Source organism: Neobacillus drentensis, assembly GCF_036965245.1.
Lineage (GTDB): Bacteria > Bacillota > Bacilli > Bacillales > Cytobacillaceae > Neobacillus > Neobacillus drentensis_G.
Genome location: NZ_JBALPG010000010.1, coordinates 1 through 54,422, shown reverse-complemented (window position 1 = coordinate 54,422; position 54,422 = coordinate 1). Strand labels below are relative to the sequence as shown.

67 protein-coding genes and 2 other annotated features are annotated in these 54,422 nt (G+C 40.9%); all 67 genes read right to left on the bottom strand.

The window, feature by feature from the left end; all coding sequences use genetic code 11:
- Positions 1–188, bottom strand: a 188-nt coding sequence (locus V7150_RS02955; protein ID WP_335513448.1) for a heterocycloanthracin/sonorensin family bacteriocin, incomplete at its 3' end; no start/stop codon positions are given.
- A 472-nt stretch (positions 189–660) separates the two neighbouring features.
- Positions 661–1,053 carry a 30S ribosomal protein S9 gene (rpsI, locus tag V7150_RS02950; RefSeq protein ID WP_098533175.1) on the bottom strand — a complete coding sequence of 131 codons (393 nt, stop codon included), beginning with the start codon at positions 1,051–1,053 and terminating at the stop codon, positions 661–663.
- A 20-nt stretch (positions 1,054–1,073) separates the two neighbouring features.
- Complete coding sequence (gene rplM, locus V7150_RS02945) at positions 1,074–1,511, bottom strand: 50S ribosomal protein L13 (RefSeq protein WP_283921084.1); 438 nt, start codon at positions 1,509–1,511, stop codon at positions 1,074–1,076.
- Positions 1,512–1,878: 367 nt separating this feature from the next.
- Positions 1,879–2,619, bottom strand: a complete 741-nt coding sequence (gene truA, locus V7150_RS02940) for a tRNA pseudouridine(38-40) synthase TruA (protein WP_335513446.1) — start codon at positions 2,617–2,619, stop codon at positions 1,879–1,881.
- A gap of 16 nt (positions 2,620–2,635) precedes the next feature.
- Positions 2,636–3,433, bottom strand: a complete 798-nt coding sequence (locus tag V7150_RS02935; RefSeq protein WP_335513444.1) for an energy-coupling factor transporter transmembrane component T family protein — start codon at positions 3,431–3,433, stop codon at positions 2,636–2,638.
- Positions 3,430–4,299: an energy-coupling factor ABC transporter ATP-binding protein gene (locus V7150_RS02930; RefSeq protein WP_335513442.1), complete on the bottom strand. Its 870-nt coding sequence runs from the start codon at positions 4,297–4,299 to the stop codon at positions 3,430–3,432. The genes V7150_RS02935 and V7150_RS02930 overlap by 4 nt, the downstream gene beginning before the upstream one ends.
- On the bottom strand, positions 4,275–5,114 hold the full coding sequence (locus V7150_RS02925; protein ID WP_335513440.1) for an energy-coupling factor ABC transporter ATP-binding protein: 840 nt from the start codon (positions 5,112–5,114) through the stop codon (positions 4,275–4,277). Before V7150_RS02925 ends, V7150_RS02930 begins: the two co-directional genes overlap by 25 nt.
- Positions 5,115–5,459: 345 nt before the next feature.
- On the bottom strand, positions 5,460–5,822 hold the full coding sequence (rplQ, locus tag V7150_RS02920; protein ID WP_307413391.1) for a 50S ribosomal protein L17: 363 nt from the start codon (positions 5,820–5,822) through the stop codon (positions 5,460–5,462).
- Between the two features lie 54 nt (positions 5,823–5,876).
- The gene (locus V7150_RS02915; RefSeq protein WP_335513436.1) at positions 5,877–6,821 is read right to left on the bottom strand and encodes a DNA-directed RNA polymerase subunit alpha; all 945 of its coding nucleotides are present in this window, start codon (positions 6,819–6,821) and stop codon (positions 5,877–5,879) included.
- Positions 6,822–6,999: 178 nt separating this feature from the next.
- Positions 7,000–7,389 carry a 30S ribosomal protein S11 gene (gene rpsK, locus V7150_RS02910; RefSeq protein ID WP_024027886.1) on the bottom strand — a complete coding sequence of 130 codons (390 nt, stop codon included), beginning with the start codon at positions 7,387–7,389 and terminating at the stop codon, positions 7,000–7,002.
- Positions 7,390–7,410: 21 nt separating this feature from the next.
- Complete coding sequence (gene rpsM / locus V7150_RS02905) at positions 7,411–7,776, bottom strand: 30S ribosomal protein S13 (protein WP_335513434.1); 366 nt, start codon at positions 7,774–7,776, stop codon at positions 7,411–7,413.
- A gap of 23 nt (positions 7,777–7,799) precedes the next feature.
- Entirely contained in the window at positions 7,800–7,913 is a 114-nt protein-coding gene (rpmJ, locus tag V7150_RS02900) for a 50S ribosomal protein L36 (RefSeq protein ID WP_000868344.1), read from the bottom strand.
- A gap of 40 nt (positions 7,914–7,953) precedes the next feature.
- Complete coding sequence (gene infA / locus V7150_RS02895) at positions 7,954–8,172, bottom strand: translation initiation factor IF-1 (protein WP_007085268.1); 219 nt, start codon at positions 8,170–8,172, stop codon at positions 7,954–7,956.
- Positions 8,173–8,463: 291 nt separating this feature from the next.
- A complete protein-coding gene (locus V7150_RS02890) occupies positions 8,464–9,114 on the bottom strand; it encodes an adenylate kinase (RefSeq protein ID WP_335513432.1) in 651 nt (216 codons plus the stop codon).
- A 58-nt stretch (positions 9,115–9,172) separates the two neighbouring features.
- The gene (secY, locus tag V7150_RS02885; protein ID WP_335513430.1) at positions 9,173–10,468 is read right to left on the bottom strand and encodes a preprotein translocase subunit SecY; all 1,296 of its coding nucleotides are present in this window, start codon (positions 10,466–10,468) and stop codon (positions 9,173–9,175) included.
- Positions 10,468–10,908, bottom strand: a complete 441-nt coding sequence (gene rplO / locus V7150_RS02880; protein ID WP_335513429.1) for a 50S ribosomal protein L15 — start codon at positions 10,906–10,908, stop codon at positions 10,468–10,470. The genes secY and rplO overlap by 1 nt, the downstream gene beginning before the upstream one ends.
- Positions 10,909–10,940: 32 nt before the next feature.
- Positions 10,941–11,120: a 50S ribosomal protein L30 gene (gene rpmD, locus V7150_RS02875; protein ID WP_098533198.1), complete on the bottom strand. Its 180-nt coding sequence runs from the start codon at positions 11,118–11,120 to the stop codon at positions 10,941–10,943.
- A 13-nt stretch (positions 11,121–11,133) separates the two neighbouring features.
- Positions 11,134–11,634, bottom strand: a complete 501-nt coding sequence (gene rpsE / locus V7150_RS02870; protein WP_335513427.1) for a 30S ribosomal protein S5 — start codon at positions 11,632–11,634, stop codon at positions 11,134–11,136.
- Between the two features lie 24 nt (positions 11,635–11,658).
- On the bottom strand, positions 11,659–12,021 hold the full coding sequence (gene rplR / locus V7150_RS02865) for a 50S ribosomal protein L18 (RefSeq protein WP_335513481.1): 363 nt from the start codon (positions 12,019–12,021) through the stop codon (positions 11,659–11,661).
- A 32-nt stretch (positions 12,022–12,053) separates the two neighbouring features.
- On the bottom strand, positions 12,054–12,590 hold the full coding sequence (rplF, locus tag V7150_RS02860) for a 50S ribosomal protein L6 (protein ID WP_335513425.1): 537 nt from the start codon (positions 12,588–12,590) through the stop codon (positions 12,054–12,056).
- Between the two features lie 31 nt (positions 12,591–12,621).
- Positions 12,622–13,020: a 30S ribosomal protein S8 gene (gene rpsH, locus V7150_RS02855; RefSeq protein ID WP_007085276.1), complete on the bottom strand. Its 399-nt coding sequence runs from the start codon at positions 13,018–13,020 to the stop codon at positions 12,622–12,624.
- Between the two features lie 29 nt (positions 13,021–13,049).
- On the bottom strand, positions 13,050–13,235 hold the full coding sequence (gene rpsN, locus V7150_RS02850) for a 30S ribosomal protein S14 (RefSeq protein WP_007085277.1): 186 nt from the start codon (positions 13,233–13,235) through the stop codon (positions 13,050–13,052).
- A gap of 24 nt (positions 13,236–13,259) precedes the next feature.
- Positions 13,260–13,799, bottom strand: coding sequence for a 50S ribosomal protein L5 (rplE, locus tag V7150_RS02845; RefSeq protein WP_283921070.1), 540 nt, complete (start codon positions 13,797–13,799; stop codon positions 13,260–13,262).
- A 28-nt stretch (positions 13,800–13,827) separates the two neighbouring features.
- The gene (rplX, locus tag V7150_RS02840) at positions 13,828–14,136 is read right to left on the bottom strand and encodes a 50S ribosomal protein L24 (protein ID WP_335513421.1); all 309 of its coding nucleotides are present in this window, start codon (positions 14,134–14,136) and stop codon (positions 13,828–13,830) included.
- A 36-nt stretch (positions 14,137–14,172) separates the two neighbouring features.
- On the bottom strand, positions 14,173–14,541 hold the full coding sequence (rplN, locus tag V7150_RS02835; protein ID WP_335513419.1) for a 50S ribosomal protein L14: 369 nt from the start codon (positions 14,539–14,541) through the stop codon (positions 14,173–14,175).
- A 39-nt stretch (positions 14,542–14,580) separates the two neighbouring features.
- The gene (rpsQ, locus tag V7150_RS02830) at positions 14,581–14,844 is read right to left on the bottom strand and encodes a 30S ribosomal protein S17 (RefSeq protein WP_066207109.1); all 264 of its coding nucleotides are present in this window, start codon (positions 14,842–14,844) and stop codon (positions 14,581–14,583) included.
- A gap of 23 nt (positions 14,845–14,867) precedes the next feature.
- Positions 14,868–15,068: a 50S ribosomal protein L29 gene (gene rpmC / locus V7150_RS02825; RefSeq protein WP_040203247.1), complete on the bottom strand. Its 201-nt coding sequence runs from the start codon at positions 15,066–15,068 to the stop codon at positions 14,868–14,870.
- Positions 15,058–15,492 (bottom strand): 50S ribosomal protein L16, encoded by a 435-nt coding sequence (rplP, locus tag V7150_RS02820; RefSeq protein WP_335513416.1) that lies wholly within the window; start codon positions 15,490–15,492, stop codon positions 15,058–15,060. Before rplP ends, rpmC begins: the two co-directional genes overlap by 11 nt.
- A gap of 2 nt (positions 15,493–15,494) precedes the next feature.
- Positions 15,495–16,151, bottom strand: a complete 657-nt coding sequence (gene rpsC / locus V7150_RS02815) for a 30S ribosomal protein S3 (RefSeq protein ID WP_283921067.1) — start codon at positions 16,149–16,151, stop codon at positions 15,495–15,497.
- A 3-nt stretch (positions 16,152–16,154) separates the two neighbouring features.
- Positions 16,155–16,496 (bottom strand): 50S ribosomal protein L22, encoded by a 342-nt coding sequence (rplV, locus tag V7150_RS02810; RefSeq protein ID WP_024027902.1) that lies wholly within the window; start codon positions 16,494–16,496, stop codon positions 16,155–16,157.
- Positions 16,497–16,513: 17 nt separating this feature from the next.
- Positions 16,514–16,792 carry a 30S ribosomal protein S19 gene (rpsS, locus tag V7150_RS02805; RefSeq protein WP_026565526.1) on the bottom strand — a complete coding sequence of 93 codons (279 nt, stop codon included), beginning with the start codon at positions 16,790–16,792 and terminating at the stop codon, positions 16,514–16,516.
- A 60-nt stretch (positions 16,793–16,852) separates the two neighbouring features.
- Entirely contained in the window at positions 16,853–17,683 is an 831-nt protein-coding gene (gene rplB / locus V7150_RS02800) for a 50S ribosomal protein L2 (RefSeq protein WP_283921066.1), read from the bottom strand.
- A gap of 29 nt (positions 17,684–17,712) precedes the next feature.
- Positions 17,713–17,997, bottom strand: a complete 285-nt coding sequence (rplW, locus tag V7150_RS02795) for a 50S ribosomal protein L23 (RefSeq protein WP_335513411.1) — start codon at positions 17,995–17,997, stop codon at positions 17,713–17,715.
- Positions 17,997–18,620, bottom strand: coding sequence for a 50S ribosomal protein L4 (gene rplD, locus V7150_RS02790; protein ID WP_335513409.1), 624 nt, complete (start codon positions 18,618–18,620; stop codon positions 17,997–17,999). The genes rplW and rplD overlap by 1 nt, the downstream gene beginning before the upstream one ends.
- 29 nt (positions 18,621–18,649) lie before the next feature.
- Positions 18,650–19,276 (bottom strand): 50S ribosomal protein L3, encoded by a 627-nt coding sequence (gene rplC / locus V7150_RS02785; RefSeq protein ID WP_335513479.1) that lies wholly within the window; start codon positions 19,274–19,276, stop codon positions 18,650–18,652.
- 39 nt (positions 19,277–19,315) lie between these two features.
- A complete protein-coding gene (rpsJ, locus tag V7150_RS02780) occupies positions 19,316–19,624 on the bottom strand; it encodes a 30S ribosomal protein S10 (RefSeq protein WP_007085291.1) in 309 nt (102 codons plus the stop codon).
- A 475-nt stretch (positions 19,625–20,099) separates the two neighbouring features.
- Positions 20,100–21,287 (bottom strand): elongation factor Tu, encoded by a 1,188-nt coding sequence (tuf, locus tag V7150_RS02775; RefSeq protein WP_335513407.1) that lies wholly within the window; start codon positions 21,285–21,287, stop codon positions 20,100–20,102.
- Positions 21,288–21,415: 128 nt separating this feature from the next.
- On the bottom strand, positions 21,416–23,497 hold the full coding sequence (fusA, locus tag V7150_RS02770) for an elongation factor G (protein WP_335513405.1): 2,082 nt from the start codon (positions 23,495–23,497) through the stop codon (positions 21,416–21,418).
- A gap of 50 nt (positions 23,498–23,547) precedes the next feature.
- Positions 23,548–24,018 (bottom strand): 30S ribosomal protein S7, encoded by a 471-nt coding sequence (gene rpsG, locus V7150_RS02765; RefSeq protein WP_335513403.1) that lies wholly within the window; start codon positions 24,016–24,018, stop codon positions 23,548–23,550.
- A 39-nt stretch (positions 24,019–24,057) separates the two neighbouring features.
- Entirely contained in the window at positions 24,058–24,480 is a 423-nt protein-coding gene (rpsL, locus tag V7150_RS02760) for a 30S ribosomal protein S12 (protein WP_191275966.1), read from the bottom strand.
- Positions 24,481–24,584: 104 nt separating this feature from the next.
- A complete protein-coding gene (locus tag V7150_RS02755) occupies positions 24,585–24,833 on the bottom strand; it encodes a 50S ribosomal protein L7ae-like protein (RefSeq protein WP_335513400.1) in 249 nt (82 codons plus the stop codon).
- A gap of 140 nt (positions 24,834–24,973) precedes the next feature.
- On the bottom strand, positions 24,974–28,573 hold the full coding sequence (rpoC, locus tag V7150_RS02750; protein ID WP_335513398.1) for a DNA-directed RNA polymerase subunit beta': 3,600 nt from the start codon (positions 28,571–28,573) through the stop codon (positions 24,974–24,976).
- 302 nt (positions 28,574–28,875) lie between these two features.
- On the bottom strand, positions 28,876–32,436 hold the full coding sequence (rpoB, locus tag V7150_RS02745; RefSeq protein ID WP_335513396.1) for a DNA-directed RNA polymerase subunit beta: 3,561 nt from the start codon (positions 32,434–32,436) through the stop codon (positions 28,876–28,878).
- 301 nt (positions 32,437–32,737) lie between these two features.
- On the bottom strand, positions 32,738–33,337 hold the full coding sequence (locus V7150_RS02740) for a class I SAM-dependent methyltransferase (RefSeq protein WP_335513395.1): 600 nt from the start codon (positions 33,335–33,337) through the stop codon (positions 32,738–32,740).
- A gap of 110 nt (positions 33,338–33,447) precedes the next feature.
- Positions 33,448–33,810, bottom strand: coding sequence for a 50S ribosomal protein L7/L12 (gene rplL, locus V7150_RS02735; protein WP_335513393.1), 363 nt, complete (start codon positions 33,808–33,810; stop codon positions 33,448–33,450).
- Positions 33,811–34,013: 203 nt separating this feature from the next.
- Positions 34,014–34,514, bottom strand: a complete 501-nt coding sequence (rplJ, locus tag V7150_RS02730; protein WP_335513392.1) for a 50S ribosomal protein L10 — start codon at positions 34,512–34,514, stop codon at positions 34,014–34,016.
- Between the two features lie 35 nt (positions 34,515–34,549).
- Positions 34,550–34,692: a sequence feature (ribosomal protein L10 leader region), on the bottom strand.
- Between the two features lie 55 nt (positions 34,693–34,747).
- Complete coding sequence (gene rplA / locus V7150_RS02725) at positions 34,748–35,446, bottom strand: 50S ribosomal protein L1 (protein ID WP_335513390.1); 699 nt, start codon at positions 35,444–35,446, stop codon at positions 34,748–34,750.
- 111 nt (positions 35,447–35,557) lie between these two features.
- Entirely contained in the window at positions 35,558–35,983 is a 426-nt protein-coding gene (gene rplK / locus V7150_RS02720) for a 50S ribosomal protein L11 (protein WP_141561102.1), read from the bottom strand.
- Positions 35,984–36,256: 273 nt separating this feature from the next.
- Positions 36,257–36,790 (bottom strand): transcription termination/antitermination protein NusG, encoded by a 534-nt coding sequence (gene nusG / locus V7150_RS02715; RefSeq protein WP_335513388.1) that lies wholly within the window; start codon positions 36,788–36,790, stop codon positions 36,257–36,259.
- A 209-nt stretch (positions 36,791–36,999) separates the two neighbouring features.
- Positions 37,000–37,182 (bottom strand): preprotein translocase subunit SecE, encoded by a 183-nt coding sequence (gene secE, locus V7150_RS02710; protein ID WP_283921050.1) that lies wholly within the window; start codon positions 37,180–37,182, stop codon positions 37,000–37,002.
- A gap of 50 nt (positions 37,183–37,232) precedes the next feature.
- A complete protein-coding gene (gene rpmG, locus V7150_RS02705) occupies positions 37,233–37,379 on the bottom strand; it encodes a 50S ribosomal protein L33 (protein WP_283921049.1) in 147 nt (48 codons plus the stop codon).
- A gap of 160 nt (positions 37,380–37,539) precedes the next feature.
- Entirely contained in the window at positions 37,540–38,190 is a 651-nt protein-coding gene (sigH, locus tag V7150_RS02700; protein WP_335513386.1) for an RNA polymerase sporulation sigma factor SigH, read from the bottom strand.
- Positions 38,191–38,260: 70 nt separating this feature from the next.
- A complete protein-coding gene (locus V7150_RS02695) occupies positions 38,261–38,770 on the bottom strand; it encodes an NYN domain-containing protein (protein ID WP_335513384.1) in 510 nt (169 codons plus the stop codon).
- A gap of 3 nt (positions 38,771–38,773) precedes the next feature.
- The gene (gene rlmB / locus V7150_RS02690) at positions 38,774–39,517 is read right to left on the bottom strand and encodes a 23S rRNA (guanosine(2251)-2'-O)-methyltransferase RlmB (RefSeq protein ID WP_335513381.1); all 744 of its coding nucleotides are present in this window, start codon (positions 39,515–39,517) and stop codon (positions 38,774–38,776) included.
- The gene (locus tag V7150_RS02685) at positions 39,514–39,939 is read right to left on the bottom strand and encodes a Mini-ribonuclease 3 (RefSeq protein WP_335513379.1); all 426 of its coding nucleotides are present in this window, start codon (positions 39,937–39,939) and stop codon (positions 39,514–39,516) included. The genes rlmB and V7150_RS02685 overlap by 4 nt, the downstream gene beginning before the upstream one ends.
- Positions 39,940–39,942: 3 nt before the next feature.
- Complete coding sequence (gene cysS / locus V7150_RS02680; RefSeq protein WP_335513377.1) at positions 39,943–41,340, bottom strand: cysteine--tRNA ligase; 1,398 nt, start codon at positions 41,338–41,340, stop codon at positions 39,943–39,945.
- Positions 41,321–41,989 carry a serine O-acetyltransferase gene (cysE, locus tag V7150_RS02675; protein ID WP_335513375.1) on the bottom strand — a complete coding sequence of 223 codons (669 nt, stop codon included), beginning with the start codon at positions 41,987–41,989 and terminating at the stop codon, positions 41,321–41,323. Before cysE ends, cysS begins: the two co-directional genes overlap by 20 nt.
- 49 nt (positions 41,990–42,038) lie before the next feature.
- Positions 42,039–42,302, bottom strand: a binding site (T-box leader).
- Between the two features lie 145 nt (positions 42,303–42,447).
- On the bottom strand, positions 42,448–43,905 hold the full coding sequence (gene gltX, locus V7150_RS02670; RefSeq protein ID WP_335513373.1) for a glutamate--tRNA ligase: 1,458 nt from the start codon (positions 43,903–43,905) through the stop codon (positions 42,448–42,450).
- Positions 43,906–43,952: 47 nt separating this feature from the next.
- On the bottom strand, positions 43,953–44,429 hold the full coding sequence (gene ispF, locus V7150_RS02665) for a 2-C-methyl-D-erythritol 2,4-cyclodiphosphate synthase (RefSeq protein WP_335513370.1): 477 nt from the start codon (positions 44,427–44,429) through the stop codon (positions 43,953–43,955).
- On the bottom strand, positions 44,429–45,121 hold the full coding sequence (gene ispD / locus V7150_RS02660; RefSeq protein ID WP_335513368.1) for a 2-C-methyl-D-erythritol 4-phosphate cytidylyltransferase: 693 nt from the start codon (positions 45,119–45,121) through the stop codon (positions 44,429–44,431). Before ispD ends, ispF begins: the two co-directional genes overlap by 1 nt.
- A 38-nt stretch (positions 45,122–45,159) precedes the next feature.
- Positions 45,160–46,248, bottom strand: coding sequence for a PIN/TRAM domain-containing protein (locus tag V7150_RS02655; RefSeq protein WP_335513366.1), 1,089 nt, complete (start codon positions 46,246–46,248; stop codon positions 45,160–45,162).
- 306 nt (positions 46,249–46,554) lie between these two features.
- Positions 46,555–47,628 carry a DNA integrity scanning diadenylate cyclase DisA gene (disA, locus tag V7150_RS02650; RefSeq protein WP_335513364.1) on the bottom strand — a complete coding sequence of 358 codons (1,074 nt, stop codon included), beginning with the start codon at positions 47,626–47,628 and terminating at the stop codon, positions 46,555–46,557.
- A 3-nt stretch (positions 47,629–47,631) separates the two neighbouring features.
- Complete coding sequence (gene radA, locus V7150_RS02645) at positions 47,632–49,014, bottom strand: DNA repair protein RadA (RefSeq protein WP_335513362.1); 1,383 nt, start codon at positions 49,012–49,014, stop codon at positions 47,632–47,634.
- A 390-nt stretch (positions 49,015–49,404) separates the two neighbouring features.
- Positions 49,405–51,846, bottom strand: coding sequence for an ATP-dependent protease ATP-binding subunit ClpC (clpC, locus tag V7150_RS02640; protein ID WP_335513360.1), 2,442 nt, complete (start codon positions 51,844–51,846; stop codon positions 49,405–49,407).
- Positions 51,847–51,863: 17 nt separating this feature from the next.
- On the bottom strand, positions 51,864–52,934 hold the full coding sequence (locus V7150_RS02635) for a protein arginine kinase (protein WP_335513358.1): 1,071 nt from the start codon (positions 52,932–52,934) through the stop codon (positions 51,864–51,866).
- Position 52,935: 1 nt separating this feature from the next.
- Complete coding sequence (locus tag V7150_RS02630; RefSeq protein ID WP_335513356.1) at positions 52,936–53,484, bottom strand: UvrB/UvrC motif-containing protein; 549 nt, start codon at positions 53,482–53,484, stop codon at positions 52,936–52,938.
- 25 nt (positions 53,485–53,509) lie between these two features.
- On the bottom strand, positions 53,510–53,971 hold the full coding sequence (locus tag V7150_RS02625) for a CtsR family transcriptional regulator (RefSeq protein ID WP_283921033.1): 462 nt from the start codon (positions 53,969–53,971) through the stop codon (positions 53,510–53,512).
- Positions 53,972–54,422: the final 451 nt, after the last annotated feature.

Genomic DNA, 54,422 nt, shown 5'->3' with positions numbered 1-54,422 from the left:
CAACGGAAACCGCCACAACCGCCACAACGCATACCGCCGCACATCATGCCCCCGCAACGCATACCGCAGCCTCCGCAACGCATTCCAAACACGCGCGAATCTTGGCTCTGAGGATCCATAGGAACTAACTCTCCAACATGGTAATTATCCATTCCCAACATTTGAAGATCATTTTGATAATTGTGCATTTTTTCCTCCCCTTTATTTTTAATAATCAGGTTAAGTTAAACACCTGATTGAGAGATGAACAGACGAGATTGTGTTTTGTATAATTGAAACCATTAGATAGTAGGTGTACTCTCTTCAACAAGTTATGATTCATTTTAGGTGGTTGTTACTAATGTAAAAGCCTATTTCACGTTGAACGATCATAAACCTTCATTACCATATAAAAAGCACTTATGGTTGATTAATCCTAATTTGTTTTAATTCAACGAAAAATCTCTCCAAAAGGGGGAAGATTTAATAGAATAAAGTAAAATTCTTTCGAAGTTCACTGTAAGATCACATAAATTTTGATACTTTTTTACACATATAACGGACACTCTAAAAGAGCAAACAACTGCTAAGTTTCAAAATGACCAAATGTGGTCAATAGCTAATTTTAGACATAAAAAAGACCCCCAACCAAATAGGTTGAGAGCCTTCGAAACGCAAATATTACCGTTTTGAGAACTGAGGTGCACGACGAGCGCCTTTAAGTCCGTATTTTTTACGTTCTTTCATACGAGCGTCACGAGTTAATAAACCTGCGCGCTTTAATGTTGGACGGAATTCTGGATCTGCTTGAAGTAATGCGCGAGCAATACCGTGACGGATTGCGCCAGCTTGACCAGTGTATCCACCGCCGCTTACGTTTACAAGAACATCATAGCTGCCAACAGTTTCAGTAGCTACTAATGGTTGTCTTACAACAACACGTAATGCTTCAAATGGGATATAATCTTCGATTTCACGACCATTAACTACAATTTTACCTGTGCCTGGAACTAAGCGCACACGTGCGACAGAGCTCTTACGACGACCAGTACCGATATATTGAACTTGTGCCAAGTTATTTCCCTCCCTCTTAATTAACCGCGAAGTTCGTAAACTTCAGGTTTTTGTGCTTGGTGCTGATGTTCTGCGCCAGCATATACGTGTAATTTTTTGAACATTTGACGACCAAGAGAATTCTTTGGAAGCATGCCTTTAACAGCAAGCTCGATCATTTTCTCAGCATAGTTGGTACGCATTTCAAGAGCAGTTCTTTGTTTTAAACCACCTGGGTGCATTGTGTGACGGTAGTAAATCTTGTCAGTTAATTTCTTACCAGTTAATTCTACTTTAGATGCGTTAAGAATGATTACATGATCACCAGTGTCAACATGTGGTGTAAAAGTTGGTTTGTTTTTACCACGTAAGATTGATGCAACTTCAGAAGCAAGACGACCAAGAGTTTTGCCCTCAGCATCAATTACGTACCATTTACGCTCGATATTGTTGGCATTTGCCATAAACGTTGTACGCATGAGTTTCCCTCCTAATTAAATCCATTAAAGATTATTATTTTCGCACCTTCATAAAGCATTCGGCAATCGATTCTGTTCCGGGAATCAATGTCGAAGCTATCCGTGCGCTTAATTTTTCAATTCATATATTTTCAATCACGATTAAGACTTTCCGGGGCTTTATCGTGGGATTAAAAACACACACATATAATATAATAAATACTTACAGTCCAATTGTCAAGAAAATGTTACACCAGGTCAGGTTGTTTTAAAAAATAGTAACTTAAGTTATTTAATAACCTTTCTTAACGACCGCTGTGAGCATTTTTCCACTTTTCGGGCTTTATGAACCATTCAGGCTATATTCAAGAAACTTGTTTAACAGTTCCTATTTATAAAACACTTTCCAAAGATACAAACCGTGAGCTGGCGCTGTTTTCCCTGCAAAACGCCGATCTTTTTTTTCTAAAATCACAGGGATTTCCTCAGGTAATATGTCTCCTGAGCCAACAGCTAATAGCGTTCCAACTAGAATCCGAACCATATTATATAAAAAGCCATTCCCAACAAAGCGAAGTGTAAGTAAATTACCCTCCATGATAAAATCAATCGTCTCAATTGTTCTGATTTTATCCTCTACTTCTGTCTTTGCTGAGCAAAAACTCGTAAAGTCATGAGTACCGAGGAAAAATGTACTTGCCTCCCGCATGGCCTCTAAATTTAATTGGTATGGGTACCGATAGGCATAATTCCGCTGGAACGGATCTCGTATAGAAGATAAAAGGAGCACATAGCGGTATTCCTTCCCAACAGCATCAAAGCGGGCATGAAAGGACGCATCAACAATCATAACCGATCGAACAGATATATCTTCAGGCAGCATTGAATTTAAGGCGACTTCCCACTTTTCTTCTGGAATCGGAAGCGGAGAATCAAAGTGAATGACCTGTCCTTTTGCATGGACACCCGCATCTGTTCGACCAGAGCCGCTCACTTTTACCGGATTGCCCTTATGCATTTTTGCTAAAACAGCTTCCAGCTCTGTTTGCACTGTTCGTTTATTTGGTTGAACCTGATACCCGGAAAAACCCGAGCCATCATAAGAAATGATGCATTTATACCTTTGCATGGTTTCCCTGCCCCATTTATGAACGTAGTAAAATTAAAAGAATCGTTAAAACAGCTAAAACAACCATCTGCAGGGAATCTGCAGTTTTCCAGCTCAATTGCCGGTATTTGGTCCTTCCTTCACCACCGCGATAGCCTCTAGCTTCCATGGCAACCGCCAGCTCTTCAGCTCGTTTAAAGGAGCTGACAAACAAGGGGATGAGAAGTGGAACAACTGCCTTAATGCGCTCCTTGAAGGGACCGCTGGAAAACTCAACACCTCTGGCAATTTGTGCCTTCATAATTTTATCTGTTTCCTGCATCAGCGTTGGGATAAAACGCAGTGCAATCGACATCATCAGTGCCATTTCATGAACAGGAAAACGAACCTTTTTTAACGGATTCAAAAGGGTTTCAAGTCCATCTGTGATCTCAATCGGAGTAGTCGTTAATGTCAGTAAAGACGTCATTAAAATCAAAAAGAAGAATCGTAAGGAGATAAAGATCCCCATCCTAAGTCCCTCTTCATAGATTTTTATCGGCCCTAATTCGAATAGTAAAGCTCCTTCTTTTGTAAAAAACAGCTGCAACACAAGTGTAAATAAAACAAGCCATAATACTGGCTTAAGTCCTCCGTACAAAAAACGAACAGGAATACGTGACATTCCAAGCATATAAAAGGTATAAATTCCGATGAGTACATAAGTAATCCAGTTATTAGCCAGAAAAATAATACAAACAAAAAGGAAGATGATGATTAATTTTGAACGAGAGTCCATCTTGTGGACCGTTGAGTCTGCAGGGACATAGCGGCCAAAAATCATTTTTTCCATCATGAGCGAACACCTCTGCTTAAAAACTCTGTAACAGCAGAAGATAACTCTTCGATTGATAGATAGATTTTTCCTAGCCTCAAGCCTGTTTTCTCTTCCAGCATAAGCTGGAATCGTACCACCTCAGGGACATCAAGTCCCATTTGCACCAAATCAGCTGGCGATGAGAAGATTTCTTCTGGTGTTCCTTGTTTGACGACTTTCCCTTGCTGCATAATAACAATTTGGTCGGCGTATCTTGCCGCATCCTCCATACTGTGAGTAACGAGTATGGTAGAAAGCTTCCGTTCCTTATGGAGCGTATAAAACATATCCATAATCTCTTTACGGCCGCGCGGGTCTAATCCAGCAGTAGGCTCATCCAAGACAATTACATCAGGCTCCATTGCCAGCACACCGGCAATCGCTACGCGCCGCATTTGTCCGCCTGACAGGTCAAACGGTGACTTTTCTAAAATTTCTTCCGCCAAGCCGACTTGTTTCAAGGCAAGACGTGCTCTCTTCTTTGCCTCTGTTTCAGAAACACCAAAGTTCATCGGTCCGAAGATAATATCTTTTTCTACTGTTTCTTCAAACAATTGATGCTCAGGAAATTGAAACACAATTCCTACCTTTTGACGCACTTGTTTTAATTTTTTATTTTTCTGCTGTGCCTTGATTTCATGCTCACCAATTTTCACAGTTCCTTTGGTAGGCTGCAGCAGGGCATTTAGATGCTGTAAAACCGTCGATTTTCCAGAACCGGTGTGGCCTATGATCGCCATATACGTGCCTGTCGGAATATCGATTGAAACATCCTTAATGGCCAGCCGCTCGAAAGGGGTGTTTGCTTGATACCGGTATTCTATTTGCTGAAGTGAGATGTCCATAGCTCTGTCACCAACTCTTCTTCCGATAAATAATGCTTTGATAGTTCAATTCCTTTTTGCCGGAATGCTTTGCTCATTTTTACCGAGAAAGGAATATCCAATCCTAATTGAATCAATTGCTCATCCATTGAGAAAATCTCTTCTGGGATTCCCTCGCGAAATACTTCCCCTTTATTCATGACAATGATGCGGTCCGCCTTAGCTGCCTCTTCCAGGTCGTGAGTAATCGAGATCACTGTTAAAGACTTCTCTTCTTTTAATACTCTTACCGTCTCTAATACCTCTTCACGTCCTCTTGGGTCAAGCATAGAAGTCGCTTCATCTAGAATAATAATGGAAGGTCTTAACGCAAGTACACCAGCAATCGCTACCCGCTGCTTCTGTCCACCCGATAGATGGTGGGGCTCTTGATATAGAAATTGATCCATCTTCACTTTTCTTAAGGAATCTTCGACCCGCTGCACCATTTCATCCCTGTGTATTCCATTGTTTTCTAGACCAAAAGCCACATCATCCTGTACCGTTGTCCCCACAAATTGGTTATCAGGGTTTTGAAAAACCATTCCAATCTCTTTGCGAACATCCCAGATCGACTCTTCGTTAAGCTGCTTACCAGAAACAGTTATTTCTCCTTGCTGCGGAAATTGCAGACCATTTAAGAGCTTTGCCATCGTTGATTTACCTGACCCATTATGCCCGACAATGGCCAGCCATTCCCCGTCATAGATGTCGAAGGTGACGTTGTTTAAGGCATAGCGTTCCTGTGAATCGTATTGAAAGGAAACTCCTTTAAGCGATACAATTGACTCTTTCATTGATATTCCTCGTCTCCTCTCAACTTACCTCAGCTATAAATATTTAATAATACAAAAAAAGCCCGCACCTCGTCCCCTGGCAGTATCGATTATACTGCAAAAAAAGGATTTCTATAAAGAAATGGGAGGAGGTGCATGAGCTAGACGAGTCGCAAAAAAGAATAAGAGTATTCCTTCCGGGAAAGATTATTAACACTTTCATTTCGCTCCTCTAAAGGAGTTACGCTCATCATAACACTCGTTTGGCTTGGGTCGTACATTATTATTAATTTCTATTACAGAAAAAGGGCAAAGAACAAGTTTGTTTGTAAACTGTCCAGCGCCCTTGTTGTCTGTTAAAAGGTATTAAACTAACTCGATAATAACCATTGGTGCACCGTCACCGCGGCGTGGTCCAAGTTTCATGATTCGAGTGTATCCACCTTGACGCTCTTGGTAACGTGGAGCGATATCAGCGAAAAGTTTTTGAACTGCATCTTGACCATTTTCAGCATCAGCAACTTCATTACGAACATATGAAGAAGCTTGACGACGAGCATGTAAATCGCCGCGCTTACCTAGAGTGATCATTTTTTCAACAGTCACACGAAGCTCTTTCGCGCGAGTTTCTGTTGTTTCGATGCGCTCATTGATAATTAAATCTGTAGTTAAATCACGTAGCATAGCTTTACGCTGTGCACTTGTGCGTCCTAACTTTCTGTATGCCATGAAGGGTTCCCTCCTTTGTTGAAGTCATAAAACGGATATTAGCAACGTAAAAAACTAGTCGTCTTTACGCAAGCCCAATCCAAGCTCTTCTAGTTTTGCCTTCACTTCTTCGAGTGATTTGCGGCCTAAGTTACGAACCTTCATCATATCTTCTTCAGTCTTATTAGCTAATTCCTGAACAGTATTGATTCCAGCACGTTTTAAGCAGTTATAAGAACGAACAGAAAGATCGAGTTCCTCAATTGTCATTTCAAGAACTTTTTCTTTTTGGTCTTCTTCTTTTTCGATCATGATTTCAGCATTTTGTGCTTCATCGGTTAACCCAACAAAAATATTCAAATGCTCGGTCAAAATTTTCGAACCAAGAGCAATCGCTTCTTTTGGCCCAGTGCTTCCATCTGTCCAAACATCTAGCGTTAGCTTATCATAATTTGTCATTTGACCTACACGAGTATTTTCTACTTGATATGACACGCGAGAAACTGGCGTATAAATCGAGTCAATTGGAATCACACCAATTGGCTGATCTTCTCTTTTGTTCTGCTCAGCCGGTGTATATCCACGACCACGTCTAGCTGTTAAACGCATGCGAAGATTACCATTTGATGCTAATGTGGCAATATGAAGATCAGGATTTAAAATCTCAACATCACTGTCATGGGTAATATTCATTGCCTTGACAGGTCCTTCACCCTGCACATCAATTTCAAGTGTTTTCTCTTCATCAGAGTAGATTTTTAAAGCTAATTTTTTAATGTTTAAAATGATGGATGTTACATCCTCTACGACGCCTTCAATTGTTGAGAACTCATGAAGTACCCCATCGACCTGAATCGATGTAACAGCGGCACCTGGGAGTGAAGATAGTAGGATACGACGTAAGGAGTTACCCAAAGTGGTACCATATCCACGCTCAAGTGGCTCTACGACGAACTTACCGTACTTGGCATCATCGTTGATCTCAACCGTTTCGATTTTTGGTTTTTCTATTTCGATCATCAAATAACCCTCCTTCAAAACGTCGAAACCTCAATTAGATTCTATTGCTAATTGAAATTCCCCCATGTATACGTTCCCGTTTTGTGCACAACAACTGGAATAAATTCCCTGTATAAGTTGTTAAAAATTAGTATCATATCCATTATAGACGCATGATACAAGTTCTATACAGAAAAAATTAAACACGACGGCGTTTTGGTGGACGGCATCCATTATGAGGAACAGGTGTAACGTCTTTGATAGCTGTTACTTCAAGACCAGCAGCTTGAAGAGCACGAATAGCAGCTTCACGTCCTGCACCAGGTCCTTTTACAGTAACTTCTAAAGTTTTCATACCATGTTCGATGGATGTCTTAGCTGCTGTTTCAGCTGCCATTTGTGCTGCGAATGGAGTAGATTTACGAGAACCTCTAAATCCAAGAGCACCTGCACTTGACCAAGAAATTGCATTACCATGAACATCTGTGATTGTTACAATCGTATTGTTAAATGTTGAACGGATATGAGCGATCCCAGATTCAATATTCTTTTTAACACGACGTTTACGTGTATTAGTTTTACGTGCCATTTAAATAACCTCCTTTGCCGATTACTTCTTCTTGTTCGCAACAGTCTTACGAGGACCTTTGCGTGTACGAGCGTTGTTTTTCGTATTTTGTCCGCGAACCGGTAAACCACGACGATGACGTAATCCACGGTAGCAGCCGATTTCCATTAAACGCTTAATATTAAGAGAAATTTCACGGCGAAGATCACCTTCAACTTTTAACTTGTCGATCATCTCACGGATTTTGTTTAATTCGTCTTCAGTTAAGTCTCGCACACGAGTATCTTCAGAAACACCAGCTTCTGCTAATACCTTTTGTGCTGTATTTTTACCAATACCATAAATGTAAGTTAAAGAGATAACTACACGCTTTTCACGTGGAATATCTACACCAGCAATACGTGCCATATTTTAGCGCACCTCCTTCAAAATTAACCTTGTTTTTGTTTATGTTTAGGGTTTTCACAGATAACCATAACTTTTCCGCGTCTACGGATAACTTTGCACTTTTCGCAGATCGGTTTAACAGATGGTCTAACTTTCATTATTATCCTAACCTCCTTAGTAGTACGGAGTGCAAGCTGATTATTTAAAGCGGTAGGTAATTCTTCCGCGTGTTAAGTCATATGGAGAAAGCTCTACAGTTACCTTATCACCTGGAAGAATGCGAATAAAATGCATTCGGATTTTACCAGAAACATGAGCTAGCACAGTATGACCATTTTCTAATTCTACCTTAAACATCGCATTTGGCAAAGTTTCAATTACTTTACCTTCAATTTCAATAACATCGTCTTTGGCCATCGGTCTCGTCTCCCTTCTCTTTTCAAAAATAGCGTTCATAAAAATGCAAGCGAGTCTTTTAGTTCGTTCGACATTATGCAACCTTATAATAGTAACATATAATACTGCATTTTGTCCGCAAGGAATTTTTTCATTATGAGAAATAATAACTTTCTCATGTCATTCTTGCCCAACTCTCGGACCTGCATACTCAGCACAATGGAAAAGCCAATATGCTTTTACATACTTTTGAATCTTATTGGAGAAATTCGAGAGTCGAATGCCAGATTTTTCGAACTTTGCCTAACACCATTATGCTAAGACCCCGAGTAACTGTTCAATATCAGCAAATACTTTGCGAATATCCTGCTGACCATCAATCGTGCGGAGATAGCCTTTTGTTTCATAAAAAGTTAGTAGTGGCTCTTGTTGTTTGATATTGACGTCTAAGCGATTTTGAACCGTTTCCGCATTATCATCTGCCCTTTGATATAGCTCACCGCCGCAGCGATCGCATACACCCTCTTTTGCAGGAGGATTAAAAACTAAATGATAAGTTGATCCGCAATCTTTACAAATCCGCCGCCCTGTCAAACGCTCCATTAAGATACTCTTATCTACGTTAATATTAATTACATAGTCAATTTTTTTATTTAAATCAACTAGTAAATTTTCTAACGCTTCTGCTTGAGGTACTGTTCTAGGAAATCCATCCAACAAAAAGCCTTTTTGGCAATCTTCCTTGCTTAATCGCTCACGAACGATACCGATTGTTACTTCATCCGGAACAAGTTCACCTTTATCCATAAATGATTTCGCTTGTAAACCTAGTTCAGTTCCTTCTTTCATCGCTGCACGGAACATATCTCCAGTGGAGATATGAGGGATGCCGTATTGTTCGACGATTCTTTCAGCTTGAGTGCCTTTACCGGCACCTGGAAGCCCCATTAATACTAAATTCACACGTGTTCCCCCTCGTGCTATAAATGGGCTTCAGGGACCCTTGGGACCCCAAAACCTTTTACTTAATAAATCCTTTATAATGACGTTTAACCAATTGTGCTTCAAGCTGTTTGTACGTATCAAGTGCAACACCGACAATGATCAGCAAGCTTGTTCCCCCAATTTGAGCTGATTGCGGTAAATTCGCTAATTTAATAAAAATAGTAGGAAGTACAGCAATCACTGTTAAGAAGAGTGCACCAACAAAGGTTAATCGATATAAAACGCGAGTTAAGTATTCCTGCGTACTCTTTCCTGGACGAATTCCAGGAATATAACCGCTTTGCTTCTGCAAGTTTTCCGCTACTTGTTCAGGGTTAACTTGGATAAAAGCATAGAAATAAGTAAACGCGATAATTAATGCTGCATATAACGTCATCCCAAATGGCTCTGAATAGTCAAAGTTCTTGATAATCCAAAGTGTTACATCATTTTGTGGGAAAAATGATGCGATTGTTCTTGGTGTTACAATGAATGAAACGGCAAAGATAACAGGGATAACACCAGCTGCGTTAACTTTTAACGGCATGTGAGTGGATTGACCACCTACTGGATTACGTCCTGCCACAACCCGTTTTGCGTATTGGATTGGAATTTTTCGATTGGCTTGTTGGATAAAAATTACACCAACCACAATTGCGATAATCGCAAGAACGATTATTACAACAGTTACAATACGTAAGAATAAGGCCTCTCCTGCGTTTTCAAATTGCTGAATATAGATTTGATTGATCGTGGAAGGCATACCAGCAACGATCCCAGCAAAGATGATAATGGAAATTCCATTTCCCACACCTTTTTCAGTGATTTGCTCACCTAGCCACATCAAAAATGATGTACCAGCAGTCAAAGTAACAGCAATTAAGAGATAAGTACCAATTCCAGGGTTCTCAATCAATTGCCCGTTGGCTAAGTTATTAAAACCATAGGACATACCTAATGCTTGAATAAATCCAAGTATTACGGTGAAATAACGGGTGATTTGAGCAATCTTACGACGGCCGGCTTCTCCTTGTTTGGACCATTCCGTGAATTTCGGAACAACATCCATTTGTAAAAGCTGAATGATAATTGATGCTGTAATATACGGCATGATACCCATTGCAAAGATGGAGAATTGTTTTAATGCTCCACCGCCAAAGGTATTTAAGATGCCAAATACACTTAGCTTATCTTGACTGGCAAGTACATCAGCATTTACATTCGGTACAGGAATAAATGTTCCAAGTCGAAATATGACTAACATTAAAAGGGTGAATATGATCTTACGTCTTATATCACCCACGCGCATAAAATTGGAGATTGTACGGAACATTAGATCACCTCAATAGTTCCACCAGCAGCTTCGATCGCTTCCTTAGCAGCAGAGGAGAATTTGTTAGCTTTTACAGTCAACTTTTTCTCAACGTTCCCTTTAGCAAGAATCTTGATTCCTGCTTTTTCGTTACTTACAACGCCTGTTTCGATAAGAAGTTCTGGAGTAACTTCTGTACCTTCTTCAAAGCGATTTAATGCATCAAGATTGACAACAGCATATTCTTTACGGCTGATGTTGGTAAATCCGCGTTTTGGTAAACGACGCATTAAAGGTGTTTGACCACCCTCGAAGCCAGGACGGACACCGCCACCAGAACGAGCATTTTGACCTTTATGACCTTTACCTGCTGTTTTTCCTTGACCAGAACCGATCCCGCGACCTAAACGTTTACGTTCTTGACGAGAACCTTCGGCAGGTTGTAATTCATGAAGTTTCATATTGGCACCTCCTTATGAAAGAAAAGAATCAATTATTGTTCTTTAACTGTTACAAGGTGAGCAACTTTGTTAATCATACCGCGAATCGCAGCGTTATCTTGATGCTCAACTGTTTGATTTAATTTACGTAATCCTAGCGCTTTAACTGTTTCACGTTGGTCCTCAGGGCGACCAATTACGCTGCGGTTGAGGGTAATTAAAAGTTTCGCCATTTGATTTCCCCCCTTATCCTAACAGTTCTTCTACTGATTTACCACGTAATTTTGCTACGTCCTCAGCACGTTTTAATTGTTTCAAACCATCAACTGTTGCACGAACCATGTTGATTGGAGTGTTTGTTCCTAATGATTTAGAAAGGATATCAGCTACCCCGCCTAACTCAAGAACTGCACGAACTGGTCCGCCGGCGATAACTCCTGTACCTTCAGAAGCAGGCTTTAGAAAGATTTCACCAGCACCAAAACGTCCAATTACTTGGTGAGGAATTGTTGTTCCAACCATTGGTACTTCGACTAAGTTTTTCTTTGCATCTTCGATGGCTTTGCGGATTGCATCTGGTACTTCTTGTGCTTTACCAGTGCCGAAACCTACATGACCGTTTTTGTCCCCAACTACTACAAGAGCAGAGAAACGGAAACGACGTCCACCTTTAACAACCTTCGCAACACGGTTAACCGTAACTACGCGTTCTTCTAGTTCAAGTTTGTTTGGATCAATACGACGCATCTTTTTGTGTCCCTCCTTTGTCTATTAAAATTGTAAGCCGTTTTCACGTGCAGCATCAGCTAATGCTTGCACACGTCCGTGGTATAGGTATCCTCCACGATCAAAGACAACAGAAGTGATACCTTTTTCTACCGCACGTTTAGCGACTAATTCTCCGACCTTTTGTGCAGCTTCAACGTTGTTTGTAGATTCAAGACCAAAATCTTTTTCTATTGTAGAAGCACTTGCTAAAGTTACTCCATTCATGTCATCGATCACATGTGCATAAATGTGTTGGTTTGAACGAAACACATTTAGACGAGGACGAGCTGAAGTACCGCTAAGTTTCGCACGAACACGAGCATGTCTTTTCTTGCGAGTAGCGTTTTTATCAAGCTTCGTAATCATATACGTCACTCCTTTCGTTTACCTATGCGGCATTACTTACCTGTTTTACCTTCTTTACGACGAACAAATTCACCTTCGTAACGAATTCCTTTACCTTTGTAAGGCTCTGGAGGACGAACTCCGCGAATATTGGCAGCTAATGCACCAACACGTTCTTTATCAGTACCCTTAATAATAACCTTTGTATTAGACGGTACTTCGATTTCAAGGCCAGCTTCAGGTTCAATTTCAACTGGATGTGAGTAACCCACGTTTAATACAAGTTTGTTACCTTGCTTTTGCGCACGATATCCAACCCCGATTAACTCTAAGCCTCTTGTGAAGCCAGTGGAAACACCTTCAATCATGTTTGCGATCAACGCACGAGTTGTTCCGTGCAATGCGCGGTGTTCTTTTACGTCAGATGGACGTGTGATTGTTACAACGTTTTCTTCAACGTTAATTGTGATATCAGGATTAAAAGAACGAGTAAGTTCGCCTTTAGGTCCTTTAACAGTAACAGTATTATTGTTTAACGTAATTGTAACTCCTGCTGGAATTTCAATTGGTTTTTTCCCTACGCGAGACATTTAGTGCACCTCCATTCATTCAGAAACTCTATTACCAAACGTAAGCTAATACTTCTCCGCCGACTTGTTTTGCACGAGCTTCTTTATCTGTAATAACACCTGTTGATGTTGAAACTAATGCGATACCAAGACCGTTAAGAACGCGTGGTACCTCATTTGATTTAGCGTAAACTCGAAGTCCGGGCTTGCTTATGCGCTTAAGACCAGTAATAACGCGTTCGTTATTTGCACCGTACTTTAAGAAGATACGGATGATACCTTGTTTGTTGTCTTCGATAAATTCGACATCACGTACGAAACCTTCGCGCTTTAGGATTTCAGCAATTTCTTTTTTCAAATTAGAAGCAGGCACTTCTAACTTTTCGTGACGCACCATGTTCGCATTACGAATGCGAGTAAGCATATCAGCAATTGGATCTGTCATGACCATTATTTTTACCTCCTTCCCAACTTCTAGTTTTACCAGCTAGCTTTTTTAACACCTGGAATTTGTCCTTTGTATGCTAATTCACGGAAACAAATACGGCAAAGCTTAAATTTACGGTATACAGAGTGTGGACGTCCGCAACGTTCGCAGCGTGTATACTCTTGTACTTTGAATTTAGGCGTGCGTTGTTGTTTCGCAATCATTGACTTTTTAGCCACGTTTTCGCCTCCCTTATTTAACGATTACTTTTGGAATGGCATTCCAAATTGAGTTAAAAGTTCACGAGATTCTTCATCAGTGTTTGCAGTCGTTACGATAACGATATCCATACCACGAACTTTGCTTACTTTATCGTAATCAATTTCAGGGAAGATTAATTGTTCTTTAATACCCAATGTATAGTTACCGCGACCATCGAATGCTTTTTTAGAAACACCACGGAAGTCACGAACACGAGGTAAAGAAACAGAAACTAATTTATCCAAGAATTCGTACATGCGCTCACCGCGAAGAGTAACCTTTGCACCGATTGGCATACCTTCACGTAGACGGAAGCCAGCGATAGATTTTTTTGCACGAGTTACAACAGGCTTTTGACCTGTAATCGTTGCAAGCTCTTCTACTGCATTATCAAGTGCCTTAGCATTCGCAACAGCGTCACCAACACCCATGTTTACAACAATTTTATCAAGTTTTGGAACTTGCATTACTGATTTATAGTTGAACTTGCTCATAAGAGCAGGAGTCACTTCTTTAACAAATTTGTCTTTTAGGCGGTTCACTTATGGTACCTCCCTTCTAAAATTTAAACTATTTATCTAAAACTTCACCGGATTTTGCTACGCGTACTTTTTTGCCATCAACCGTTGTGTAACCTACACGAGTCGGGTTACCTGATTTAGGATCGATAGGCATTACGTTTGATACATGAATTGGAGCCTCAAAGCTGATAATTCCGCCTTGTGGATTCACTTGAGAAGGCTTAGAGTGTTTTTTCACGATGTTTACGCCCTCTACTAGTACACGGCTATCTTTAGGATAAGCTGCTAGGATTACACCTGTTTTGCCTTTATCCTTGCCAGAAATAACTCTGACTTTATCACCTTTTTTTACATGCATCTTTTCGCACCTCCTTAAAGGCAATTGATTTTAAAATTATAATACTTCTGGAGCTAAAGATACGATTTTCATAAAGTTGCTATCGCGAAGTTCGCGGGCAACTGGTCCGAAGATACGAGTTCCACGCGGGCTCTTATCATCTTTGATAATAACACATGCGTTTTCATCAAAACGAATGTAAGAACCATCAGGACGGCGGGCACCGCTCTTTGTACGAACAATAACAGCCTTAACAACGTCACCTTTTTTAACAACGCCACCAGGTGTTGCTTGTTTTACTGTACAAACGATCACATCACCAATATTAGCAGTTTTGCGACCAGAACCACCAAGAACTTTAATCGTAAGTACTTCACGAGCACCAGAGTTGTCAGCAACTTTTAAACGTGATTCTTGTTGAATCATGTGTGTAACCTCCCTTCGGAATGAAGCTTATCCGAACAATTAAATAATAACTGCTTTTTCTACTACTTCGACTAAACGGAAGCGTTTAGTAGCTGAAAGCGGGCGAGTTTCCATGATGCGTACAACATCGCCGATTTTTGCTTGGTTTTGCTCATCATGAGCTTTAAACTTTTTAGAGTACTTAACGCGTTTACCATATAATGGATGCTTTTTGTGTGTCTCGACAAGAACTGTAACGGTTTTATCCATTTTGTCAGAAACAACGCGTCCAGTGTAAACCTTGCGTTGGTTACGTTCACTCATTGTTGTGAACCTCCTCTCAATAATCACTTGTTAACGCTGATTTCTCTTTCACGAACAACTGTTTTCATGCGAGCAATCGATTTGCGTACTTCACGAATACGAGCTGTGTTTTCAAGTTGTCCTGTCGCCAATTGAAAGCGAAGGTTGAAAAGCTCTTCTTTTAGAGATTTTACTTTTTGTTCAATTTCAGCAGTGGTAAGGTCACGTAGTTCATTAGCTTTCACTTGATTCACCACCAATTTCTTCTCGTTTTACAAACTTACATTTTACAGGAAGTTTGTGCATTGCAAGTCGAAGTGCTTCACGTGCGATTTCTTCAGAAACGCCTGCAATTTCGAACATGACTTTTCCAGGTTTTACAACAGCTACCCAGCCTTCAGGTGCCCCTTTACCGGAACCCATCCGCACTTCTAACGGTTTAGCAGTGTAAGGCTTATGTGGGAAGATTTTAATCCAAACTTTACCGCCACGTTTCATGTAACGTGTCATGGCAATACGAGCTGCTTCAATTTGACGGTTTGTGATCCAAGAAGCTTCAGTTGCTTGTAGGCCGAATTCACCGAAAGTTACTTCCGTGCCGCCTTTTGCGTTACCACGCATTTTACCACGGTGTTGACGGCGATATTTTACGCGTTTTGGCAATAACATGATTATTTGCCTCCTTCCGCATTTTTCTTCTTAGTAGGAAGGACTTCTCCCTTATAGATCCATACTTTTACGCCTAGCTTACCATAAGTAGTATCAGCTTCAGCTGTAGCATAGTCGATATCAGCGCGAAGAGTATGAAGTGGAACTGTTCCTTCGCTATAATGTTCAGAACGAGCGATATCAGCACCGCCAAGACGGCCAGATACCATTGTTTTGATACCTTTCGCACCTGCACGCATTGCACGTTGAATGACTTGCTTTTGGGCACGACGGAAAGATACACGGTTTTCTAATTGACGAGCAATATTTTCAGCAACTAGTTTTGCATCAAGATCAGCTCTCTTGATTTCAAGAATGTTGATGTGAACACGCTTGCCAGTTAATTGATTTAATGCCTTACGAAGTGCTTCGACTTCTGTTCCGCCTTTACCGATAACCATACCAGGCTTAGCAGTATGAACTGTAACATTCACACGGTTAGCAGCACGTTCGATTTCTACTTTAGAAACAGAAGCATCTTTTAAACGCTTCGTGATGTACTCACGAACTTTAAGGTCTTCGTGTAAAAGAGTAGCGAAGTCTTTACCTGCGTACCATTTGGATTCCCAATCACGGATGATTCCGATACGCAAACCGACTGGATTTACTTTTTGACCCACAGCTTATCCCTCCTTCTTTTCTGATAAAACGATTGTGATGTGGCTTGTGCGTTTGTTAATTTGGCTTGCACGGCCCATTGCGCGAGGACGGAAACGTTTTAAGGTTGGTCCTTCGTCAACGAATGCTTGTTCAACAACTAGATTATTTACGTCCATTTCATAGTTGTGCTCAGCATTTGCCATAGCTGACTTTAATACTTTTTCAACGATTGGAGAAGCAGCCTTAGGAGTGAGATTTAAAATCGCCACCGCTTCACCAACTTGCTTACCTCGGATTAAATCAACGACTAAACGTGCTTTACGAGGAGCAATACGAACTGTTCTTGCAACAGCTTTAGCTTGCATTTGGATGCCCTCCTCTCTTAACGTCTTGTTTTCTTGTCATCATTTCCATGCCCTTTGTAAGCACGTGTTGGAGCGAATTCTCCAAGCTTGTGTCCTACCATGTCTTCAGTAACATAAACAGGCACATGTTTGCGACCATCATAAACAGCGATTGTGTGGCCGATAAATTGTGGGAAGATCGTAGAACGGCGAGACCAAGTTTTAATAACTTGCTTACTCTCAGTTTCATTTAACTTTTCGACCTTAACCATTAAATGATCATCAACAAATGGTCCTTTTTTCAAGCTGCGACCCATGAAGGAACCTCCCTTCGTGACTGCTCTACGGTTCTATCTTTGAACCGTAGTTCAATCCCGTTATTTTTTACGACGACGTACGATAAACTTATCTGATTTGTTTTTCTTCTTACGAGTCTTGAATCCAAGAGTTGGTTTACCCCATGGAGACATAGGTGATTTACGTCCGATTGGTGAACGTCCTTCACCACCACCGTGTGGGTGATCGTTAGGGTTCATAACAGATCCACGAACAGTTGGGCGTTTGCCTAACCAACGAGAACGACCTGCTTTACCAATGTTAATAAGTTCGTGTTGTTCGTTACCTACTTGACCGATAGATGCGCGGCACTCAGCAAGAATCATACGAACTTCACCAGAAGTTAAACGTACTAATACGTATTTACCTTCTTTACCAAGTACTTGTGCAGATGTACCAGCAGAACGAACTAGCTGACCACCTTTACCTGGTTTTAATTCAATGTTGTGTACAACTGTACCAACAGGGATGTTTGCTAATGGTAGTGCGTTACCAACTTTAATATCAGCCTCAGGGCCTGACATTACTTCCATACCTACTTGTAGGTTTTTAGGAGCTAGGATATAACGCTTTTCTCCATCAACATAATTAATTAATGCAATATTTGCAGAACGATTTGGATCGTACTCGATAGTAGCAACGCGTCCTGGAATGCCATCTTTATTACGTTTAAAATCAATTAAACGATATTGACGCTTATGGCCGCCACCTTGATGACGAACAGTTAACTTACCTTGGTTATTACGGCCGCCTTTTCTCGTTAGCGGGGCTAAAAGAGATTTTTCTGGAGTGCTAGTTGTGATTTCTGCGAAATCAGAAGTAGTCATTCCGCGACGACCATTGGAGGTAGGTTTGTACTTTTTAATCGCCATTTTATTTCCCTCCTCTTCTTGATAGGTTCTTATGCTTCAAAGAATTCGATTTCTTTGCTTTCAGCAGTTAATTTTACAATTGCTTTACGACGTTTGTTTGTGTAACCGCCGAATTTACCCATACGTTTGAATTTACCTTTATAGTTCATGATGTTAACTTTTTCAACATCAACGCCGAAGATTTCTTGAACAGCATCTTTGACTTGTGTTTTGTTAGCTCTAACATCAACTTCGAACGTATATTTCTTTTCAGCCATTAGGTCAGTAGAACGCTCAGTGATAACGGGGCGCTTAATGATATCGCGTGCATCCATTATGCAAGCACCTCCTCTACTTTTTCAACCGCTGCTTTAGTCATGATTAATTTATCATGATTTACAACGTCCAATACGTTGATTCCATCAGCTGTTACAACTGTTACACCAGGAATGTTACGTGCAGATAATGCTACGTTTTCATCTAGGTCAGCAGTAACAATAAGTGCCTTTTTCTCTACAGAAAGGCCTCCTAATACTGATTTGAATTCTTTTGTTTTTGGTGCATCGAAAGCTAAACTTTCAAGTACTAAAATGTTTTCTTCTAACACTTTTGAAGAAAGTGCTGATTTAATCGCTAAGCGACGAACTTTTTTCGGTAATTTATAGCTGTAGCTGCGTGGTGTTGGACCGAAAACAATACCACCTCCGCGCCATTGTGGAGAACGAATTGACCCTTGACGTGCACGGCCAGTTCCTTTTTGACGCCATGGCTTACGACCACCGCCGCGTACTTCAGAACGAATTTTTGTTTTATGAGTTCCTTGACGTAAAGAAGCTCTTTGCATAATAATCGCTTCAAATAATACGTGCTGGTTAGGCTCAATACCAAAAACTGCTTCATTAAGTTCGATATCACCGACTTGTGAACCGTTTTGGTTTAATAATGCTACTTTAGGCATTCCTTTGTTCCTCCTTTCTTAAAAGGTAATTATGCTTTAACCGCACCTTTAATTTTTAGTAATGCTTTTTTAGCTCCTGGTACGTTACCTTTGATTAAAAGTAAGTTGCGTTCTACGTCAACCTTTACGATTTCAAGGTTTTGAACAGTCACTTGATCTCCACCCATGCGGCCTGGTAATAATTTACCTTTGAATACACGGTTTGGAGCAACAGGTCCCATTGAACCAGGGCGACGATGATAACGTGAACCGTGAGCCATTGGGCCGCGAGATTGTCCGTGGCGTTTAATTGAGCCTTGGAAACCTTTACCTTTTGAGATTCCTGTTACATCTACGATATCGCCTGCAGCGAAAATATCTACTTTGACTTCTTGACCAACTTCATATGCTACTAAGTCGTCTCCGCGGAATTCGCGAATGAAGCGCTTAGGAGCAGTATTTGCTTTCGCAACGTGTCCCTTTTCAGGTTTGTTAGATAACTTTTCACGTTTATCTTCAAAACCAACTTGAACTGCAACGTATCCGTCACTATCAACTGATTTCTTTTGAAGAACAACGTTTGGAGCTACCTCAACTACTGTTACAGGAATTAAGTTGCCGTTTTCTGCAAATACTTGAGTCATACCAATCTTTCTTCCTAAGATTCCTTTGGTCATGTAAGTCACACCTCCTGTTATTTTGTTTGTTTATTTTGATTAAAGTTTAATTTCGATATCAACACCAGATGGTAAATCTAAACGCATTAACGCATCAACTGTTTGCGGAGTTGGGTTAACGATGTCGATTAGACGCTTATGTGTCCGCATTTCGAATTGTTCACGGGAATCTTTGTACTTATGAACCGCACGAAGAATAGTGTAAACAGACTTTTCAGTTGGAAGCGGGATTGGACCAGAAACTGCCGCACCTGAACGTTTCGCTGTTTCAACAATTTTTTCTGCAGATTGATCAAGGATTCTGTGATCATACGCTTTTAGACGGATACGAATTTTTTGTTTTGCCATTATTTTCCCTCCTTTATTCGCCTATTTTCAAAAATAGACATTCTCAGTGAAAATTTCCCACACACTCGCCATGGCAAAGCGGCCGGGTGTGTCAGCAACCTTCCACATCATCGCAGTCAAAGACCAACATTGTCTATTATACATAAAACATAAACTAAACGCAACACCTATCTCGTTTTTCTTTTAGCCAATCTGAAAGTATACTTTCAGCTCAGGCATAAGAGCAACTACGCCTCTGTCTTCGCCCTTTCGGGCTTGCCAATCGGCGAGTTTCCTTTATGTTTTTGTCATTTGCACTTTTCCTATTATAGCGGCTGTTTCGCCCATTTTCAACACAAATAGAAATTAACCAGTAATATCCTAAACTCTTGCTCTTTTAATGTTATATATAGTATAGAAGAAACTCGTTTCAGTCCCTTTTAACAACAAAAAAAAGCAAGTGGATCGTCACCCACCTGCCTTTTTTATTTAAAAATTATTCTTGAATTGTTGTAATTGAACCTGATCCAACAGTACGTCCGCCTTCACGAATTGAGAACTTAGTTCCTTCTTCGATCGCAACAGGAGCGATTAGCTCAACAGTCATTTCGATGTGGTCGCCAGGCATAACCATTTCAGTACCTTCTGGTAAGTTACAAATACCAGTGATATCAGAAGTACGGAAATAGAATTGTGGACGGTAGTTTGTGAAGAATGGAGTATGACGTCCACCTTCTTCTTTAGATAAAACGTAAACTTGTGCTTTGAACTTTGTGTGTGGAGTGATTGACTTTGGTTTAGCCAATACTTGACCACGCTCGATTTCTTCACGAGCTACACCACGAAGAAGGGCACCAATGTTGTCACCTGCTTCAGCAAAGTCAAGAAGCTTACGGAACATTTCTACACCTGTTACAGTAGTAGATTTTGGCTCTTCAGTGAAACCAACGACTTCAACAACGTCACCAACTTTAACTACACCACGCTCAACACGTCCTGTAGCAACAGTACCACGGCCAGTGATTGAGAATACGTCCTCAACTGGCATCATGAATGGCTTCTCAGTGTCACGAGTTGGAGTTGGGATGAATTCATCAACTGCTGCCATAAGTTCAATAACTTTTTCTTCCCAAGCAGCGTCACCTTCTAATGCTTTAAGAGCTGAACCTTTGATAACTGGAGTGTCATCACCAGGGAAATCGTACTCAGTTAATAGATCACGAATTTCCATTTCTACTAATTCAAGAAGTTCTTCGTCGTCAACCATGTCACATTTGTTCATGAATACTACAAGGTATGGAACACCTACTTGACGAGAAAGAAGGATGTGCTCACGAGTTTGTGGCATTGGACCATCAGTAGCAGATACTACTAAGATACCACCGTCCATTTGTGCTGCACCAGTGATCATGTTTTTAACATAGTCAGCGTGTCCTGGGCAGTCTACGTGTGCATAGTGACGGTTGTCAGTTTCATATTCAACGTGTGCAGTAGAGATTGTGATTCCACGTTCTTTTTCTTCTGGAGCACCATCAATTTGATCATATGCACGAGCTTCTGCTTTACCTTGTTTTGCAAGAACAGAAGTGATTGCAGCTGTTAAAGTAGTTTTACCGTGGTCAACGTGTCCGATTGTACCAATATTAACGTGTGGCTTTGAACGGTCGAATTTAGCTTTTGCCATTTGGAAAATCCTCCTTTGGATTATAAAAATTTAAGTATATTTTATAGAAACTGCGAAAATGGTTGTCCATATTTCACAGTTTCTATGCTTACATAAGTAGTTATACTTTAAAGGTCGGTGAAAATCAATTATTCACCTTTATTTTTTTTGATGATTTCTTCAGAAATTGATTTTGGTACTTCTTCGTAGTGATCAAAGTGCATAGAGAATACTCCACGGCCTTGTGTACTTGAACGAAGTGCTGTTGCATAACCAAACATTTCTGATAGTGGAACCATCGCACGAACTACTTGTGCATTACCGCGTGCTTCCATACCTTCAACACGGCCGCGGCGTGCAGTGATTTGTCCCATGATATCACCAAGGTAATCTTCTGGGATTACAACTTCCACTCTCATTACAGGTTCTAGGATAACCGGTTGACACTTAGAAGCAGCATTTTTAAGAGCCATGGAAGCGGCAATCTTAAACGCCATTTCGGAGGAGTCAACATCATGGTAAGAACCGTCGAACAATCTTGCTTTAATATCAACTAATGGATAACCAGCAAGTACACCGCGTTCTAAAGCATCTTCTAGACCAGCTTGAACAGCAGGGATGTATTCACGAGGAACTACACCACCGACAATACCGTTTACGAATTCGAAGCCTTTACCAGCTTCATTTGGAGCGAATTCGATCCAAACGTGTCCGTATTGTCCGCGGCCACCTGATTGACGTGCAAACTTACCTTCAACTTGCGCTGAACCTTTGAAAGTTTCACGATAAGCAACCTGTGGTGCACCTACGTTTGCTTCAACCTTAAATTCACGACGCATACGGTCAACGATGATATCAAGGTGAAGTTCACCCATACCAGCGATAATAACCTGTCCAGTTTCCTGGTCTGTATGCGCACGGAATGTCGGATCTTCTTCTTGAAGTTTTTGCAATGCAGTCGTCATTTTGTCTTGGTCTGCTTTTGATTTTGGTTCTACTGAAAGCTCAATTACTGGCTCAGGAAATTGCATTGACTCTAGAATAACAAGGTTTTTGTCATCACATAGTGTGTCACCAGTAGTTGTATCTTTCAGACCTACAGCAGCAGCAATGTCACCAGCAAAAACCTTAGAGATTTCTTGACGGCTGTTTGCGTGCATTTGCAGGATACGTCCGATACGTTCACGCTTGCCTTTTGTTGAGTTTTGGACATATGATCCAGACTCTAAAGTACCAGAATAAACGCGGAAGAACGTTAATTTACCAACATAAGGGTCAGTCATAACTTTAAACGCAAGAGCAGAGAATGGCTCTTCATCATTTGAATGACGTTCAATTACTTCATCTTCTGCATCAGGTGCATGACCTTTGATAGCCGGTACATCTAGTGGAGATGGAAGATAATCAATGACAGCATCCAGCATTAACTGTACACCTTTGTTTTTGAAAGCTGATCCACAAATAACTGGATAGAATTCAACATTAACGGTACCTTTACGAATCGCTGCTTTTAGCTCTTCTTTAGTGATTTCTTCACCACCAAGGTATTTTTCCATTAATTCTTCGTCTAGTTCAGCTACTGCTTCTACTAATTTTTCATGGTATTCTTCAGCTAATTCGCGCTGTTCTTCAGGAATTTCACGCACTTCAATATCAGTGCCTAAGTCGTTCCCGTAGAATACAGCATTCATTTCCACAAGGTCAATGATCGCTGAGAATTGATCTTCAGCACCAATTGGTAACTGAATTGGATGTGCATTCGCTTGCAAGCGGTCATGAAGTGTTCCTACAGAATATAAGAAGTCTGCTCCGATTTTGTCCATCTTGTTTACGAATACAACACGTGGTACTCCATAGGTTGTTGCTTGACGCCAAACTGTTTCAGTTTGCGGCTCAACACCTGATTGTGCATCTAGTACTGCTACCGCACCATCAAGTACACGAAGGGAACGTTCAACTTCAACTGTGAAATCTACGTGTCCTGGTGTGTCGATGATGTTTACGCGATGACCTTTCCAAGATGCAGTTGTTGCTGCGGAAGTGATTGTAATTCCGCGTTCTTGTTCCTGCTCCATCCAGTCCATCTGAGATGCACCTTCATGTGTTTCACCGATTTTATGAATCTTACCAGTGTAATAAAGGACACGCTCAGTGGTCGTCGTTTTACCGGCATCGATGTGTGCCATGATGCCGATATTACGAGTGTTTTCTAAGGAGAACTCTCTTGCCATTGGGTCTTTCTCCTTCCTAGTATGAAAGTGTTTTTATATTGAAGGTTAAATTACCAACGATAGTGAGCAAACGCTTTGTTTGCTTCTGCCATTTTGTGTGTATCTTCACGCTTCTTAACAGATGCACCAGTGTTGTTAGCTGCATCCATGATTTCGTTAGCTAAGCGCTCTTCCATCGTTTTTTCACCGCGAAGACGTGAATAGTTAACTAACCAGCGAAGACCAAGTGTTGTACGGCGGTCAGGACGCACCTCAACTGGAACTTGGTAGTTTGCACCACCGACACGGCGTGCTCTAACTTCTAGTACAGGCATGATGTTTTTTATTGCTGCATCGAATACTTCCATTGGCTCTTTGCCAGAACGTTCACGAATAGTATTAAATGCTGAGTAAAGAATTTCTTGTGATTTACCTCTTTTACCGTCAATCATCATTTTGTTGATTAGACGAGTAACTAATTTTGAATTATATAACGGATCTGGTAACACGTCTCTTTTTGCTACAGGACCTTTACGTGGCATGTATTTTCCTCCTTTCAAAGAAGCTTCTATTTAATGTGATTATTTTTTCGCTGCTTTTGGTCTCTTAGTACCATATTTAGAGCGGCCTTGCATACGGTTGTTTACACCAGCAGTATCTAGCGCTCCACGTACGATGTGATAACGTACCCCCGGTAAGTCTTTTACACGTCCTCCACGAATAAGAACAACACTGTGCTCTTGAAGGTTGTGGCCAATACCAGGAATGTATGCTGTCACCTCAATACCGTTTGTCAAACGTACACGAGCATATTTACGTAACGCTGAGTTCGGTTTCTTTGGAGTCATTGTACCAACACGAGTACATACTCCGCGTTTTTGTGGTGAAGATACATTTGTTTGTGATTTTTTGAAGCTGTTATAACCTTTATTTAGCGCAGGAGATTTTGACTTCTCTGTCACTGATTGACGAGGCTTGCGCACTAATTGGTTAATAGTAGGCATGATTTGTTTCCTCCCTTCATTATTTGTAAGTCCACACATCCAGGTGGTTCATTTTTTTGCAAAAACAAAGTTTTTGCAGACTACACTATCTACAAAAACAGTTTTTAACGAATAATAGCAACAGCTGCTGCACCAACTTCTATTCCACATGCTTTGCCGAGTTTTTTCATCGATTCCACATATAGAACCGGAACATTTAACAAGAGTGCTTCATTAACAATTTTTGCCGTAACCTTTGGTTCAGCATCGTTTGCCACAATTAACTCTTGTACATTTCCTTCTTTAAGTGCTTTCACTGTTTGTTTTGTTCCTATAACGAATCTTTGTGCCTGTAATACTTTTTCATAAGACATATAATCATATCCTCCAAAGTATCAGGTGAATAGGAGCACCTTTGATATATTAACATCTTAAGAATTAGATGTCAACAAGACTTTTATATTTTTCTTAAAATACGGTATCCGCCATCAAGGCAGATACCGTATAAAAAGTTTTAGTCAACAGTGACTATTTCTTCGGAAGTTGTATCGCGAAATACTGGGTCCGCTTTACGGTAGCGCTGCATACCTGTTCCAGCAGGGACAAGCTTACCGATAATAACATTTTCCTTCAAGCCAAGCAATTCATCACGTTTGCCTTTAATCGCTGCATCTGTAAGAACTCTTGTGGTTTCTTGGAAGGATGCCGCAGACAAGAATGAATCTGTTTCAAGTGATGCTTTTGTAATACCAAGTAATACTGGACGTCCTGTCGCAGGCAATTTACCCTCAAGTAACGCCTTTTCATTTGCATCAGTAAACTGATGAATATCAAGAAGTGTACCTGGAAGCACATCCGTTTCACCTGCATCGCTGACACGAATTTTACGCATCATTTGACGAACCATTACCTCGACGTGCTTATCGCCAATTTCAACCCCTTGCATGCGGTAAACTTTTTGTACTTCACGCAATAGGTACTCTTGAACAGATGTAACGTCTTTTACTTTAATTAACTCCTTAGGATCAATCGAACCTTCTGTTAGTTCCTGACCACGTTCAACATGGTCATTGACAGCCACTTTCAAACGAGCTGTATATGGAGTATTGTAGGTGCGAGATTCAACCTCGCCTTGTACTACGATCTCATGCTGGCGGTCGCGGCCTTCATTAATTCCTACAACGACACCTTCAATTTCAGAAATAACAGCTTGACCTTTAGGGTTACGTGCTTCAAAAATTTCTTGAATACGCGGTAAACCTTGGGTAATATCGTCTCCCGCAACACCGCCTGTATGGAACGTACGCATGGTTAACTGTGTTCCTGGCTCACCGATCGATTGTGCGGCGATAATACCAACTGCTTCACCAACTTCAACCTCTTGACCAGTTGCCAAGTTACGGCCATAACATTTCTTACATACGCCATGACGGGTATTACATGTAAACGCAGAGCGGATTTTAACTTCTTCAATGCCTGCTCCTACGATAATTTCTGCTAAATCCTCGGTAATTAAGCCATTTTCAGCAACAATTAGTTCATTTGTTTCAGGATGCTTAATGGCATTTCGGGCATAACGGCCGATTAGACGTTCGTCCAATCCTTCGATAATCTCTGTACCATCTTTTAAAGCACGGATGGAGAAACCACGGTCTGTGCCGCAATCATCATCACGGACAATGACATCTTGGGCAACGTCAACAAGACGGCGTGTTAAATAACCAGAGTCAGCCGTTTTAAGGGCTGTATCAGCAAGACCTTTACGAGCACCGTGAGTGGAGATAAAGTACTCTAATACCGTTAATCCTTCACGGAAACTTGATTTGATCGGTAATTCGATGATACGTCCAGCCGGGTTGGCCATCAAGCCGCGCATACCCGCCAGCTGCGTAAAGTTAGAGGCGTTACCCCGGGCACCGGAATCACTCATCATAAAGATTGGATTCGTTTTGTTCAAGGATTTCATCAATTTCCCTTGAATGATGTCTTTAGCCGCGCTCCAGATGGCAATAACACGATCATAACGCTCATCTTCAGTAATCAAACCACGTCTGAATTGCTTCATCACGTTATCTACTTTACCTTGGGCATCATGGAGAATTTGCTGCTTTTCTCCTAATACGACGATGTCAGCCACACCGACAGTAATACCAGCCTTAGTGGAATGCTTAAATCCTAAGTCCTTCATGCGGTCAAGCATTTTAGACGTTTCGGTAATTTTGAAACGTTTGAATACTTCAGCAATGATATTTCCAAGAATTTTCTTTTTGAACGGATCAATTAATGGCATTTCTTTAATTCTTGCTTTAACGTCTTCACCTTTTTCAACAAAATACTTTGCAGGTGTTTCGACTTCTAAATTATTTCTAGTTGGTTCATTTATATATGGGAATGATTTAGGAAGAATCTCATTAAAAATAAGTTTACCAACCGTTGTTATTAATAACTTATTGTTTTGTTCTTCTGTAAACGTTTCATTTCCTAAGGATCCTGCATGGACAGCAACACGTGTATGGTAGTGAACATACCCGTTTTGGTACGCAAGGATGGCTTCACTTGTATCTTTAAAAATCATCCCTTCACCGATTGTACCTTCACGCTCTAGGGTCAAGTAATAGTTTCCTAATACCATGTCCTGAGATGGAGTAACAACTGGCTTACCATCTTTAGGGTTCAAGATATTTTGTGCTGCAAGCATTAAAAGACGAGCTTCCGCTTGTGCTTCAGATGAAAGCGGTACGTGAACAGCCATTTGGTCACCGTCAAAGTCCGCATTGTATGCTGTACATACAAGTGGATGGAGGCGAATTGCCCGACCTTCGACAAGTGTTGGTTCAAATGCCTGAATTCCTAATCTATGCAATGTAGGGGCACGGTTTAATAAAACCGGATGCTCTCTGATTACATCTTCAAGTACGTCCCAAACATCTGGAGATACGCGTTCAATTTTTCGCTTAGCAGATTTAATGTTGTGAGCTAAACCTTTTTCAACAAGCTCTTTCATCACAAACGGCTTGAATAATTCTAATGCCATTTCTTTCGGAAGGCCACACTGATACATTTTTAAGTTCGGGCCTACAACGATAACAGAACGACCAGAATAGTCAACACGTTTACCAAGCAAGTTTTGACGGAAACGACCTTGTTTTCCTTTTAACATATGGGAAAGTGATTTTAACGGACGGTTACCAGGTCCAGTAACTGGGCGGCCGCGGCGGCCGTTATCGATTAAGGCATCTACCGCTTCTTGAAGCATCCGTTTTTCGTTTTGAACGATAATACTTGGTGCACCAAGATCTAGTAAACGCTTTAAGCGGTTGTTACGGTTGATTACACGGCGATAAAGATCGTTTAAATCAGATGTTGCAAATCTTCCCCCATCCAATTGAACCATTGGACGTAGTTCAGGAGGAATAACTGGGAGCACGTCTAGAATCATCCAAGATGGCTCATTTCCTGAACCGCGGAATGCTTCTAACACTTCAAGGCGCTTAATCGCACGGGTGCGTCGTTGGCCTTGTGCTGTTTTTAATTCTTCTTTTAAGGTGTCAACTTCTTTATTTAAATGAATATCGGAAAGAAGCTTTTTAATGGCTTCTGCACCCATGGAAGCTTGGAATTTGTTTCCGTACTTTTCACGGTAAGCACGATATTCTTTTTCAGATAAAAGCTGCTTCTTATCAAGGGCAGTATCACCTGATTCCGTCACTACATATGAAGCAAAGTAAATGACTTCCTCCAAAGCACGAGGGGACATATCTAAAACTAATCCCATTCGGCTAGGGATTCCCTTAAAGTACCAAATGTGTGAAACAGGTGCTGCAAGCTCAATATGACCCATACGTTCACGACGAACCTTTGCACGCGTTACTTCAACGCCGCATCGGTCACAGACAACACCTTTATAACGGACACGCTTATATTTTCCGCAATGACATTCCCAATCCTTTGTTGGACCGAAAATTCGTTCACAGAATAAGCCATCCTTTTCAGGCTTTAAAGTACGATAGTTAATGGTTTCTGGCTTTTTCACTTCTCCGAATGACCATGAGCGGATTTTATCCGGTGAAGCAAGACCAATTTTCATATACTCAAAATTATTAACGTCCAGCAAGGGGCCTACCTCCCTTTTGATCTCCAGGTTTTACCCTTAGTGCATAGAAAAGCGGAAGCGCGCTGGTCAGCCCCGATATAGGGAGACTTGTCGATTGGCGAAGCCAGAGACTTAGTCTCCCTTAATGCGTACAGGAAGCGATAGCTTTCTGTAGCCAAGCAAATGTTCTCCAGCAGGAAAGTTGCTTTTTGACTTTTTGGCTGGAGGTTATTTGACTCGAGGGGTTGCGCGCTGCAGCTAGACATGGTTGAAAAGCTCCAAGCGCACGAACTAACGTGCGCTGAAGCAAAAAGATTGATTACTTATTCTTTTGAACCTACTTTTTCTGATTCTAAGTTTTGTACCTCAGGGACAATGTTTAATGTGTCGACTTGCTGTAAGTCGTCTTCATCTTCCGTATCGCGCATTTCAATTTCTTTTTCATCACCGGAAAGAATTTTTACATCCAAACCAAGACTTTGAAGTTCTTTAATTAATACTTTGAATGATTCAGGAACACCTGGCTCAGGAACATTTTCACCTTTAACGATGGCTTCATATGTTTTTACACGACCAACAACGTCATCTGATTTAACGGTAAGAATTTCTTGTAGCGTGTATGCGGCACCGTATGCCTCAAGTGCCCAAACCTCCATTTCACCAAAGCGCTGCCCGCCAAATTGAGCTTTACCGCCAAGCGGCTGCTGCGTAACAAGCGAGTAAGGTCCGGTAGAACGAGCATGGAGCTTATCATCAACCATGTGTGCAAGTTTAATCATATACATGACACCGACAGAGACACGGTTATCAAATGGCTCACCGGAACGGCCATCATAAAGGACTGTTTTCGCATCACGAGCCATACCAGCTTCTTCAATCGTGCCCCACACATCTTCCTCAGTGGCCCCGTCAAATACTGGAGATGCCACGTGAATACCAAGGTAGCGGGCTGCCATTCCAAGATGAAGTTCCAACACCTGACCAATGTTCATACGCGATGGAACTCCTAAAGGGTTTAGCATGATATCAACAGGTGTACCATCTGGTAAATATGGCATGTCTTCTTCAGGTAAAATTCGGGAGATAACCCCTTTGTTACCGTGGCGTCCTGCCATCTTATCCCCTTGATGGATTTTACGCTTTTGAACAATATAGACACGAACAAGCTGGTTTACACCTGGAGGAAGTTCGTCGCCATCTTCACGATTAAAGACTTTGACATCATGAACAATACCACCGCCGCCGTGCGGAACTCTAAGTGAAGTATCGCGGACTTCACGAGCTTTTTCACCAAAAATAGCATGTAAGAGACGTTCTTCAGCCGTTAATTCTGTCACACCCTTAGGCGTTACTTTACCAACGAGGAGATCTCCGTCTTTTACTTCAGCACCAGTGCGGATAATACCGCGCTCATCCAAATTACGAAGGGCATCTTCCCCAACGTTTGGAATATCGCGGGTAATTTCTTCTGGTCCTAGTTTTGTATCACGAGATTCTGATTCATATTCTTCAATATGAATCGAAGTATAGACATCGTCTTTAACTAGACGTTCACTCATAATGATGGCATCTTCATAGTTATAGCCATCCCATGTCATAAAGGCAACGAGAACATTCCGTCCAAGAGCTAATTCACCTAACTCCATTGATGGGCCATCAGCAAGAATTTCACCCTTTTTTACACGGTTGCCAACAGCAACGATTGGACGTTGGTTATAGCAAGTACCTTGGTTGGAGCGGATAAATTTTAAAAGTCGATATTTTTTTAGATCGCCTTTTACTTCTTGGCCATCAACTTCCTTCGTTTGACGAACCCATACTTCACGAGCTTCTACATGTTCAACAATACCATCATGCTTACAAATAACCGCTGCACCAGAGTCTTTACCTGATACATATTCCATACCTGTACCAACTCGAGGCGCTTCCGGCTGCATTAACGGTACTGCCTGACGCTGCATGTTCGCACCCATCAAGGCACGGTTAGAGTCATCATTTTCAAGGAATGGAATACATGCTGTCGCTGCAGAAACAACCTGCTTCGGCGATACGTCCATGTAATCGATCCGTTCTCGTTTTACAACCGTGTTTTCACCACGGAAACGAGCAACAACTTCATCATCAAGGAAGGAACCATCGTCTCCTAAACGGGAATTCGCCTGCGCTACCACATAGTTATCTTCCTCGTCAGCTGTTAAGTAATCAATACGGCCTGTTACTTTTCCAGTATCCGGATCAACACGGCGGTATGGTGTTTCAATAAAGCCGAATCGGTTTACCTTTGCGTACGATGATAGTGAGTTAATCAGACCAATGTTTGGTCCTTCCGGTGTTTCAATCGGACACATACGGCCATAGTGGGAGTAGTGAACGTCACGTACTTCCATACCGGCACGTTCACGTGTCAAACCGCCAGGTCCGAGTGCAGAAAGACGACGCTTATGAGTTAATTCTGCAAGCGGATTGGTTTGATCCATGAACTGTGATAATTGTGAGCTTCCAAAGAACTCTTTGATCGAAGCAATAACCGGACGAATATTAATTAATTGCTGCGGTGTAATCGTTGCTGTATCTTGAATCGACATTCTTTCACGAACAACACGCTCCATCCGGGACAACCCGATACGGAATTGATTCTGCAGCAGTTCACCTACAGAACGAAGACGTCTGTTACCTAGATGGTCGATATCATCTGTATCGCCTACTCCATGTAATAAATTGAAGAAGTAGCTAATTGATGCAATGATATCCGACGAAGTAATGTTTTTAATTGGTTCTGCCACGTAAGCATTACCTAATACATTAATAACTTTTTCATTTTCATCGCCAGGAGCATAGATTTTAATGCCTTGAAGGATTACTTCATCCTCAACTACGCCGCCAACAGGGTTAAAGCTTTTGAAATTAATATTCTTTTCAAGAGCCGGTAAAATTCTGTCAAGGTTTCTCCTATCTAGGACTGTTCCTTTTTCAGCAATAATTTCACCTGTTTCTGGATCGGCAAGTGACTCCGCTAAGCGTTGATTAAATAGGCGGTTTTTAATATGAAGCTTTTTATTGATTTTATAACGACCTACATTGGCTAAATCATAGCGCTTTGGATCAAAGAAACGTGATACTAATAAGCTCTTTGCGTTATCAACGGTTGGCGGTTCACCCGGACGAAGACGCTCATATATTTCTAAAAGCGCTTTGTCGACACCTTCCGTGTTATCCTTTTCAAGCGTATTACGGATATACTCGTTATCCCCGATCAAATCAATGATTTCTTGATCAGAACCGAAGCCAAGTGCACGCAAAAGAACCGTAACGGGCAGTTTCCGAGTACGATCTATTCTCACATATACGACATCTTTGGCGTCTGTTTCATATTCAAGCCAAGCGCCGCGGTTCGGAATTACAGTCGCTGTAAAGCCCTTCTTGCCATTTTTATCAAGTTTTCCGCTAAAGTAAACGCTCGGTGAACGAACTAACTGTGAAACAATTACGCGTTCTGCCCCATTGATGACAAACGTACCTGTTTCCGTCATAAGTGGAAAATCACCCATGAATACATCTTGATCTTTTACTTCGCCTGTTTCTTTGTTTACAAGACGTACTTTCACACGCAATGGAGCAGAATATGTAACGTCCCGTTCTTTTGATTCTTCAACAGAATACTTTGGATCGCCAAGGCTGTAATCAATAAATTCTAGTGATAGGTTACCAGTAAAGTCTTCAATCGGTGAAATATCTTGAAACATTTCACGCAATCCCTCATCCAGAAACCATTGATATGAAGAGGTTTGGATTTCAATAAGATTTGGTAATTCTAAAACTTCACTGATTCGTGCGTAACTTCTTCGTTGGCGGTGTCGTCCATACTGAACTAGTTGACCTGTCAACTGATTCACCCCTCAAATCAAGCGTTATTTAATAAATCTATTTATGTCTATCAGGAGAACCTATGGTCCATCCTATTAGGCAAAAAGAAAAAGGGTTTTTTACTCAAAAACCACATTTTCACATTTCGACTATTATTTTGTCATCATTTCCCTCTAATTCCTTTTTTATACTAAAAAATAAGTATTTTAAGGAATAATTCGGAAATTATTATGATGGCATTTTATAATGCTACCACAATGACAATTTCAAGTCAACTATTTTATCTCGCTTTAACGGGCAGTAAGACCTTTTTTATTAGTTTCACTTTATCGCCTTAATGATAAAATAGCCTTTTGATTTGTCAATAGTCTCAACATCGGAAAATAGTGACTTTAATTTTTCTAATGCAGATGGTGCTCCTTGTTTCTTTTGAATCACTACCCAAAGCTCACCATTTGGAACAAGATGCTCGTAGCTTTGTTCAAAAATATCATGAACCGTCTTTTTTCCCGCCCTAATCGGTGGATTTGTTAAAACGGCAGCGAAGTTATTTCCTTTAACAGATAACAACCGGTCACTTTCATAGATGTCAACATTATCAATCCGGTTTAGAGATGCATTTTCCATTGCTAACTGGATCGCTCGTTCATTAACATCAACCATGTGAACCGTACGACCGGGGTTGTCTTTAGCAATTGTTAAACCAATCGGGCCATAGCCGCAGCCCACATCTAGCACAAGCCCTTCCGCCGCCGGCATCACAAAAGACCCAATTAGTAAACGCGAGCCAAAATCTACTTCTCTTTTTGAAAAAACACCGTTATCGGTTTTAAAGCGAAAAGGATGATTTCTTAAGGTGTAATCCCAATATTTCGGATCACTTTCAACCTTTTGGGTTCGAGAATAGTAGTGTTCAGACATTAGACTCACCTCCGGAGAGTAGATAATTGAAGATATTCGAGGACATTATACGCGCTATTTAGATAAGCCAAAAAAAGCCCGCTTAAACAGCGAGCTTTTTTATAGAAAAATTACTTAACTTCAACGTTAGCTCCAACTTCATCAAGCTTAGCTTTGATTGCTTCAGCTTCTTCTTTAGCGATGCCTTCTTTAAGTGGTTTTGGAGTGTTATCAACAAGGTCTTTTGCTTCTTTAAGTCCAAGACCAGTGATTTCACGAACAACTTTGATAACCTTGATTTTTTGATCTCCAGCGCCAGCTAGGATTACATCGAATTCAGTTTTTTCTTCAACAGCAGCAGCACCAGCTCCGCCTACCATTGCTACAGGAGCAGCAGCAGTTACGCCGAATTCTTCTTCGATTGCTTTTACAAGATCGTTAAGTTCTAAAACAGTCATATTTTTAACTGCTTCAATGATTTGTTCTTTAGTCATGATTAATTTCCTCCTTAGTTTTCATTACATTTATTGGTTACGCTTCAGATTTGTCCAGCTTCAGCTCCCAGCAGCTAGTGTCCTTCGCTCTTCTCCCTACGATAAGTCAACATCGTCGCTTGCGCTCTCCGTGTTTCCTTTATCTCAGTTGAAGCGCTCCAGGCCATACGCTGCTAAACGGTCGCTTCAGCTTTTCTATTAACTTACGCGCCTTGTTCTTCTTTTTGATCTGCCACTGCTTTTGCAGCAAGAGCAAGATTGCGAATTGGAGCTTGTAGTACGCTGAGTAGCATAGAAAGCAAGCCTTCGCGTGATGGTAGGTCTGCAAGAGCTTTAATCTCTTCTGCTGTCGCGACGTTTCCTTCGATTACACCTGCTTTAAGTTCAAGCGCCTCGTGTTTTTTCGCAAAGTCATTTAAGATTTTAGCTGGTGCTACTACATCTTCAGTACTAAACGCGATCGCGTTCGGGCCTGTTAATGCCTCGTTTAAGCCTGAAAGTTCAGCTGCTTCAGCTGCACGGCGAGTCATCGTGTTTTTGTAAACCTTGAACTCAACGCCAGCTTCGCGAAGTTGTTTACGTAGTTCAGTCACTTCAGAAACCGAAAGACCACGGTAATCAACAACAACAGTTGATACGCTATTCTTTAATTTATCAGTAATTTCTTCAACGATGTGTTTTTTTACTTCGATTGCACTGCTCATCTTTACACCTCCTGTAGATTGTCTACATTTATACCCCAGGCAAGTAAAAGCCTCCATATCAATCTAGACATGGAGGCAGCATACAACAGCTGAATGATCAGCTAATTCTATCGCATTACCTCGGCAGGAAATTAAGCTTTTAAGCACCTGCTGTCTACAGTACAAATGTTTATTATTTTAAACAACAAAATAGATTATATAAAATATCATCTAGATTGTCAATTGGTAAAAAATTACTTTACTGCAACTGAAGAAGGATCTACCTTAACACCCGGTCCCATTGTTGAAGCAACAGTAACGTTCTTCATGTAAGTACCTTTTGCAGCAGCAGGTTTCACTTTTAACAATGTTTCAAACACAGTATTGAAGTTTTCAACAAGCTTTTCGTTTTCAAAAGATGCTTTACCGATTGGCACATGGATGTTACCAGATTTATCAACGCGGTATTCAACTTTACCTGCTTTAATTTCATTAATTGCTCTTGTTACATCAAATGTAACTGTACCTGTTTTAGGGTTTGGCATTAAGCCTTTAGGTCCTAATACACGACCAAGTTTACCAACTTCACCCATCATGTCAGGAGTTGCTACGATTACATCAAAGTCAAACCAACCTTGTTGGATCTTGTTGATATATTCTGAATCACCTACATAATCAGCACCAGCTGCTTCTGCTTCCTTCACTTTCTCACCCTTCGCGAATACTAAAACGCGTTGAGTTTTACCAGTTCCGTTTGGAAGTACAACCGCACCACGGATTTGTTGGTCAGCTTTCTTAGGGTCAACACCTAAACGGAAAGCCACTTCAAGAGTCGCATCAAATTTTGTGAAGTTTGTTTTCTTTGCAAGATCAATTGCTTCTGCAATCGGGTAAGCTTTTAAGCGATCTACAAGCTTAGCAGCTTCTAAATACTTTTTACCTTTTTTAGCCATTTTAATTTCCTCCTAGATTGTGGTTTTAGCGAATTACTCTCCCACGAAAAAGGTTGCGAGTGAACAATCAGCTACGCAACCCCTTCATTACAACAATAAAATTTACATGGATTAGTCTTCGATGACGATACCCATGCTGCGTGCAGTACCTTCAACCATGCGCATTGCTGCTTCAACGCTAGCTGCGTTAAGGTCAGGCATTTTTTGTTCCGCAATCTCGCGTACTTTATCACGCTTTACTGTTGCTACTTTATTACGGTTAGGTTCACCTGAACCAGACTGAATTCCAGCTGCTACTTTTAAAAGAACGGCAGCAGGAGGAGTTTTCGTAATAAATGTAAATGAACGGTCTTCAAATACCGTGATTTCAACAGGAATGATTAATCCAGCTTGATCTGCTGTACGAGCGTTAAATTCTTTACAGAATCCCATGATATTAACACCGGCTTGACCTAGTGCAGGACCAACTGGCGGCGCTGGGTTTGCTTTACCAGCAGGAATTTGTAATTTAACGACTTTAATTACTTTTTTAGCCACGAGACACACCTCCTTAAAGTCCGTGATGTGGTAATTGGGATCACTTAGGAACCCTCCCACTCAGGCATCTGTCTTTATATAAAAATCATAAAGAACTTAACAATAGTCTCGTCTCACATTGGAGACATACTGACCTATGAAATATTAACATTTTTTAAAAATGATTTCAAGTTTTTTTACAATATAAGATTATTTTTATTTGAACTTTGATAGTTATCAAGCTCCAGCGACTAGTGGCCATGCGTCGCTAACCGGGCGCTTCCGCTTTTCTATTTAAAGTTTCTCAATTTGTGTAAACTCTAGTTCCACCGGGGTATCTCGGCCAAACATATTGACTAAAACTTTAAGCTTAGATTTGTCCTTGTCCATCTCTTCAACAGACCCAGTGAAGTTCGCAAATGGGCCTTCTTTTACGCGGACTGTCTCACCAATTTCATAGTCTACATCGACTCGTTTTTCCTCTACGCCCATGCGCTTCAGTAACACAACTACCTCTTCCGGCAATAACGGAGTCGGCTTTGAGCCTGATCCAGCAGAACCGACAAATCCAGTTACACCAGGTGTATTGCGCACGACATACCACGAATCATCTGTCATCACAATTTCAACTAATACATAACCAGGGAAAACTTTTCGTTTTACGACCTTTTTCTTACCATTTTTGATTTCTGTTTCTTCTTCTTCAGGAACAACGACACGGAAGATTTTATCCGCCATACCCATTGATTCCACCCGTTTTTCTAAATTTGCCTTTACTTTATTTTCATACCCTGAGTAAGTATGAACTACATACCAATTCTTTTCCATTTAAGAGGACTAAATGTCCGTCCCTCCCTATACGCTGTTTGTTTATTAAACTTTTATAATCGTCTAGCTCCAAAAGAATAAGCTTCGGAAGCGATACCTCGCACGAAGGAAGCTTCCGCTTTTGTAAAACAAATTAAAAAACCCGTCAAAACGGGCTTTTAGCTAAAATTTCCTTTATTGACTACCATTATACCATGAATGCTGACTTATTATTCAAGAATTAAGCGAATCAATTTTGAAATCCCTAAATCCAGAACAGCGAAGAACACTCCAAAAAAAACAACAGTTGATAAAACAGTAACGGTAGATCGAATTAATTCACCGCGTTTTGGCCAGCTAACCTTCCTCATTTCACGGACAATATCACTGAAGAACTTAGTTATACGCTTCATATTTCGTAACCCCCAACTATCTTAAGTAGCAATGCTCATATCAATAATCGTTATTTTGTTTCCCGGTGGATGGTATGGGTTGCGCAAGTTTTACAGAATTTCTTTAATTCTAATCGTTCTGTTTGCTCCTGCTTGCTGACTGTCGAATAATTCCGCGAGCCGCAATCAACACAAGCAAGTATGACTTTTTTGCTCATATTCGACACCTTCTACCATTTTTCTTATAAAATAAAAGTATCCGCCACTAAACGGGCGAGTCCTCTTTTCTTTTTCCATCAAAATGTAACACGACCCCTAATTAATGTCAATAACCATTGAGAACGGACTCATGATTAGGGCATACATCTTTATCTGAAATCACAGCGAAAATTCACGTATTTCTAAGTAGCGCTCAAGCTTTCTTTTCACCCGCTGCAGAGCGTTATCAATGGATTTAACATGACGATTAAGCTCCTCAGATATCTCTTGATAGGATTGACCATCTAAATAGAGAGCCAATACTTTTCTTTCCAAATCGCTCAATAATTCAGTCATTTTGACCTCAATATGGTCAAACTCCTCTTGATTAATAATTAACTCCTCCGGATCCAATACTTTAGCGCCGGACAAAACATCCATCAATGTTCGGTCTGATTCTTCGTCATAAATAGGCTTGTCCAAAGACACATAGGAATTTAGCGGAATATGCTTTTGCCGTGTTGCAGTCTTAATTGCCGTGATAATTTGGCGGGTTATACATAGTTCGGCAAATGCTTTGAAGGAAGTAAGCTTGTCCTCACGAAAGTCACGAATCGCCTTATAAAGGCCAATCATGCCCTCCTGAACGATATCCTCTTTATCTGCCCCAATTAAAAAATAGGATCTTGCTTTTGCACGTACAAAATTACGATACTTATGGATTAAATAATCCAATGCTTCACTTTCACCTTGATGCACCAAATCGACAATTTCTTCATCTTCCATTACGAAAAAATGTTCGTTGATTTTAGTTCCGAAGTCCGTACTCAAAGTAGATCCCCTCCACCGAACATGCATAGATACTTTCTAGTATACATTAGAAATATTTTGAAGTCGAGGCTCATTTCTGGCCTCTGCGCCATTTTTCAAAAATTTCTGCCATTTCATCACTAATCGGTATTTTGGTTACTGGTTTCTTCTCTTGAATTTTCTTTACTTTCTTTTCGATACCTTTTTCTATCGATGACATTTCAATTAGCAGCTCACGAGCGGACTTACGTAAAGCTCCTTGTCCAAAAATTGCCCATTGCTCAGTGTAATCGGAGGTGGCTACATGGATTTGTGTTTTTCGATTACTTAGACTGATTGCCATTTTTTCAATCCGCTCATCTGCTGTTTCATTTTCTTTCGTAAAGATGACTTCTACTTTATGGTTTTTATATTTTTTCTCCGTTCCTTGCACATAATAGGCATCAAATACAACAATGACACGGTAACCGGAAAAGGCTTGGTATTCTGCCATTCTTTCCACTAGCCGATCCCTTGCAGCAGGTAAATCTCGATCCTTTAATGCCCTTAGCTCCGGCCAGGCTCCGATAATGTTATATCCGTCGACAAGCAAGATATCCATATGCTACCTCTCAAGCGGGTGCCGTTTACGATAAACCTCATACATGAGTAGGGATGCAGCAACAGAAGCATTTAACGAGGTCACTTTTCCGACCATCGGCAATTGAATAAGGAAATCACATTTATCACGAATTAACCGTCCCATTCCTTTTCCCTCGCTGCCGATCACTAAGCCAAGTGGAAGCGTACCATCCAATTGACGATAATCTTCCTTTCCTTTAGCATCTGTTCCGGCAATCCAAACTCCCCGTTCCTTTAATTCATCAATCGTCCGCGCCATATTTGTTACACGGACAACCGGGATATATTCAATCGCACCTGTTGAGGCCTTAGCAACTGTTGCCGTTAAGCCAACAGCCCTTCGCTTTGGAATTATAATGCCATGTGCCCCGACAGCATCTGCTGTCCTCATAATCGACCCAAGGTTATGCGGATCCTCGATTTCATCCAACAACAAAAAGAAGGGTGACTCGTTTTTCTTTTCGGCTGCGGCAAATAGATCATCCATTTCTGCATATTGATAGGCTGCTACATAGGCAAGTACTCCTTGGTGATTTTGATCGGTAATTTGATCTATTTTTTTCTTTGGGACAAATTGGACAATAACATGTGCTTCTTTGGCCAATTGGGTGATTTGCTGCATTTGGCCTCGCTGCGACCCTTCCGCAATTAAGATTTTATTAATATCCCTTTCCGATTTAAGTGCTTCAATCACGGGATTTTTCCCAAATATAAATTCCTGGTTCACAGTAACTTTCCTCCTTTCTTTTCATCAACGTATAAAAACGCCTTCTCCACAAGCTCTTCTAAGCGTTCCGTTTGGCCTTCTAAAAACAAATATCCCATTAACGCTTCAAACGCGGTGCTGTAACGATACGTTTGGACATCTGTATTTTTTGGAACCGTGCCTGATTTTGCATTTCTGCCACGCATGACAACAGCTAATTCTTCTTCACTTAAAAGGTGATCGTCCATTAGTTGAAAAAGAATTTGGCACTGTGCCTTCGCTGAGACGTATTTTGTCGCTAAACGGTGTAATTGATGCGGTCTTACCTTGCCGTTATAGAGAAGATGGCGTCTTACATACGTCTCAAAGACCGCATCACCCATGTAAGCAAGGGCAAGACTATTCAACTGTTTGGCATTGATGTTGTTCTCATAATCAAGCATGAATTAGCCTCTTTTCCACCTTGTACCTTGCGCGGTGTCTTCTAAAATAATATTCATTTCCTTTAGCTGGTCTCGAATTTGGTCAGATAATTGGAAATTTCGGTCCTTCCTTGCCTGGTTCCGCTTTTCGATCAGCGCATCAATTTCTTCGTCCAGCATTTCTTCACTTTCAAGCGTTAACCCTATAATACGGAACAACTCTTCAAATTGGTTTGTAAAGGTATCAATGACTTCCACAGCTGTATTTTTTTCTAAAAGATAATGATTGGCCAGCTTGGAAAGCTCAAATAAAACAGAAATGGCTAATGCTGTATTAAAATCATCATCCATTGCCTCAATAAATTGGTCTTGTAAGGCAGATATTTTATCAAGCCACTCTTGATTATTGCTGGCTAGGTCTGTACTTGCTTCTTTTCGATGTTTTAAATTTTGATAAGATGTGGTCAGACGTTCAAAAGCCGCCTTTGTGCTCTCCAATAATTCTTCACTGTAATTGATCGGATTTCGGTAATGAACGGACAGCATAAAGAATCGTAAAACTTGTGGATTATGCTTTTTTATAATGTCATGCACTAACACAAAATTGCCCAGTGATTTCGACATTTTTTCATTATCAATATTGATATAGCCGTTATGCATCCAATAACGAGCGAATGTTTTCCCAGAAAGTGCTTCGGACTGAGCAATTTCGTTCTCATGGTGCGGGAAGGTTAAATCCTGTCCGCCGGCATGGATATCAATCGTTTCACCAAGATACTTTTTCGCCATTGCCGAGCATTCAATATGCCAGCCTGGCCGGCCGGGTCCCCAAGGGCTTTCCCAAAAGATTTCCCCTTCCTTGACCGCTTTCCATAAAGCAAAGTCCAAATCATCCTGTTTCTTATCACCGACTTCGATCCTTGCTCCCACCTGCAAGTCATCGATGGATTGGTGGGAAAGCTTTCCGTATTCATCGAAGCTGCGTGTATGGAAGTAAACATCGCCTTCTGATTCATATGCATAGCCTTTTTCAATTAATTGGCTGATAAAATCGATAATGATATCCATATTTTCCATTACGCGCGGATGAATATCAGCCTTCTTGCAGCCCAATGCAGAAACATCCTCAAAGTAGGCATTGATAAAGCGGTCGGCAATTGTCGGAACATCCGTGCCCAACTGATTGGCTACCCGAATTAATTTGTCGTCGACATCGGTAAAGTTCGAAACATACTCGACATCATAGCCGCGGTATTCAAAATAGCGCCTGACAGTATCAAAAACAATTGCCGGACGGGAATTACCAATATGGATATAATTATAGACTGTCGGACCGCAAACATACATTTTTACTTTTCCTTCTTCAAGTGGTATGAAAGCTTCCTTTTTTCTTGTTAGTGTATTATAAATTTGAATGGCCATTGACTTTTATCCTTTCTTCTTTTAATTCATCCAGTTCTTGCTTCAGCTGATGTAGTTCAACTTGCATTTCTTTTAAGCGGTCGGCAATTGGATCCGGCAGATCACAATGATTTAAGTCTTTATTTATTCGTTTTCCGTCCTGGATCACAACCCTGCCTGGAATCCCCACCACTGTTGAGTTAGGGGGAACCTCTTTTAAGACAACAGAGCCGCCGCCAATTTTGGAATTTTCACCGATAGTAATCGATCCCAGCACCTTTGCACCAGTGGCAATAAGGACATTATCTTTAATTGTCGGATGCCGTTTCCCTTTTTCTTTACCCGTTCCGCCGAGGGTAACTCCTTGATATATAGTTACATTATCCCCAATTTCACATGTTTCCCCTATTACTACACCCATACCGTGGTCAATAAAAAATTTCCTGCCTATTTTTGCCCCCGGATGGATTTCAATTCCCGTAAAAAATCGGCTAACTTGAGAAATGATCCGTGCAAGGAAAAATAATTTACGGTTAAAGAGTGCGTGTGCGAATCGATGTGCCCAAATGGCATGTAAACCTGAATATGTTAAGATGACTTCTAGATAGCTTCTCGCAGCTGGATCCTGTTCAAAAACAACCTCAACATCCTCCTTCAAATTTTTGAACATCGCCATTCCCCCCCTGTTTTTTTGAAAATAAAAACGCCCCTGTCATATCGACAGAGACGCTTATGCGTGGTTCCACTCTGATTAGACCGGCTAGCTTCACGGGCGCTTCGTAAAGAATACGTGCCCTGAGCTAAAAAAGTCTCACTCTAGCTTGTTAACGGATAGCTCCGCCCATATCTACTCGAAGTTGACTCTTTTCGAAATGGGGCTCAGAGGTGCATTTCAAAAAATGAGAGGCTTAAACCACTTTCAGCCGGTGATGGTTCTCTCTTTCAAGCATCTTTTTTCTACTTTTCCTCTTCTACACTTTTTCAATATAATATTAAAATGAATAACACTGGACTTAGATAATTGTCCAGCTCCAGCGATCATCGGCTTGGATACTTCGCTTAATGGTCGCTTCCACTTTTCTTAATTGGAATTCTTTAATGTTACTATATTACATTTTCGCTTTAATGTTAACCAATAATTTTATGAATTCTTTTTTGAACCTTTTGTTTACCTAGAAGTTCAATCGATTGTGGCAGGTCTGGCCCATGTGTTTGTCCTGTTACTGCTGCACGAATCGGCATAAACAGATTTTTCCCTTTTTGGCCAGTGGACTTTTGTACCGCCTTCATTGCAGCCTTTATGCCATCCGCTAGGAAGCTATCAAGCTGGCCAAGCTCATGAGAAAATGCTTTTAATACTTCCGGAACCTGTTCCCCGGAGAGAATTTCCTTCGCATCTTCTTCATATTCTGCTTCATCTTTAAAGAACATGTCTGATAATTCCACGATTTCCGCACCAAAGCTCATTTTTTCCTGTAAAAGTGCTGCTAGGCTGCGGGTCCATTGATGTTCTTCATCGGTTAGATTTGCACTTAAGCGGCCTGCCTTAATTAAGTGTGGCAGCGCAAGCTCAAGCACGCGGTCAACCTCAATCTTTTTCATATATTGGTTGTTCATCCATGTAAGCTTTTGCTTATCAAATAATGCTGGTGATTTTGATAGACGGTTGGCATCAAAAATTTCAATAAAATCATTTCTGGTGTACAGTTCCTCTTCACCTTCAGGCGACCAGCCAAGTAATGTAATAAAGTTAAATAACGCTTCTGGAAGATAACCCAATTCCTCATACTGCTCAATGAACTGAATAATCGATTCATCACGTTTACTTAATTTCTTGCGGCTTTCGTTAACAATCAGTGTCATATGACCAAAGAGCGGCGGCTCCCAGCCTAATGCTTCATAGACCATCAGCTGCTTTGGCGTGTTGGAAATATGGTCATCACCGCGCAGCACATGTGAGATCTCCATTAAATGGTCATCAATGGTTACCGCAAAATTATAGGTTGGTGTGCCATCCTTTTTGATAATGACCCAATCACCCATTCCCTCTGATTCAAACGATACAGTGCCTTTTACCATATCATCAAACGTATATGTAGTTCCTTCCGGCACGGCAATACGAATGCTTGGTTTACGCCCTTCTTGTTCAAATTGGCGGCGTTCTTCTTCTGTTAAATGACGGCATTTACCGGAATAATGTGGCGTTTCGCCTCGTTCCGTTTGCGCTTCCCGCTCTGCTTCAAGCTCAGCTTCTGTACAGTAGCATTTATATGCATGGCCATCCGCTAGTAATTGATTATAGTAAGTTTCATAGATATCATTTCTCTCTGATTGACGGTATGGACCGTATTCTCCGCCGACATCAACGCCTTCATCCCAATCCATGCCAAGCCATTTTAAATATTTTAACTGGCTTTCCTCACCGCCGGCAATATTTCGCTTTTTATCCGTATCTTCAATCCGGATAATAAATTTCCCGCCTTGGCTGCGCGCAAATAAATAATTGAATAACGCAGTACGGGCATTTCCGATATGTAAATGTCCCGTTGGACTTGGAGCATACCTTACACGAACTTCGTTTGACATTATAATGCCTCCATGGATAATTTATATAGTTTCAACTAATTATTTTATCATTTCTTTTTTAATAAAACTACTGCCTGAGAGGCAATGCCTTCTCCTCTGCCGGTGAAGCCGAGCTTTTCGGTCGTTGTCGCTTTTACATTAATTTGTTCCGGTGCTGCCTCTAGTAATTCCGCAATTCGAGCGCGCATTTGCTCAATATAGGGTGCCATTTTAGGCTTTTGCGCAATGATGGTGCAATCGGCATTGACAAGCTCGTACCCCTTCTCTTTTACCAGCTTCCAAACATGCTCCATCAGCTTTGCGGAATCGGCATCTTTAAAATTCGGATCGGTATCCGGGAAATGTTTGCCGATATCGCCTTCCCCAATCGCACCAAGACAAGCATCAGAGACGGTATGTAATAAAACATCAGCATCGGAATGGCCCAAAAGGCCTTTTTCGTAAGGGATCGTAATTCCGCCAATAATAAGCGGACGCCCTTCTGTTAGTTGGTGAACATCAAAACCCTGCCCAATTCGAAACATCAGCAAAACTCCTTCTCCCTCTTTTTCAATATTGCTTCAGCGAAGTATAAATCTTCAGGTGTTGTCAGTTTGATATTGTCGTAATCACCTTCTACAATTGTTACAGGAACATTCAGCCGCTCCACTAAACTGGAATCATCCGTTCCAAGAAAGTGATCCCTTTCTGCTTTTTCATATGCTTCCTTCATTAAGGAAATGCGAAAAGCTTGCGGGGTTTGAACAGCCCACAAGCTTGAACGTTCGACAGTCTCCACTACTGCACCATCTTGTACCTTTTTCATGGTGTCTTTTGCCGGCACCCCAATAATAGCAGCACCAGTTTCTTCTGCTGTTTCTATTAAACGGTGGATATGTCCCTTACGAATAAAAGGACGAGCTGCATCATGAACAAGAATAATTCCATTGGTTTCTATTGTTTTTAGAGCATTATAAATGCTATCCTGGCGTTCTTCCCCACCAGGCACTAAATTTATTACTTTCGTTATGCGATACTTTTTAAGCAATGCCCTAAATTCTTTCTCATCCTGAGGGTGTGTTGCTAAAGTAATGCCAGTGCAGGCTTCATCCTCATCAAATACCTTTAATGTATGGATCAGCACTGGTATTCCATTAAGCTCTAATAAAAGTTTATTTTTCCCCGCTCGCATTCTTTTCCCCAGGCCCGCCGCCGGGAGAATGACTTGGTAAGTCATAAAAAAACCCCAATCTGTCTATCTATGTCTATGTCCAGCTACAGCGCTTTTTCTAATAATTTGGGTTTTGCAAAAATCATTCGACCGGCAGATGTCTGAAGAACACTCGTAACAAGAACCTCAATCCTCTTGCCGATATATTCTCTTCCTTCCTCGACAACGATCATCGTTCCATCATCTAAATAAGCAACACCCTGATGATGCTCTTTGCCATCCTTGATTACTTGAACCGTTAACTCTTCCCCAGGAAGGACAACCGGCTTCACAGCGTTTGCTAAATCATTGATGTTTAATACAGAGACATTCTGCAGTTCACACACTTTATTTAAGTTAAAATCATTCGTTACGAGGATACCATTCGTTAATTTCGCCAGCTTCACAAGCTTTGAGTCTACTTCACTAATTTCTTCAAAATCACCCTCATAAATTTCTACTTTGATGGAGAGTTCTTTTTGAATCCGATTTAATATATCCAAGCCTCTACGGCCGCGATTTCGTTTCAACACATCGGAAGAATCCGCGATATGCTGTAATTCCTCAAGAACGAACTGTGGGATGACAATCGTACCTTCCAAAAATCCCGTCTGGCAAATATCGGCGACACGGCCATCAATAATGACGCTCGTATCTAATATTTTTAAAGCCTTTCCAGTTGTCTTTTCGGCTTCCTCATCCATAGACTTCTTCTTGTTACCGCGATTACCAAAAAGACTTAATAGCTCATCCCTCTTTTTAAAGCCAACTTGAAAGCCAAGATAGCCAAACAAAAGTGTCAGCAAGATAGGTACAACAGCATTTAAAATCGGCACTTGCACAGCATTAAGTGCAAAACCAATTAAAAAGGCAACAATCAAACCAAAAATTAAGCCAACACTACCAAAAAGCACATCCGTTACAGGAATTTTTACTAATGAATCTTCAGCCCATTTAATGAAATTAAAGACATAATCTACCGCCCAAAAGGTAATAAGATAAAAAATAATAGCACCTAAAATAGCAGTAACATATGGGTTATTAATAAGTGGAATGTCATTCATATGAATTAAAATAAATAGTTCCGGTAATAACAGTATTCCAAGCGTACCACCTAAAATGAGGAAGCATGCTTGCACAATTCGTTTTAACATTCCTTCACCTCCTCTAATTCATTATAAACATATTCCTAAAATTGAAACCTCGATTTGGTGATTATTTTTCTAAATTGTAAACAAATTGAAATAGATCTGTTATGTTAAAAACTTACTCCTCATAGGGTAGCACTGGAAAAATTCTGTGTCAAACAAATTGAAATTGCCCTTTTTATCACACATAATTTGTTTTTTCAATGCTTTTATCCCGCTTTATCGGACAGTGAGACCCATATTAAAACTTTGATGGAACTAATAAGGACAAAGGGGATCAACTGCCACTAATGCCTGATTGTTAGTTTTACCTTATAGATGACGGTCGGTATATAGCCGTTCTTTAATTAACTTAAAGCCTTCTTTAATTTTTTTCGCACGAACTTCGCCAATTCCTTCTACATCGTCCAGTTGCTCCACTGTGGCTGAGATAATATTTGACAGCTCACCAAAAGAACTGATTAAGTTTTCAATGATAACGGATGGGAGCCTAGGAATCTTATGAAGGATTCTATAGCCTCGTGGATGTTTAAATTCATCAAGGTGAACATAGCCAAGATAGCCCAATAATTTCAATAAAACCATATCCTCAATCGTCCCGTTCGCCGTCATCGCCTGCATTCGCTGCAGAACTTCCCGGGCCTTAATATCCCGTTCGAACGCATAATCTTTAATGATCAGCATCGTCTCTTCTTCTAATTCTGATAAAATTTCATTCATTTGCAAGCGAATGAGACGGCCTTCTATCCCCAATTCATGCAAAAAGGTTAATAGTTCATTTTTAATTTTTAGGACCATTTCAAAACGATGAAGGACAAGTAGAAAGTCGTTATAGGTTACGGATTCCTCGAACTCTATAATACTTAAATTCGTAATGCTTTGCTCGAGGACGACTTTATACTTCTCAAGCGTCTGAATTGCTTGATTTGCTTTTGTTAAAATGACGGCAATGTCTTTTAATGCATAGCGAAAATTCCCTTGATACAAGGTAATCACATTTCTTCTTTGTGAAATAGCGATCACTAACGCTTTTGTTTGTTTGGCTACTCGTTCAGCTGTACGATGCCGCATCCCCGTTTCCGAAGATGGTATTTCTGGGTTAGGCGCAAGCTGTGCATTAGCAAAAAGAATCTTATTGCCTATTTCATTTAATATGATGGCCCCATCCATTTTTGCGAGTTCATATAAAAAGCTTGGCGAAAAAGAACAATTGATTTCGAATCCGCCATCGACGATGCTTTTTACCTTTTCATTATAGCCAACGACAATGAGTCCCCCAGTATTAGCCCGAAGTACATTATCAATCCCCTCGCGAATCGGTGTTCCGGGGGCAATAAACTGTAAAACATCACTGACAGATTGTTCACCAAGCTTTTTATTTTCCATCTATTACCCTCCCAACGCTGCTTCAAGTGCCTCGCTAACTGACGAGACACCAATGAGCTGAACACCTTTTGGTCCTGTCCAGCCGCTCAAATTATTAGCTGGTAATATTACGCGCTCAAAGCCTAGTTTTGCTGCTTCCTGGACCCTCTGCTCAATTCGTGACACCCTTCTTACTTCACCTGTTAATCCAACTTCGCCAATGATACAATCTGTGGGCCTTGTCGGTCTATCCCTGAAACTGGAGGCAATACTTACGGCTACAGCTAAGTCAATAGCAGGTTCATCTAATTTCACCCCTCCTGCTACCTTTAAATAAGCATCTTGGTTCGCTAGAAGCATCCCTACCCGCTTTTCTAGGACTGCCATTAAAAGCGGCACACGGTTGTGGTCAATTCCTGTCGCCATTCTTCTTGGATTCCCAAAGCTCGTTGGCGAAATTAACGCTTGTATTTCAACGAGAACCGGACGGGTTCCTTCCATTGATGCTACTACCGTCGAGCCTGCTGCTCCCCGTGACCGTTCTTCGAGAAAGATTTCTGACGGGTTTTCCACTTCCTCGAGGCCAAATTCCTTCATTTCAAAAATACCCATTTCATTTGTGGAACCAAAGCGGTTTTTAACAGCCCTTAAAATTCGGTATGTGTGATGTCTTTCCCCTTCAAAATAAAGGACAGTATCTACCATGTGCTCTAACAGCCTTGGACCTGCTATGGATCCCTCTTTTGTTACGTGGCCTACAATAAAAATAGCAATTCCTTTTGTTTTACCGATCCTCATTAATTCAGAGGTGCATTCGCGGACTTGTGACACACTGCCCGGTGCTGATGTCACATCCGGATGGAAAATCGTTTGGATAGAATCAATAATCACGAAGCTTGGATTTGTGCTATCAATGGTTCGATTAATTTCTTCCAAATTCGTTTCTGCATATACTAATAGATTGTCTGTGGCAATCCCTAAACGTTCCGCACGAAGCTTTGTCTGCCTTAATGACTCTTCACCAGATATGTATAAAACCTGATTCCCTTTATTGGCAAGCTGTGAAGATACCTGCAGGAGAAGAGTAGACTTACCAATCCCAGGGTCTCCGCCAATTAATACTAACGAGCCCTTAACGACACCGCCGCCAAGTACACGATTTAGCTCATTTAAGTCGGTAAGGATTCTTGGTTCATTTTCCATTTCAATCGAATTAATAGGCATTGGTTTGGTTAATAAATTGGATCCGCTTTGAGAATGAGCAAAAGCCCCTCTTCTCGTTGCACCCGTTACTTCTACTTCCTCAATCATCTTATTCCATTGTCCACAGCCTGGGCACTTCCCCATCCACTTTGGAGATTCATACCCGCACTCCTGACACATAAACTTTGTTTTTCGTTTTGCCATCTGACTCCTACCTCACTTGCTAACCTAAAATAAAGAAAACTCGCCGATTGTCGAGCCCCTAAGGGCGAAGACAGAGGCGTAGTTGCACTTATGCGTTAGGAAAGTATAAATTTGAAAAATTTATACTTTCCTATTAGCTAAGAAAAGCGCAAGGCGCCCGTAAATCGACGAAAAGCACAAGACGAGCCGACTGAAAGGTTGCTCTTTACCCTTTTGGACGGATTGGCTTGTGACCTCGAGCCGATGGCGCCTTAAACTGGACAATTCTCAAAGTCCAAAATTTATTATTCCTTCTTAATATGAAAAAAGAGGTACACGGGTTGACTTTATTCACGTGTACCTCTTGCTTGTTGTTAAGCGACTAACATATTTTTAATGAACTAAACAAGTCTATTTTACTAAGCTTGTTTTTTCTGCCATTCTCACAATAAATTCTCCATTATTCACATCAATTATAGCATGCTGTCCTGTTAATAATGTTCCTTTTAATAATTCTTCAGAGAGTCGGTCTTCAATATGCTTTTGAATAGCCCGTCTAAGTGGTCTTGCTCCATATTCAGGATCATAACCTTCTTGAGAAATTTTCTCCTTTGCTGCTTCTGTTAATTCTAGTGAAATATTTTGCTCTTTCAAGCGCTTGATTAACTGGTCAGATAGCAAGGTGACAATTTCATTAAGATGCTTTCTCTCTAACGCATGGAAGACAATGATTTCATCGATACGATTCAAAAATTCCGGACGGAAGGCCTTTTTTAATTCCTCCATCACTTTTCCCTTCATATCCTTGTAATCCTGCTCACCATCTTGAATATTAAAACCAACATATTTGTTTCGTTTTAGTGCCTCTGCACCGACATTGGATGTCATAATCAAAACAGTATTTCGGAAATCAACTGTTCTGCCCTTTGAGTCTGTTAAGCGGCCATCTTCAAGTACTTGAAGCAGAATATTAAATACATCCGGATGTGCTTTTTCAATTTCATCCAGCAAAATAACAGAGTATGGTTTTCTCCGGACTTTTTCCGTTAATTGTCCGCCTTCCTCATAGCCGACATATCCTGGAGGGGACCCAACTAGTCTGGATGTGGAGTGCTTCTCCATATATTCAGACATATCGATGCGGATCATCGCATCTTCATCACCAAACATGGCTTCTGCAAGGGCACGTGCTAATTCTGTTTTTCCCACTCCTGTTGGTCCAAGGAAGACAAAGGAACCAATTGGGCGTTTTGGATCTTTTAGCCCTGCCCTTGCACGGCGAACCGCCTTTGAAACAGCTTTGACGGCTTCTTCCTGGCCGATAATACGAGAATGAAGCACTTCTTCTAAATTAAGTAACTTAGTTGTTTCGGTTTCAGCAAGCTTGGAGACAGGAACTCCGGTCCAGCTAGATACCACACTTGCGATATCTTCAACTGTTACCTCATTGTTTTCCTTGCCTTGCTTCTCTTTCCACGTTTTCTTCGTTTCTTCAAGTTGTTCGCGAAGACGCTGTTCCGTATCCCTTAATGAAGCAGCTTTTTCAAATTCCTGACTTTGTACGGCTGCATCCTTTTCTTTACGCACTTCCTCAAGCTTTACCTCTAATTCTTTTAAATTAGGAGGGGTTGTATATGAGCGAAGTCGTACTTTTGACCCTGCTTCATCGATTAGGTCAATCGCTTTATCTGGAAGGAACCGGTCTGAAATATAACGGTCTGAAAACTTAACCGCTGCTTGAATGGCTTCATCAGTAATGGAAACGCGATGGTGTGCCTCATAGCGGTCGCGCAAGCCTTCTAAAATTTGAATGGATTCTTCAGCCGTTGGTTCATCGACGCGAATCGGCTGGAATCGTCGTTCTAGTGCTGCATCTTTTTCAATATATTTTCGATATTCATCAAGAGTCGTTGCCCCAATACATTGTAGCTCACCTCGGGCAAGCGATGGTTTTAAGATATTGGAGGCATCGATAGCACCTTCCGCTCCGCCAGCACCAATTAATGTGTGCAGCTCATCAATAAATAAAATGATATTTCCTGCCTGGCGAATTTCATCCATTACCTTTTTCAAGCGATCCTCAAATTCACCACGATACTTTGTTCCAGCAACAACAGTTCCCATATCAAGAGTCATCACACGCTTATCGCGGAGAATCTCTGGCACTTCATTGTTCACAATTTGCTGGGCAAGCCCTTCGGCAATCGCTGTTTTACCAACGCCAGGCTCACCGATTAACACTGGATTATTTTTGGTACGGCGGCTTAGCACCTCGATGACACGCTGAATTTCTTTACTGCGCCCAATCACAGGGTCTAGGCTGCCTTCCCTTGCAATCGACGTTAAATCTCTTGCAAGGCTATCGAGTGTTGGTGTATTCGCACTTACTGATGCCCCGCCCTGATGGCCGCCGGATTCATTGCTTCCTAATAATTGCAGAACCTGCTGTCGTGCCTTATTTAAGCTGACACCAAGATTATTAAGTACCCGGGCAGCAACCCCTTCTCCTTCTCGGATTAAACCAAGGAGAATATGCTCTGTTCCAACATAGGAATGTCCTAATTTTCGAGCCTCATCCATTGATAATTCAATGACCTTTTTAGCTCTAGGAGTATAGTGAATCGTTTGAGAATTTTCTTGTCCTTTGCCAATTAAATTTTCCACTTCTTTTTGGATTTTATCAGAACCTAAACCAAGTCCATACAGTGCTTTTGCAGCAATTCCTTCACCTTCTCGAACTAAACCTAATAAAATATGCTCAGTCCCAATATTGTTATGTCCAAGGCGAATAGCTTCCTCTTGTGCCAAAGCAAGAACCTTCTGTGCTCTTTCGGTAAAACGTCCAAACATCATATTCTCGTCCTCCTCACCTATTTTTCATTCTCCATTTTTATTCGGTCCCTAATTAACGCCGCTCTTCTAATATCCCTTTCATGCGGCCGCAATGGACCGCCGGCATATTGCTGAAGAAAGCCCGGCTGGGTTAATATCATTAATTCATTTAAAATGGTCTTAGGCATATTTTCGATATAGCCCATATCGATTCCAACCCGAACATCCGATAAACAACGTGCTGCTTCTTTCGATTCAATAATTCGGCTATTAGATAATACTCCTAATGAACGGTACACCCTGTCTTCTAATTGTATGTTCGAAGTTTTTCGTAATGCTTCACGGGCTGACCTTTCTTGTGAGATTAACTGGCTTACGACCCCTTTTAAATCAAGACAGATATCCTCTTCCGATTTTCCAAGGGTTATTTGATTGGAGATTTGAAAAATATTCCCCAGTGCCTCACTGCCCTCACCATAAATCCCTCTTACAACAAGCCCTAATTGGTGAATAGCAGGAATGATTCGATTAATTTGCTGTGTTAAGATTAACCCTGGCAAATGCATCATTACGGAAGCGCGGAGACCTGTTCCAACGTTGGTCGGACAGCTTGTTAAATAACCGTGTTTTTCGTCAAAAGCGTATTGAATATTACTTTCAAGCCAATCATCTATCTCATTTGCGGCATCCAATGCTTCAGATAATTGTAAACCGGGAAACAAGCATTGAATCCGAATATGGTCCTCTTCATTAATCATAATACTAACTTCTTCGTTTTCGGTTAATAGAACGGCACCATGTGGTGAATCTTCAGCCAGTTTCGGGCTGATCAAATGCTTTTCTACTAAAACCCTTTTCTGAAGAGGCTGCATTTCATCAATTTTCAACAATTCCATATGCCCAAATTTTTGAACAGCTGATTTTCTTAAAATATCTTCCATATTTACAATAATCATTTTGGCTTCTTCATGTGAAAAAACAGTAGGAAATTTATAGTCTTCAAAGTTTCGTGCCAAACGGATTCGGGAACTAAGAACAATATCCGAATCAGGTCCCTCCTCACTCATCCAAGAGCTGACGGCTTGATTAAGAAAACGTTCAAGTGACACGTTATTTCCCTCCCTCTTCGCTTTCGGCTAATTTTTTCTCTAAGGTACGTATTTCATCGCGAATCTCCGCTGCTTTCTCAAACTCTTCATGGGAAATAGACTCCCTTAGATGACTTTTCAGCTCTTCAATCTGTTTTCGGAGATGAATCCCGCCGCCAATTCTTTTTGGTATTTTACCGTTATGTGTCCAGTTCCCACTATGAAGACGACCTAAAACAGGCTTTAGCTGATCTTTAAACGCCTCATAGCAATGAGCACATCCAAAGCGGCCAATCTTTAAGAACTGTGGAAATGTCATCGAGCAGTGCTGACAATGTAGGATATCCTCTTGTTGAAACGGGCTTTGGCTAGGCTTTTGAAAGGATGGGTCGATATTTAATAAACCCGCTAAAAGATTATTAAAAGCAAAACCCGACTCTCCATTAAAGATAAACATTTCACCTTTTTCCTGAGCACATTTCTCACAAAGATGCACTTCTGTTTTTTCACCATTAATGATTTTTGTAAAATGAAGTGCTGCAGGCCTTTGATTGCATTCTTGGCAAATCATTTTTTCACCTCTCCGGCTGCGCATATTATTTATATTTTAAAGATGTTAACATCGCTTTTAGCATTCTTGCTCTTAATTCATCTCGGAATGGAAGATCAATATATAATACAGATCGGTCGATTACACTTAACATAATTTTCGCCTCTCGTTTGGTAATGATCTCCTCCTGAACAAGTCTTACAATGACATCCTCGGCACTTGTTTGGCTAATCCGATTTTGAATAAGTGAAAGCAAATGATCAATTAAATGGGCAAAATCGTGGGATTGAACCTTCATAATCCGAATATATCCACCGCCGCCCCGTTTACTCTCAACAATATATCCTCTTTCAATCGTAAAACGAGTATTTATAACATAATTGATTTGTGAAGGAACACATTGAAACTTATCAGCAATTTCACTCCGCTTAATTTCAACAAGATCCTCTTCACTCATTTCCAAAACCTGCTTTAAATATTTTTCAATAATATCGGAGATGTTTCTCATCTTCCCACCCCCCATCATCTGACTTTGACTATATTTGACTTTGATTATACTGAATTTTTTATGTAGATGCAACGATTCACTACTACTGATTTTTTCCAAATTTCTCGAATTGAAAACCTGTGAATAATGGTAAAAAACTACTAAATTTTTTATGAATGATTAAAATTTGAAGGCACAAAGTAAAAAATTCAGGCATTCGCCTGAATGAGAAGGTAACTTTTTTGCTTTTTTATATTTCCTTTGAAGGAATTCCAATAAACTTCTTCCTAAAAGGTTTTTACTATCCAGTTTAGTTTATTTACTTTCCACTTTTCTAATTTTACTTTCCGGTTTTAATCAATTACTGTCCACTTTTTCATTTTTACTTCCCACTTCCATTTATCAGCACAAAAAAAGACAACCCAATACAGGTTGTCTTTCATTTGCCTGGCAACGTCCTACTCTCACAGGG

What these genes read in the sequence shown, in the direction of transcription:
- rplM (WP_283921084.1), bottom strand. Translation starts at nt 1,511, where the DNA reads ATGCGTACAACGTTTATGGCAAATGCCAACAATATCGAGCGTAAATGG.
- truA (WP_335513446.1), bottom strand. Translation starts at nt 2,619, where the DNA reads ATGCAAAGGTATAAATGCATCATTTCTTATGATGGCTCGGGTTTTTCC.
- V7150_RS02935 (WP_335513444.1), bottom strand. Translation starts at nt 3,433, where the DNA reads ATGATGGAAAAAATGATTTTTGGCCGCTATGTCCCTGCAGACTCAACG.
- V7150_RS02930 (WP_335513442.1), bottom strand. Translation starts at nt 4,299, where the DNA reads ATGGACATCTCACTTCAGCAAATAGAATACCGGTATCAAGCAAACACC.
- V7150_RS02925 (WP_335513440.1), bottom strand. Translation starts at nt 5,114, where the DNA reads ATGAAAGAGTCAATTGTATCGCTTAAAGGAGTTTCCTTTCAATACGAT.
- rplQ (WP_307413391.1), bottom strand. Translation starts at nt 5,822, where the DNA reads ATGGCATACAGAAAGTTAGGACGCACAAGTGCACAGCGTAAAGCTATG.
- V7150_RS02915 (WP_335513436.1), bottom strand. Translation starts at nt 6,821, where the DNA reads ATGATCGAAATAGAAAAACCAAAAATCGAAACGGTTGAGATCAACGAT.
- rpsK (WP_024027886.1), bottom strand. Translation starts at nt 7,389, where the DNA reads ATGGCACGTAAAACTAATACACGTAAACGTCGTGTTAAAAAGAATATT.
- rpsM (WP_335513434.1), bottom strand. Translation starts at nt 7,776, where the DNA reads ATGGCACGTATTGCTGGTGTAGATATTCCACGTGAAAAGCGTGTAGTT.
- rpmJ (WP_000868344.1), bottom strand. Translation starts at nt 7,913, where the DNA reads ATGAAAGTTAGACCATCTGTTAAACCGATCTGCGAAAAGTGCAAAGTT.
- infA (WP_007085268.1), bottom strand. Translation starts at nt 8,172, where the DNA reads ATGGCCAAAGACGATGTTATTGAAATTGAAGGTAAAGTAATTGAAACT.
- secY (WP_335513430.1), bottom strand. Translation starts at nt 10,468, where the DNA reads ATGTTCCGTACAATCTCCAATTTTATGCGCGTGGGTGATATAAGACGT.
- rplO (WP_335513429.1), bottom strand. Translation starts at nt 10,908, where the DNA reads ATGAAACTTCATGAATTACAACCTGCCGAAGGTTCTCGTCAAGAACGT.
- rpmD (WP_098533198.1), bottom strand. Translation starts at nt 11,120, where the DNA reads ATGGCGAAACTTTTAATTACCCTCAACCGCAGCGTAATTGGTCGCCCT.
- rpsE (WP_335513427.1), bottom strand. Translation starts at nt 11,634, where the DNA reads ATGCGTCGTATTGATCCAAACAAACTTGAACTAGAAGAACGCGTAGTT.
- rplR (WP_335513481.1), bottom strand. Translation starts at nt 12,021, where the DNA reads ATGATTACGAAGCTTGATAAAAACGCTACTCGCAAGAAAAGACATGCT.
- rplF (WP_335513425.1), bottom strand. Translation starts at nt 12,590, where the DNA reads ATGTCTCGCGTAGGGAAAAAACCAATTGAAATTCCAGCAGGAGTTACA.
- rpsH (WP_007085276.1), bottom strand. Translation starts at nt 13,020, where the DNA reads ATGGTCATGACAGATCCAATTGCTGATATGCTTACTCGCATTCGTAAT.
- rplX (WP_335513421.1), bottom strand. Translation starts at nt 14,136, where the DNA reads ATGCATGTAAAAAAAGGTGATAAAGTCAGAGTTATTTCTGGCAAGGAT.
- rplN (WP_335513419.1), bottom strand. Translation starts at nt 14,541, where the DNA reads ATGATTCAACAAGAATCACGTTTAAAAGTTGCTGACAACTCTGGTGCT.
- rpsQ (WP_066207109.1), bottom strand. Translation starts at nt 14,844, where the DNA reads ATGAGTGAACGTAACCAACGCAAGGTTTACACTGGACGCGTTGTTTCT.
- rplP (WP_335513416.1), bottom strand. Translation starts at nt 15,492, where the DNA reads ATGTTATTGCCAAAACGCGTAAAATATCGCCGTCAACACCGTGGTAAA.
- rplV (WP_024027902.1), bottom strand. Translation starts at nt 16,496, where the DNA reads ATGCAAGCTAAAGCTGTTGCAAGAACAGTTCGTATTGCTCCTCGTAAA.
- rpsS (WP_026565526.1), bottom strand. Translation starts at nt 16,792, where the DNA reads ATGGGTCGCAGCTTGAAAAAAGGACCATTTGTTGATGATCATTTAATG.
- rplB (WP_283921066.1), bottom strand. Translation starts at nt 17,683, where the DNA reads ATGGCGATTAAAAAGTACAAACCTACCTCCAATGGTCGTCGCGGAATG.
- rplW (WP_335513411.1), bottom strand. Translation starts at nt 17,997, where the DNA reads ATGGATGCACGCGATATCATTAAGCGCCCCGTTATCACTGAGCGTTCT.
- rplD (WP_335513409.1), bottom strand. Translation starts at nt 18,620, where the DNA reads ATGCCTAAAGTAGCATTATTAAACCAAAACGGTTCACAAGTCGGTGAT.
- rplC (WP_335513479.1), bottom strand. Translation starts at nt 19,276, where the DNA reads ATGACCAAAGGAATCTTAGGAAGAAAGATTGGTATGACTCAAGTATTT.
- rpsJ (WP_007085291.1), bottom strand. Translation starts at nt 19,624, where the DNA reads ATGGCAAAACAAAAAATTCGTATCCGTCTAAAAGCGTATGATCACAGA.
- tuf (WP_335513407.1), bottom strand. Translation starts at nt 21,287, where the DNA reads ATGGCAAAAGCTAAATTCGACCGTTCAAAGCCACACGTTAATATTGGT.
- fusA (WP_335513405.1), bottom strand. Translation starts at nt 23,497, where the DNA reads ATGGCAAGAGAGTTCTCCTTAGAAAACACTCGTAATATCGGCATCATG.
- rpsG (WP_335513403.1), bottom strand. Translation starts at nt 24,018, where the DNA reads ATGCCACGTAAAGGTCCTGTAGCAAAAAGAGACGTGTTACCAGATCCG.
- rpsL (WP_191275966.1), bottom strand. Translation starts at nt 24,480, where the DNA reads ATGCCTACTATTAACCAATTAGTGCGCAAGCCTCGTCAATCAGTGACA.
- V7150_RS02755 (WP_335513400.1), bottom strand. Translation starts at nt 24,833, where the DNA reads ATGTCTTATGAAAAAGTATTACAGGCACAAAGATTCGTTATAGGAACA.
- V7150_RS02740 (WP_335513395.1), bottom strand. Translation starts at nt 33,337, where the DNA reads ATGTCTGAACACTACTATTCTCGAACCCAAAAGGTTGAAAGTGATCCG.
- rplL (WP_335513393.1), bottom strand. Translation starts at nt 33,810, where the DNA reads ATGACTAAAGAACAAATCATTGAAGCAGTTAAAAATATGACTGTTTTA.
- rplJ (WP_335513392.1), bottom strand. Translation starts at nt 34,514, where the DNA reads ATGAGCAGTGCAATCGAAGTAAAAAAACACATCGTTGAAGAAATTACT.
- rplA (WP_335513390.1), bottom strand. Translation starts at nt 35,446, where the DNA reads ATGGCTAAAAAAGGTAAAAAGTATTTAGAAGCTGCTAAGCTTGTAGAT.
- nusG (WP_335513388.1), bottom strand. Translation starts at nt 36,790, where the DNA reads ATGGAAAAGAATTGGTATGTAGTTCATACTTACTCAGGGTATGAAAAT.
- secE (WP_283921050.1), bottom strand. Translation starts at nt 37,182, where the DNA reads ATGAAGCGTATAACTAAGTTCTTCAGTGATATTGTCCGTGAAATGAGG.
- rpmG (WP_283921049.1), bottom strand. Translation starts at nt 37,379, where the DNA reads ATGAGCAAAAAAGTCATACTTGCTTGTGTTGATTGCGGCTCGCGGAAT.
- V7150_RS02695 (WP_335513384.1), bottom strand. Translation starts at nt 38,770, where the DNA reads ATGGATATCTTGCTTGTCGACGGATATAACATTATCGGAGCCTGGCCG.
- V7150_RS02685 (WP_335513379.1), bottom strand. Translation starts at nt 39,939, where the DNA reads ATGCTTGATTATGAGAACAACATCAATGCCAAACAGTTGAATAGTCTT.
- cysS (WP_335513377.1), bottom strand. Translation starts at nt 41,340, where the DNA reads ATGGCCATTCAAATTTATAATACACTAACAAGAAAAAAGGAAGCTTTC.
- cysE (WP_335513375.1), bottom strand. Translation starts at nt 41,989, where the DNA reads ATGTTCAAAAATTTGAAGGAGGATGTTGAGGTTGTTTTTGAACAGGAT.
- gltX (WP_335513373.1), bottom strand. Translation starts at nt 43,905, where the DNA reads ATGTCAAACGAAGTTCGTGTAAGGTATGCTCCAAGTCCAACGGGACAT.
- ispF (WP_335513370.1), bottom strand. Translation starts at nt 44,429, where the DNA reads ATGTTTCGAATTGGGCAGGGTTTTGATGTTCACCAACTAACAGAAGGG.
- ispD (WP_335513368.1), bottom strand. Translation starts at nt 45,121, where the DNA reads ATGACTTACCAAGTCATTCTCCCGGCGGCGGGCCTGGGGAAAAGAATG.
- V7150_RS02655 (WP_335513366.1), bottom strand. Translation starts at nt 46,248, where the DNA reads ATGTTAAAACGAATTGTGCAAGCATGCTTCCTCATTTTAGGTGGTACG.
- disA (WP_335513364.1), bottom strand. Translation starts at nt 47,628, where the DNA reads ATGGAAAATAAAAAGCTTGGTGAACAATCTGTCAGTGATGTTTTACAG.
- radA (WP_335513362.1), bottom strand. Translation starts at nt 49,014, where the DNA reads ATGGCAAAACGAAAAACAAAGTTTATGTGTCAGGAGTGCGGGTATGAA.
- clpC (WP_335513360.1), bottom strand. Translation starts at nt 51,846, where the DNA reads ATGATGTTTGGACGTTTTACCGAAAGAGCACAGAAGGTTCTTGCTTTG.
- V7150_RS02630 (WP_335513356.1), bottom strand. Translation starts at nt 53,484, where the DNA reads ATGATTTGCCAAGAATGCAATCAAAGGCCTGCAGCACTTCATTTTACA.
- V7150_RS02625 (WP_283921033.1), bottom strand. Translation starts at nt 53,971, where the DNA reads ATGAGAAACATCTCCGATATTATTGAAAAATATTTAAAGCAGGTTTTG.